The organism is Gallibacterium trehalosifermentans, from assembly GCF_042433055.1.
Lineage (GTDB): Bacteria > Pseudomonadota > Gammaproteobacteria > Enterobacterales > Pasteurellaceae > Gallibacterium > Gallibacterium trehalosifermentans.
On sequence record NZ_JBHLWB010000006.1, the window covers coordinates 1 to 57,671 of the forward strand.

A 57,671-nucleotide genomic window follows, 5' to 3' on the forward strand; every position below is an offset into this window, starting at 1 on the left:
ACCGAGAGTAGTCCATTGCTTGCAATTGGCACTAGTAGGAATCCCCGTCCTTTAGGGCGGGGAGGATGTCAAAGCTATCTATTCTTGAAACTAGGTTTGAGCGTGATTTATAGATTGAAAATACAATTTTTCCTGTTCTACTTGTTAGCTCGCAATTCAATTTCTTGATTGACTTGACCATAAATCATCATAGTAAAGACCACAGTTCCCCCTAAAATGTTACCAAAACAAGTTGGGAGGAGAAAGGTAACAAAGTAGTCATAAAGTGAAGCGTCTCCTTGGAACACTAAATAAGCAATTTCAGCAGAACCTACAATTACATGCGCAAAATCACCTAATGCAATCAAATAGATAAAAAAGAAGATCATAATAAATTTACCACTGTTCACTGATGGCATCATCCATACAACGGAGGCAATCAGAATCCCAGCAGGAATCCCTTTTAAAATATTTTCTGATATGCTCATGTGTTTTACGTGCATGGCGATTTCATGCATTGCACTGACAAACTCAGGGTTGAATACCTGATGATTTTGTAAAAATAATGCCGCCAAAGCGGTACCAATGAGATTAGAGAATAATACGATAGACCATAAGCGTGAAACAGCAGTTACTTTTCGCCATGTTAATGGATTAAATAAAGGAACAACGGTAGTAATGGTATTCTCAGTAAAAAGTTGCATTCTCCCTAAAATAACTAATAAAAAGCCGACTGTGTAGCCCATATTAGTTACTAATGGCGCCCAAGGTTCATTAGGAACATAAGCAGTAAAAATGGCTTTAAAGACAAATGAAAATGTTACAACTAGCCCCGCAGTAATGCCCGAAAAGATAAGTGCTTTTGTTGGGCGGGTAAGTTCTTCGATTCCATCTTGGCGAATAATTTCATACAGTAAACGAGGACTTAAACGTTCATACTCTTCAATCGCCATTTTATCTCGGTAGGAAAGTGTTGAAGTATCTAATTCTGATTTCATTGAGTTTCCTCCTTTTTTGAATAAGTTAAAGATTTAATATCTGGATTTCACATAAGCGGCGTATTCTAGCATAAATAATATAGGCGCTAACAAATTTCTTGGAAAGAAACTAGGCTTCACAACAGGAATACTCTATAATTGCCGATTTCTGATGTGATTTAAGATTAAAATTGATATGTTTGAAATAAACCCAATTAAAAATAGAATTAGCGATATTGGCGAAAGAACCCTAGCGCTTAGGGGGTATCTTTGACTTTGATAGCAAGGTAGAGCGTTTAGAAGAAGTCAATGCGGAATTAGAACAACCTGATATCTGGAATGATCCAGAGAAAGCACAAGCGTTAGGTAAAGAACGTTCTTCATTGGAAGCTGTTGTCAATACTATTAAAGATCTACAACAAGGTTTGGAAGATGTCGACGGCTTGCTAGAACTTGCGGTAGAAGCCGATGATCAAGAAACGTTTGATGAGGTGCTCGTTGAGTTAGATCAGTTAGAAGCAAAACTCGCAAAATTGGAATTTCGCAGAATGTTTAGTGGCGAACACGATAGCGCGGATTGTTATGTGGATTTACAAGCGGGATCAGGTGGAACGGAAGCGCAAGATTGGACAGAGATGTTATTGCGAATGTATTTGCGTTGGGCTGAAAGCAAAGGCTTTAAAACGGAATTAATGGAAGTTTCTGATGGTGATGTCGCAGGCATTAAATCCGCTACCATTCGTGTCAGTGGAGAATATGCTTTTGGTTGGTTGCGAACAGAAACAGGGATTCACCGCTTAGTGCGCAAAAGTCCTTTCGACTCAAATAATCGTCGTCATACGTCATTTAGTGCGGCGTTTGTTTATCCTGAAATAACCGATGATATTGATATTGAAATCAATCCAGCTGATTTGCGGATTGACGTGTATCGTGCATCAGGGGCAGGTGGGCAGCACGTTAATAGAACGGAAAGTGCGGTGCGAATTACCCATATGCCAAGTGGTATTGTAGTGCAATGTCAAAATGACCGTTCGCAACACAAAAATAAAGATCAAGCAATGAAACAATTAAAAGCTAAATTGTATGAGCTTGAATTACAAAAGAAAAATGCTGAAAAGCAAGCGCTGGAAGAGAGTAAATCAGACATTGGTTGGGGTAGCCAAATTCGCTCATATGTGCTTGATGATTCTCGCATTAAAGATCTGCGTACCGGTGTAGAAAACCGTAACACACAAGCTGTATTAGACGGTGATTTAGATCGCTTTATTGAAGCAAGTTTGAAAGCTGGATTGTAAAAAATAATTGAGAAATAAAAGGTATAACTATGTCAGAACATAATCAAGAACTTGATCTAAATGGTGAAATGTTAGTTCGCCGTGAAAAATTAGCAAGTTTACGCCAAAAAGGAAATGCGTTTCCAAATACGTTTCGTCGCGATAGTCTTGCGGGTGATTTGCATACTTCTTATGCAAATGAAGAGAGTGAAGCGTTAAAAGATAAGGAAATTCCTGTTGCGGTAGCGGGACGTATTATGACGCGCCGTAAAATGGGAAAAGCAAGCTTTATTACCATTCAAGATATGAGCGGTAAAATCCAACTCTATGTTGCCCGTGATTTATTGCCTGAAGGTGTGTATGAAGAAATGATGGCGATGTTAGATCTCGGGGATATTGTTGGGGCGAAAGGGACATTATTTAAAACCAAAACTAATGAATTAACGGTGCGTTGTACAGACATTGAGTTGCTGACTAAAGCATTACGCCCATTGCCTGATAAATTCCATGGTTTATCGGATCAAGAAATGCGTTATCGCCAACGTTATCTCGATTTGATTAGCAACGAAGAGTCTCGCCGTACTTTTGTGATTCGTTCTAAAGTGATTGCGGGTATCCGTGAATACTTTATTGGCAAAGGTTTTATGGAAGTGGAAACTCCAATGTTGCAAGTGATCCCAGGTGGCGCATCGGCACGCCCATTTGTAACGCACCATAATGCCCTTGATATTGATATGTATCTGCGTATTGCACCAGAACTTTACTTAAAACGTTTAGTCGTTGGTGGATTTGAACGTGTATTTGAGTTAAACCGTAATTTCCGTAATGAAGGGGTTTCTGTTCGCCATAACCCAGAATTTACAATGTTGGAATACTACCAAGCCTATGCGGATTATCATGATCTAATGGATAACACTGAAGAACTATTGCGTAAATTGGCGTTAGATATTTTAGGTACAACTATTGTTCCTTATGGTGAATATGAATTTGATTTCGGCAAACCGTTTGAGCGTATTACGATGCACGAAGCCATTCTAAAATATGGTGCGGATAAAGGGATTGTAAAAGAGGATTTATATGATCTTGAAAAAGCAAAACAACTTGCAACAAAACTTGGCATTGAAGTACAAAAATCTTGGGGCTTGGGGAGTTTAGTCAATGCTATTTTTGAAGAGGTTGCAGAGCATCACTTGATCCAACCAACTTTCCTAATGGCGCACCCAGCCGAAATTTCGCCATTAGCGCGTCGTAATGATCAAAATCCAGAGGTAACTGATCGTTTTGAACTCTTTATTGGTGGACGTGAAATTGGTAACGGCTTCTCAGAATTGAATGATGCTGAAGATCAAAATGAGCGTTTTGATGCACAAGTGGCAGCAAAAGAGGCGGGTGATGATGAGGCAATGTTCAAAGATGAAGATTTTGTGGTGGCATTAGAACATGGCTTACCGCCAACAGCAGGAGAGGGATTAGGGATTGACCGCTTAGCGATGTTGTTTGCTAATGCTGCTTCTATTCGTGATGTGATTCTCTTTCCAGCGATGAAACATAAGGCATAATTAAAAGAAAACGAAAAGCTGCATTTGTAAAAAGTGCAGCTTTTTTTATACCATTCGTTTAGGTAAGCCATAGTATATAATTTTATTTCCTCTATTCACTTCACACTTTTTCGTATTATTCCTCGCTCTTTTGTCATATTTACTTATTTTTACCTTGCGGAACAAGGAGGAAATATGCGACGACTATTATTGGGATTATTGAGCATGATTTGTATCTTACCTGCTCAAGCGAAAGAATCAGTGATGTTATTAAATGAATATCGTGATCAAGATCTGCAAGGTTGGGTAATGAGTGAGAAATTAGATGGCGTACGAGGTTATTGGAATGGTAAACAATTAATTACGCGACAAGAGAACCGTTTATTTCCTCCAGATTACTTTATTAAAGATTTTCCTCCATTTGCGATTGATGGCGAATTATTTAGTGAACGAGGGAAATTTGCAGAGATTTCTAGTATTACTAGAAGTTTAGAAGATAAAGGGTGGTATAAATTAAAACTATATGTCTTTGATGTCCCAGAAGCACAGGGGGATTTATGGCAGCGTTTATCTGTATTACAAGATTATTTAGTTAAACACCCATCTCCTTATATTGAAATTATTCCGCAATTACCGATTGAAAATAAACAAGCTGTTTTTCAGTTTTTGGATCAGGTAGAAAAATTAGGCGGTGAGGGTGTGGTAGTACGAAATCCAAAGGCTGAATACTTAACAGGACGTAGTAATCAAATTTTAAAACTTAAACGTCATCAAGATGAAGAATGTACAGTTATCGCACATCATAAAGGTAAGGGGCAATTCCATAATGTAATGGGATCGCTTACTTGTGAAAATTATCGAGGACAATTTAAAATCGGTTCGGGGTTTTCTCTTGATGAACGAGCTAACCCACCACCGATTGGGAGCGTGATTACTTATAAATATCGTGGTGAAACGGCAAAAGGGAAGCCGAAATTTGCAACCTATTGGCGACAACGAGTTACGACTCAACCAGTTGATAATGGATTACAAACAGTTGATCCGTATTAGGGTAAATTTCTTGAATGACTGTTTTCAACTCACTCAGCGTCATATTTTCTTGTTGTGCGTGAGTGTCTGTTAATTCCTGAAAAGAAATTGCCGTTATGGCAAGAATTTTGATTTTAGCAAACCATTGATGTTGTTCAAAAGTAAATACATCAACAGTGCTACCAATAGTGAAATCTTTTTCACTTGCATCACGAATGGTAATGGTTTTGCTACCATTTAAAATATTTGCTTGAAAACGTTGATAAAAAGTAATCTCATTAAGCATATTATTTTTTCCGTTTTGGTAGTTTTTCCACCCAAGACCAATTTTTATCTTCTTGGTAGTCAAAAATAGGTAAACTTAAACCAAAGCGAATGGCAAGCAAGCGAGCGAGGAAACCCGCTAAGAGAGTAATTAATGTAATTGCATCAGGTGGAAGGCTGGTTTCTTGTAACCCAATATAAACAGCGGTTGCTAAGAAAGCGATACTTGCATATAACTCTTTTTGAAACACTAATGGGATACGGTTACAGAGTAAATCTCGTAAGACACCACCAAATGCGCCAGTAATAATGGCTGCAACAGAGGCAATAATAAAACCATGCCCCATATTTAACGCAACTTGTGCGCCGATAATAGAGAAAACAATTAAGCCCAACGCATCTAAGATTAAGAAAACTGCTTTTAAATACCGCATTAATGGTGCAATGATAACGGTTAATACGGCAGCACCAGCGACAATCGCAATATATTCAGGGTGTTTCACCCACCCTAAAGGATAGTGCCCTAACAATACATCTCGTACAGAACCACCGCCAATAGCGGTTACAGAGGCAATAATAATGACGCCAAAAATATCCATTTTTTCTCGACCAGCTGCTAATGCACCAGTAATTGCTTCAGCAGTGATACCAATTAAATAAAGAATGGTTAGTAACATAAGTAGTGTATCTAGTTAGAGGTAAAGATTAGATTGTACTTGAAACGGGGATTATTAGTGAAATATTTTCTCTTAAATCGTTGCTAAATCACTTTTGTCTAAAAATAAAGCGTTTAAATATTCAGCAGTTAAAATGTTATTTGATAACGTTAATAAAAAAATTAATCACCATTAATAATTTCAGATAACAAATAAACTGCTTAAACGAAAAAATCTTTTCATGTTTTTATTCTGATAAATGATGAAAAAATAGTTTTTTATAAAGATTTTATATTTTCAATTTATTGTTTTTTAGATTGATCTACTAAATTTTTTATGATTTTATTTAAAAACACTAATTATTATTTAGAGAATTTACTATGAATACAATAACAACGACGAATAATAAGCAATATTCTACGGTGAAGAGCCGTTTTTCTGCATTAGGACCTGGTATTTTAATGGCTTCTGCAGCAGTGGGCGGCTCACATCTTATCGCGTCGACTCAGTCTGGTGCAATTTATGGTTGGCAACTAGCAATTATTATTATTTTAGCTAATTTATTCAAATATCCATTTTTCCGTTTTGGGGTGCAATATACCTTAGAAACGAATAAAACTTTATTGGAAGGATATAAAGAGAAAGGTGTATTTTATCTTTGGATTTTCTTTTTATTAAATATTTTTGCCACCATGATTAATACTGCAGCAGTTGCCTTGCTTTCTGCTGTGATTTTATCATTTGTGATTCCATTGCCTGTGCCAATGTTAAGTTTGACAGTACTCATTGTGAGCCTCGCTATTTTATTGTTAGGACAATATCGTTTATTAGATGGATTATCTAAAATTGTCATGATCTGTTTAACGGTGGCAACGGTATTAGCTGTTATTATTGCTGCTTTTCGTGGTGGTGTTGCACCAACTGATTATGTGAGTGAAAGCCCTTGGCAATTAGGTGCTTTAGCCTTTATTGTTGCCTTGATGGGGTGGATGCCTGCACCAATCGAAATATCTGCAATTAATTCAATGTGGGTGGTGGCAAAAAAACGTATGGCGAAAATATCTTATCGCGATGGGATTTTTGATTTTAATGTTGGATATATTGGTACAGCTATTTTAGCCTTAGTCTTTCTTGCATTAGGTGCATTAGTACAATATGGTTCAGGTGTCCCCGTTGAAATGGTAGGTGGTAAATATGTTGCGCAACTGATTGGTATGTATTCTTCTACTATCGGGGAATGGGCAAGGGGATTAATTGCTTTAATTGCTTTTCTTTGTATGTTTGGTACAACATTAACAGTCATTGATGGGTATTCACGTACTAATGTAGAAAGTTTACGATTATTGCTTAATCGAAAGGGGACTCGAGCAACCTATTTAAATATTGCCTTTGTTTTAGCAACATTATCGGGTGCAATGATTATTTTCTTCTTTAATAATGCGTTAGGACCAATGTTGAAATTTGCAATGATTGCATCATTTGTTGCTACGCCAGTTTTTGCGACATTAAATTTTCTTTTGACTTTAAAAGGTGGTAAACATCAAGTTAAAGGTGGATTATATTGGCTTGCTTTAATTGGTTTATTGTATTTAACCATGTTCACATTATTTTTTATTATTTATCAATTAGGGTTATTTAATTAACCTAATACTTGATATTTAGTTACTAAGGCAGTAATTTACTGCCTTTTTTATTGGATAATTTTAGGGATAGGTTATGCAGAAAATTCGGATTTTATTTATCTGTTTAGGGAATATATGCCGTTCACCAATGGCAGAATTTATTTTTAAAGATAAAGTAAAAAAAGCAAATTTAACAGAGCAAATTTTTGTGGATAGTGCTGGAACAGCAGGGTGGCATAGTGGTGCAGGAATGCATTGTGGTACTGCTGATATGCTAGATTTACATAAAATTGAGAATCATGGGTTTCGTAGCCGACAAGTTACCAAACAAGATTTGCAACAATTTGATTATCTCATTGGTATGGATAATAGCAATATCAATGAGTTAGAAAAGCTATTTGGATATCAACCAGAGAAAATTTTTAAAATTACAGATCTCTGTTCATGGTTACCAAAAGATCATATTCCTGACCCTTGGTATACAGGGAATTTTACTGAAACATATGAATTATTAGAGAGTTGTTGTGAAGCATTATTAGTGAAAATAAAGCAACAATTAAAGTAAAGTGTGATGTTGTTCACAGTAGCCCAGAAGGAAAAACGCTATATTAATTATGAACAATTATCCAGAGGAGAAAATTATGTTTCCAGAATACCGTGATTTAATTAGCGTATTAAAAACTCAAGATAAACATTTTGCTAAATTGTTTGATGAACATAATGAGCTTGATCATAAAATTCAAAATATGATAAATAAAATTGACTATGGTACTCACGAAGAAATTGAAACGTTAAAGAAAGTAAAATTACGTTTGAAAGATGAGATGTATGTTATTTTGAAACAATATGCTGAAAGTAGATAATCTGTAATAAATATAGTTGTTTTATGCAAAAGAAAAGGCACTATTGTTAGTGCCTTTTTATTTGTCATCATTCTGGTATTTACACCGCGCCGATCCAGTTTGGTAATGCTAGAGAGATTGCTGGAATATAGGTAACCGCAAGTAAGAAAGTTAACATCAATAATAACCAAGGCGTTGCCGCTTTAATAACTTGTGGTAAAGATAATCCAGTGATTGCAGAGGATACAAATAAGTTAAGACCAACTGGTGGGGTAATCATACCAATTTCCATATTCACCACCATAATAATACCAAGATGAATTGGATCAATACCTAATTGAGTAGCAATAGGGAATAAGATTGGCACTAAAATTAAGATAATTGCAGATGGTTCCATAAAAGCACCAGCAATAAGTAATACTATGTTTACCATAATTAAGAACTGCCAACCTTGTAAATCCATTTCGGTAACGAGCTGAGTAAGTTGTTGTGGTATTTGTTCTGTAGTTAAAACGTGTGCAAACAACATTGCGTTAGCAATAATAAACATCAACATAATGCTGAGTTTACCTGCTTCTAGTAAGACTTTTGGACACTCTTTTAATTTGATGTCTTTATAGATGAAGACTGAAACAAAGAATGAGTAAACTGCAGCAACTGCAGCAGCCTCAGTTGGTGTGAATGCGCCACTATAAATACCACCAAGGATAATCACCATTAAGATTAGTCCCCAGAAAGCCTTTCTTGCTGCTCTGAACCATTCACTTACACTTGCACGCGGTAATGCAGGAAGATTTTTTAAACGAGCAACAATATAAATTGCGACCATTAATACCACACCAAGAAGTAATCCAGGTACTACGCCAGCCATGAATAAACGACCAACAGAAGATTCAGTTGCCGCAGCGTAAACCACCATGACTACAGAGGGTGGAATTAAAATACCGAGTGTGCCTGCGTTACACACAATTCCCGTGCCAAATGTAATTGGATAACCAGAACGAACCATTCCTGCAATAGCGATTGAGCCAACAGCGGCAACTGTTGCTGGGCTTGAACCTGAAAGTGCAGCGAATAGCATACAAGATAAAACCGATGCAATCGCTAATCCTCCACGGATATGTCCAACAGTTGCATTTGCAAAGTCAATCAAACGGCGAGCTACACCACCTGTTGTCATAAATGCACCAGCGAGAAGGAAGAATGGAATCGCTAACAAAGTATAGTGTTCAGAAGTTTCAAATAACTTGATTGCAACGGAGCTAATAGAATCTTGGCTAAATAGAATAATGACTAAAGAACCAGATAATCCTAATGCGACAGAAATAGGTACACCAATAAGCATTAAGAAAAATAAACAAGCAAATAAGAAAATAATAGTCATAATTACTCCTCAGCTCCATCTGGCTCTTGTAACTTGATTGCATCTTTAGCTTCATCTGCTAAACCGAGATCATTTTGCTTGCCTTGTAATAAACGAATAAAGATTTCAATAAAGCGAGCAAAAATCATGAAGTAACCAATAGGAATGATCATACCAAGATGCCAAAGTTGGATACCAAAATGCTGCAAATCTTCTGCACCGATATTTGCAATAAGTAATGCTTGCACCCATTCAACACTTGCAAACATAATTGTGCCAGCATAAATTAAGCAAGCCAAACAAGCAAAAATACTGATGTATCGTTGAGTTGGCGTGGAGAATTTTTTAACGATAGCATCAATTCCAATATGACCCGCAGTACGAACCCCATAAGAGGCGCCAAAAAAGATTAACATTGCAAAAAAGAGTTTAGTTAATGCAACACTCCACGTCATTTCCTGTGCAACTGTCATACAAAAGGTTGCAACTGGAATTAAAACTGATTCAAGACTAGGATAAGTATCCGCCAAGTCATAGAAAGGGGTGTAAAGGTTATTAAACATGACATAAACGAATGTAACCAACGTCATTAACGCGAGAGAAAATGCAATCATAAACTCCTCAAGTTTTCCCCAGAGGTAATTAAATTGTTGCATAGATGCTCCTTACAAACTTGAGCAATCAGTGCGGTAATATATACCGCACTTGAGAGTCGAACGATTATTTATTATTAGATTCTTCAGCTGCTTTAATTAAATCAGCACCAATTTTATCTTCAAATTTTTTCCAAACAGGGCGCATTGCTTCACGCCATTCTTTTCTTTGTTCTGGTGTTAAGGTAATAATTTCCGTTGTTTTAGCATTAAGAATATGTTGTTTATCGGCAAGATTAAATTCGTGTGATTTTTTATTTACATCATCGCTAACAATGTCCATAATTTCCATTAAACCAGCGCGTATATCTTCTGGTAAATCCTCCCAAAATTTACTGTTCACGATAACCATATAAGAAAGTAAACCGTGGTTAGATTCGGTGATATATTTTTGTACTTCATTGATTTTTTGAGAGTAAATGTTTGAGTATGGGTTTTCTGCACCATTAACTACGCCAGTTTGTAGACCTTGGTACATTTCTCCAAATGCCATTTTACGGGGTACCGCATTTAGTTGTTTGAATTGTGCATCAAGAACTTCTGAGTTTTGTACACGGAATTTTAAACCACGAGCATCTTTAGGAAGTACAAGTTTTTTATTTGCAGAAAGTTGTTTAAGGTCATTATTCCAGTAGCCTAAACCAACAATACCTTTATCTTTCATACTATTGAGTAGACTTTTTCCTGCATCACTTTTTTCAAAACGTTGTACAGCTTCAATATCATCAAATAAGAATGGCAAATCAAATAATTGGATTTTTGGGGTATATTTATCAAATTTAGCAAGTGATGGAGCTAACATTTGTACATTATTTAATAAAAGCGCCTCCATTTCCTTACCATCGCCATAAAGAGAAGAATTTGGGTAAACCTCTACTTTGACTTTACCTGGGAATTTTTCTTCAGCTAATTTTTTGAATAATAATGCTCCTTGTCCCTTAGGTGTATCATCTGCTACAACATGAGAAAATTTGATAATAATTGGTTCTGCAGAGAATGCTTTTCCAGCGAAAAGAAAGCTGAATGCAGCAACAGTAGCGAGAACTTTAAACATTGTTTTTTTCATAAGTCTTATCCTCTTAATATATGAGTGTGTTTTTGACGGTATTAATAAGATTATTTAAATGCTAAATTTTAGTAAAGCAAATTTTTTTAAAAAGTTGATCTTATTCGCAAAAAATTAATAGAAATTTAATAAAAATAGGGAGAAATACAGATTTAATGTAACAAAATAACTATTTTTTTATGTGGAAATAAAGAAGAGATACGAGTAACACTATAAGGTCTTTAGAGGGTACAACGGTACCCTTTTATTAATTAATGGCAAGATTTTCTTTTTGATTGTGTACCACAGCGACAACAATTACCACATGCACCATTTTTACTTCGACTCTGTTTAAAGTGATAACCTAAATAGGCTATTGCTCCAATAAAGAAGACGATAACAATAAGATACTGAATCATAGTCCAATTCCTTGTGCAATATGATAGGTGGCATAGGCAAAGGTATAGGCTAGGATAGATAAATATAGCGTAATCAGTAGGGTTTGTCGCATTGATTTGGTTTCCCGTTTAATTACGGCTAATGTCGCCATGCACATTGGTGCATAAACATACCATACAAGAAAAGATAATGCTGTTGGAATGCTCCAATTATGGTGTATTAATGGGATAAGAAATTGCTGGGCAGCTTCTTCTGAGATCTCTCCAACCGCATAAACGGTACCAAGAGCGGCAACCACTACTTCACGAGCTGCAATGCCTGGAATCATGGCAATACACATTTCCCAAGTGAAGCCAATGGGTTGAAAAATTGGTTGAAGTAGATGTCCTAACATTCCAGCAAAACTGTAATCAATCGCTGGGTTAGTTGCTTGTTCAGGTGCAGATGGAAAGCTAACTAATACCCATAAAATAATGCTAAGTGCAAAAATAATGGTTCCCGCTCGTTTTAAAAATGCACTTATTCGTTCCCATAATGTGATGAAAATATGCTTAAAGTTAGGCATTCGATAAGTAGGTAATTCCATTAATAAAGGAAATTGTTTTACTTTGCCTTTTTGTTTTGCAAATAATTTTAGAATAAAAGCAATAAATCCTGCCGAAATGATTCCCATTGTATATAAGGCAAATAACGTTAATCCTTGAAGATTAAAAATTCCCCAGATTTCTTGATTTGGAATAACTGCAGCGATGATGAGGGCATAAACGGGCAGCCTAGCAGAACAAGTTAATAATGGCGTAATAGCAATAGTGGCTAGCCGTTCACGAGGATCAGAGATTGTTCTTGCCGACATAATAGCGGGTACAGCACAAGCAAAACCAGACAGTAAAGGAATAAAAGAACGTCCAGATAAGCCACTTCTTGCTAAGAAACTATCTAATAAGTATGCGCCACGAGGCAGATAACCTGAGTCTTCTAATATGAGTAATAGCGCAAATAAAATAGTAATTTGCGGTAGAAATACTAATACACTACTCACCCCAGCCACGACTCCCTCAACAAGGAGATCTCTTACAATACCTTCTGGTAAAGTATTAACTAACCATTCAGATAACCAGCCAAATCCTTCTTCAATTAATCCCATAAAGGGTTCAGCCCAAGCATATACAGCCTGAAACATTAAAAGAATAATGATTGCTAAGGTAAACAATCCCCATATTGGGTGTAAAAAGATCTTATCTAATGTTTTGTGCCAGTGAGGTAATGCATTAATGTTTTCTACTGTTTCTGCAAGAAGTCGATCAACTTCTGCAAAGAGTTGATTGCTATTGAGATTATTGGTAATTTCCTCTAATTCTAACGTGGTTTTCTGTATAGGGGTGGCATCGGTAATAAGTTTTTCTATTGCTTGTTTAATGTTTTCTTGCCCTTTTTTATTGATAGCAATCGTACTAATCACAGGAATACCAAGGTGCTCACTCATTTTTTGCGTATCAATTTTTAAACCACGCGCAACAGCAACATCATAAAGATTGATCGATATTATCATTGGCAACCCTAAAGCTTTTAGCTCAAGTGCCATACGTAATGTCATACGTAAATTTGTTGCATCGGCTACCGCAATAATGGCATCAGGGATCTTACCTAAATGCCCCAATAATACATTACGAGAAACTTCTTCATCTGGGCTTGTGGTGTGTAAGCTATAAGTGCCAGGTAAATCAAGAATGGTAATATTTGGATACCCTAATAGCGTTCCCTCACGCCTGTCAACGGTTACACCTGGATAGTTAGCAATCCGTGCATTAGAACCCGTTAAGGCATTAAATAAAACAGTTTTCCCACAATTTGGTGGACCAATTAAAGCAAAATTAAGATGACTTGTCATAACCTATTACTTTACATAACAAAGAATTTTTTCCGCTTCCGCTCTGCGTAATGAAAATTGTGAATGATTATCAAGGCGCACAACATAGGGCCCTTTTCCGAGTAACCCTTTAGCAATAATCGTAATCGGACGATTTAACGAAAAACCTAAATCAGCTAATCGCCGACTTACTGAGGGATCTAATGCACCAAAGGCAGGGTTATCAATAATATCTTTGATATAAGCCTGTTGATGTTTGGCTAATTGATGAAGAGGATAAATAGACATAAAACGGCTTCCTATACTCTCATTACATTCCGTTACTTTATTCTAAATCTAAATAAGAAATATTCTTAACATTGTTTACTGGAAAGTGATTTTAACGAACAATCAGCGTATGTGGTTTGATGTATATCAAGTTAATTTTGAATGATGCAGAATGCTAATAAATATATTGTTTATTAACAAAAGTAATGAGTAAAAGGGTGGTAACCTAACTACTGGTGAGTTAGGTTATATTGAGTGGTTATTGTAAGTTTTCTTCTTGCTGGAACGCTAAAGAAATTGCGAGGCTTTGCACTAAATTCATGGTTGAGCATTGTGAGCGGAAACCATTGATATGCGCTTCTTTAATGACAAAAGCAATATCGCTAAAACTCACTAATGGGCTAAGTTGACTATCAGTAATGGCGATTTGTTTAACACCAGCCTGTGCCACAGAATCCAAAATATTCAGCGTTTCTTTTGCATAAGGTGCAAAACTAATTGCGACGACTACATCACCAGGCTTGATCAGATTCAGCTGTTCTTCAAACATTCCACCGAGACCATCAATGATATAAGAACGGCGATTGAGATGGTGGAGCGCATAATTCAAATAACAAGCAATACTATAAGAACGTTTTAAACCAATGATAAAAATATTATTGGCATTGTCTAATAATTTCACGGCATCATTGAGCTGTTTAATATCTATGTTGGTGGCTAGTTGAGTTAATGCAGTCGCGTTAGCGTGTGAAAATACGGCGAGAATATTTTCTGGGCTATTTTGTTCAGTATGATCGGTATCCATTTTATGGAATAATTCAGCACGTTCTTTGTAATCAGCGGTTGACTCCATCAAGCTTTCTTTGAATACTTGTTTCATTTCATTAAAACCACTGAAGTTAAAGACATTGGCGAAACGAATTAAGGTTGATGGAGGAACTTCAGCACGTTCGGCAATAATGGCAACCGTATCAAATACTACGCTGTTGGGGTTATCTAAGATATATTTTGCGACTTGTTTTAACCGTTTACTTAGGCTGTCATAACGTTCTCTAATTTGAGTTTCTAACTGTTCAACTTTGATCGATTTATTCATAATTCTATGTATGATGAGTGAAATGTAATCAATATTCTAGTGGTATTCCAATATTTTGAAAAGAAAATTTCATTTTTTTCTATTACGGTATAAATGATAAAAAATAAGGTTATTTAGATTTATCACCTAAAATCCCTTGAAATCTACTACTTTTCCCCAATAACTAGGGGCGTGTTTTTATAAAAAGGATAATTATTATGTCGAATCCATTACTTAATCCACAAGGATTACCTGAATTTTCAAAGATTAAATTAGAACATATTCAACCTGCTATTACTCAATTAATCCAACAATGTCGAGATACTGTTGAACAGGTTCTAAAACAAACTACCTTTACATGGGAAAATTTTTATCTTCCACTAGCAGAAGTTAATGATCAGTTAAGTAAAGCTTGGTCGCCTGTTTCGCACCTAAATGCTGTCAAAAACAGCCCAGAATTAAGAGAAGTTTATCAAGCTTGTTTACCGTTATTGTCAGAATACAGTACGTGGGTTGGGCAACATCAAGGGTTATATCAAGCCTATTTACAATTAAAAAATAGTGCGGAATTTGCGACATTAGCAAAAGATCAAAAGAAAGCGATTGAAAATAGCCTGCGTGATTTTGAATTATCTGGTATCTCTTTACCAGCAGAGCAGCAACAACGTTATGCGGAAATTGTCGCTCGTTTATCTGAATTGAATTCCCAATTTAGCAATAATGTTTTAGATGCCACCATGGGGTGGGAAAAGGTCATTACTGATGTAAATGAGTTAGTAGGATTACCAGAAAGTGCCTTGCAAGCAGCAAAAGCCTCAGCAGAAAGTAAAGGGCTTGAGGGGTATCGCTTTACGTTGGAATTTCCAAGTTACTTACCTGTGATGACATATTGTGAAAATCGTGCATTGCGTGAAGAAATGTACCGTGCATTTACGACACGAGCGTCAGATCAAGGTCCGAATGCGGGTAAATGGGATAACTCGGCAATTATGCAAGAGATTCTCACTTTACGTCATGAATTAGCGAAATTATTAGGGTTTTCCACCTATGCTGATTTATCACTTGCGACAAAAATGGCTGAAAGTCCTCGCCAAGTATTAGATTTCTTACAAAATTTAGCCCATCGTGCAAAAGCTCAAGGGGAAAAAGAAGTTGCTGAGTTACAACAGTTCTGTCAACAACATTTTGGTATTGATGAACTTGCTGCATGGGATATTGCTTTTTATAGTGAAAAGCAAAAACAAGCGCTATTTGCGATTAATGATGAAGAATTACGTCCCTATTTTCCAGAAAATCGAGTATTGGCGGGATTGTTTGAAGTGGTTGCACGCATTTTCAAGATTAAAGCTGTCGAACGTTTTGATGTGGATACTTATCATTCAGAAGTACGTTTTTTTGATTTAATTGATGAAAATAATGAAGTCAGAGGAAGTTTTTATTTAGATTTATATGCGCGTGAACATAAACGTGGTGGTGCATGGATGGACGATTGTATTGGGCGCAAGCGTAAACGAGACGGCTCGTTACAAAAGCCTGTAGCTTATTTAGTTTGTAATTTTAATCGTCCGATTGGCGATAAACCTGCATTATTTACCCATGATGAAGTAACAACCCTTTTCCATGAATTTGGGCACGGGATTCATCATATGCTGACGAAGATTGAAACAGGTGATGTATCAGGCATTAATGGCGTACCATGGGACGCTGTCGAATTACCAAGTCAATTTATGGAAAATTGGTGTTGGGAAGAAGAAGCCTTACAATTTATTTCAGGACATTATCAAACGGGCGAAGCCTTACCAAAAGCGAAATTAACACAATTAATTAAAGCGAAGAACTTCCAAGCAGCGATGTTTATTTTGCGTCAATTAGAGTTTTGTTTGTTTGATTTCCGTTTGCATTATGAATTTGATCCGAACAAAGGTGAGCAAGTCGCGACCATTTCTGCGGAAGTGAAACAAGATGTTGCCGTGATCAAAACACCAGCATGGGTCAGAACACCACATAGTTTTAGCCATATTTTTGCAGGGGGGTATGCTGCAGGGTATTATAGTTATTTGTGGGCAGAAGTCTTGTCAGCAGATGCTTTCTCGCGTTTTGAAGAAGAGGGAATTTTTAATGCTGAAACAGGGAAATCTTTCTTAGATAATATTCTGACGCAAGGCGGCTCAGAAGAACCAATGGCGCTATTTAAACGTTTTAGAGGAAGAGAACCGAAGTTAGATGCTCTGTTGCGTCATAAGGGAATTACTGCTCAAGCATAATTTATATTTATATAAAGAATAAAAATGGCAGTCTCATGTGAGCTGCCATTTTTGTTTGCATGAATATTATTGCCAAATATTTGGTTTTACTTTCGCTGCTAATTTAGGATATTTTGCAACTTTAAACTCAGGCTCTTTGGTCGTTTTTAGTTGTGCTTGATAGTCTTTTAATAATAACCAAACAAATGGAGAGAGTAACAAAATAGCGATTAAGTTAATCATTGCCATGATACCCATAAAAGTGTCTGCCATATCCCAAACAAGCGCCATTTTTTGTACTGCACCGAAATAGACCATCGCTAATACTGCCATACGGAAAATGGTAATTACTGCAGGGTTATTTTTAATAAATTGAATATTACCTTCCGCGTAAGCATAGTTACCAATAATAGTAGAGAAAGCAAACATAAAGAGAATAATCGCTAGGAAATCTTTACCCCATGCGCCAACTTGGTGTTCAATCGCGAGTTGAGTAAGTTGCGCACCAGTAACCCCTGAGTTTATAGATTCCCCAGAAAGCAAGACAATTACTGCGGTTGCCGTACAAATAATAATCGTATCGACAAAAACACCCAACATTTGAATTAAACCTTGACTAACAGGGTGTTTTACATCTGCAGTTGCGGCGGCGTTTGGTGCAGATCCCATACCAGCTTCGTTAGAATAAAGACCACGTTTAATCCCGTACATCATTGCTTGGGAGAATACAGCACCGAAGAACCCTCCAGCTGCAGCATCAAAATTGAAAGCAGAGGAAAGAATTAAATTAATGGTTGCCGGTACCATACTGATATTGGCGAATAAAATGTAAATTGCCATACCAATATATAATAATGCCATGAATGGAACTAACATTTCTGCAATACGAGAAATTCTGCGAATTCCACCAAAAATCATTGGTGCGGTGAGAATAACTAATACTACACCAACAGCTTGTGGAGAGAAGCCCCACGCACCATTACTTGCTTCTGCTATAGTATTAGATTGCACAGCATTGAAGACAAAACCATAAGTTACGATTAGGGAAATCGCAAATAACCAACCGAACCAACGTTGTTTTAGACCAGCCGTAATATAATAAGCGGGACCACCACGGAAATGGCCTGCTAAATCTTTAACTTTAAACAGTTGTGCGAGAGAAGATTCTGCAAATGCACTACTCATTCCGAGTAATGCAGTAACCCACATCCAAAATACTGCACCAGGACCGCCCATTGTAATTGCGATAGAGACCCCAGCAATGTTACCTACACCTACACGGCTGGCTAACCCAGTAACAAAGGCTTGAAATGGCGAAATGGCGTGTTTGCGGTTGACATTTCTACCACCTAGCATTTCACGAATACTTTGTGGCAAAAGGCGGATTTGAACAAAGAAAAGGGAAAGCGTGAAATAAAGCCCTGTACCTAATAGAGTGATGATAACAATATTCCATAGAGGTTCATTGATTTGATTAATTAAGTTATGAAATGCTTCCATTCAGAATCTCCATTTTTATAGAATTGAAAAATGTATGAAACCATAACATAACCTAATCCTAAAAAGAATAATATTTTTGCAATATTTACTCATTAAATTTAGTTTTGTTATTTGTATCACAAAAGGATATTTGCTAATCAGACCATAATGGTAAGTGAATTTTAACTAATAATCCGCCTAATTCACTATGATGCGCAAGAATAGTCCCTTGATGTTGCTTTATGGTATTAGCTACAATAGCTAGCCCTAATCCAAACCCGCCAGATTCTCTGGTTCGGGCGGTATCAACTCGATAAAAAGGCGCAAAAATTTTATGGTATTCACTTGGATCTATACCATTGCCATCGTCTTCAATACAGATGATTAATTCATCTTGATTGATAGAAATAGAAATTTTAATTATTTCATTGCCATATTTTTTCGCATTTTGAATAATATTTTCTAATGCACCAGAAAGAGAGGAAGAATTTCCATTAATGAAATAGCTATAAGGATTTTTTATATTATTTTCAATAATTAACTGTTTTTGCGTGTCTTCCTCTTTATTCAATAATTCTATTTCAAATTTTGTATCTTCTATAACATCTTCCCAAATATCAGGAATAGGAAATATTTCACGTTCTAATTGATTATTAATTTGTTGACGAGAAATATTTAAAATATCTGAAATCATTTGCTCTAAGCGTTCGGCTTCAAGTTCAATTCTGGCTAATTCAGGTGTTTCTCCATGGCGACGGCGAATAATTGCTGCAGAGAGCTTTAACCGTGCCAATGGGGTTCTTAATTCATGAGATATATCAGAAAGCATTCTGTTTTGAGCATTTAATAAGTCTTCTAAGGCAGTAACCATCTGGTTAAAGCTTTTTCCTACAGCTTGAATCTCGACAGGACCTTTCTTTTCTAATGCTTTATTAATAATAAAATTCCCCATAGCAACATTATTTACCGCTTTACGTAACCTTGCTATTGGCGCAGTAATTTTATAGGAAAGAATTAATAATAAAGGTGCGGTAATAATGCTAATGATTAATAGCATTATGAGAGGCTTGTCAAAGAATACTTTAATAACAGGGTGTGTTGGCGGAACTTTTTTTATAAAATAACTATAATAAGTCGTTGATTTTTCACCCTCATAAGAAAGTTTAATTAAAAAAGGACCAATAATTTCAGATGTATCAAACTGCTTTTTTTGAGGGAATAAAGGGTTATCTGAATGAATAATAAATTCTTTTAAATTAGTGTAATCTTGATAATTTACACTCATGATTTTCCCTGCTTGATTGACCAAAGCAAATCTTAAATGTTTCTCTTTCGCTAAAGCTTCTATTTGCGATTGAAGGTGAAATGAATTGCTATCGTCCATTTTTTCTATCATAGAAAATATAATATTATTATAGATATTGACCTCTTGTTCTTGAAGCGTTGAATAATTTCTTGAGTCAAAAGAGGGTAATATAATTGCAATAATAAAGGAAATACAAAATATTAAAATAAAAAAGAGGTATATCTGACCTGTTAATGTAGAAAATGGTTTAAATAGTTTTCTTTTCATAAATAAATTGAATTAGTGATAAAAAAGCCCTCATTTTCAATATAAAACGAGGGCTTATTTGAATCATAAAAAGATTCTATTATTTGTCTGTAATTAAAAGATAACCTCTGCCTCGTAATGTTTTAAACCATGGTAGATTATCTGATCTTGGTGGTAATTTTTTACGTAAGTTTGACATATGCATATCAATAGCTCGGTCAAACGGCGTCAAGCGTTTATCTAAAATTTCAATAGATAGTAATTCTCTGGAGAGAATAAGTCCAGGATTACGAATCAGCATATGTAATAAAGCGAACTCTGTACCCGTCAATTCAAGGTCTTTTCCTTTATACATGACTTGTTGACGTCCTGGATATAGAATAATATCACTAAATTGTAGTGTTTTTGAATCATCAGCTGTATTGAGTTCAATATGATTACTACTTACTGGGCTATTAGTAATAGATGTTTTTATTCTACGTAAGATCGCTTTTATTCTAGCAATTAATTCTCGATCATTAAATGGTTTAGGTAGGTAATCGTCAGCTCCTAATTCTAAACCTAAAACTCTATCTACATCATCACCTCTAGCTGTTAACATTAAGACAGGTGTAGTATATTTTTGGCGAATTTGTTTTAATGTTTCAATTCCACTTAACTTAGGCATCATTATATCTAGTAAAATGAGATCAAAGCTTGGATCTAGTTTTCGTAATGCTTCTTCTCCATTATGAACGACTTCAACATCAAAACTTTCCATTGTTAAGACTTCAGTTAGTAAAGTGGTAAATTCAACATCATCGTCAACAAGAAGTATTTTTGGCATTTTTGCTGTCCCCATTTTTATAAGTAGCGCATATTGTATAGGAATCTAAGAACTAAGAATAGGCTACACAAAAGTAAATTTTGGAAAATCGCAGTGGTAAGATCAATTTTTATGTAGAAAAAAAGTCAAATTTGAAAAAATATAATTTTTTTAGTAAAAAGAATCCCATATTTATATGGGATTCATAATCTCTCTAAGTGATGCTTAATTAAAGCTGTTCAGCATTTTTCTTTAAGTATGCCGCAACACCATCTGGGTTAGCGCTCATACCTTCTTTACCTTTTGACCATTGCGCAGGGCAAACTTCACCGTGTTCTTCGTGGAACGCAAGTGCATCAACCATACGAAGCATTTCATCGATGTTACGACCTAATGGAAGATCATTAACAACTTGATGGCGAACAACACCATTTTTGTCAATTAAGAAAGAAGCACGTAATGCCACGCCTGCTGCTGGGTGTTCAATACCATAAGCTTGAGCGATTTCGTGTTTAACGTCAGCAACCATAGCAAACTGAACTTCACCGATACCGCCTTGATCTACAGGGGTTTTACGCCATGCGTTGTGGGTAAATTGAGAATCGATAGAAACACCAATAACTTCAACGCCACGTTTTTTAAACTCTTGATAGCGGTGATCAAATGCAATGATTTCTGATGGGCAAACAAAAGTGAAGTCTAAAGGCCAGAAGAAAATAACTGCAGATTTACCTTCGATATGTTTTTTAAGATTAAAATTATCAACGATTTCACCGTTACCTAATACTGCTGATGCAGTAAAATCTGGTGCTTGACGTGTTACTAATACCATAACTATCTCCTTGTGAGTATCTAATTAACGATTAAGATAAAACAACGAAGTTTTCATATTAATCCGTTGTTTTGACGAAGTAAAAGATATCGCTTTCTATCGAAAATATACAGTTGTTTTTATCTATCAAATCAATTAATGTTGAACGATATATTTACCAAGCGAGGTTTAATAATGGTAACGCAAATACAACAAAAAAACACCAAACTTATTCATTCAGGTCGTCATCATCGAGTTACTCAAGGGAGTGTTAACCCTGTTATTCAACGCGCATCATCGTTGGTTTTTAATAGCGTATCAGAGAAGAAAGTGGCGACCAAACAACGAGCAAAACAAGCACTTTTTTACGGACGTCGTGGCACGTTAACACATTTTGCATTGCAAGATGTGATGTGTGAGTTAGAAGGTGGTGTAGGTTGTTATCTCTATCCTTGTGGTGCAGCAGCGATTAGTAATAGTTTATTAGCATTTGTCCAGCAAGGTGATCATATTCTGGTAACGGGTGCAGCATATGAACCAACACAAGAATTTTGCCAGATTATTTTAAAAAAAATGGGGATAGAAACGACCTTTTTTGATCCGATGTTATCGGCAGAAGAGGTGGCAGCATTAGTGCAAGAAAATACAAAAGTTGTCTTTCTTGAAGTACCGAGTTCATTAACGATGGAAGTTGGTGATATACCAGGAATTGTGCAAGCGGTACGAGCAAAAAATCCAGAGTTAGTGATTATGTTGGATAATACTTGGTCAGGCGGATTGCTATTTCCAGCATTACAATATGGGATTGATATATCTATTCAAGCTGGAACAAAATATTTAGTCGGGCATTCTGATGCAATGATTGGGACAGCGGTAGCTAATGAACGTACATGGGATCAACTGCGAGAACAATCTTATTTAATGGGGCAAATGGTTGATGCAGATACGGCGTATATGACGGCAAGAGGGATTCGCACATTAGCTTTGCGTTTAAAACAGCATGAAGAAAGTAGCTTAAAAATTGCCAAATGGTTAGCAGAACAGCCAGAAGTGAAAATTGTTTATCACCCTGCATTACCAAGTTGTCCTGGGCATCAATTTTTTCAGCGTGATTTTAAAGGGGCAAGTGGATTATTTTCCTTTGAATTACAACAACGTTTAAACGATGAACAAGTAGCAAACTTTTTGGATCATTTCCAACTGTTCTCGATGGCGTATTCATGGGGTGGTTATGAATCATTGATTTTAGTGAATCAGCCAGAAGAAATAGCACGAATTCGTCCAAATATTCAGCGCAAATTAACAGGAAGTTTAGTGCGTATTCATGTCGGTTTAGAAGATCCTAATGATTTAATTCATGATTTAGCAGCAGGATTAGCAAGGATTGTGTAAAACATTATGACTAGGTTAAATAAGAGAACGAAAATAAATTTTTCGTAATTTTAATGGTAACCCATGTACAAAAATGAAAGCACAACTTGTTTTGGCGAGAATACTGATTTAAATATGAATAGCCAACGCCAGTCATGGCATTGGCTATTTATGTTTTTGCTATCTTTATTCCTCTTTATTTACTGAAATAAACTTTCTTTAAAGCAAGTTCTAACCCTCTAAACTCAGCTAAACCGCGTAATCTGCCGATTGCAGAATATCCAGGATTTGTTTTTTTCTTTAAATCATCTAACATTTGATGTCCATGATCTGGACGCATAGGAATAAGACGCTTATTTCCTTGAGCTAAACGACGATTTTCCTCAGTTAACAAAGCTTTAACTACATTAAACATATCCACATCGCCTTCTAAATGTGCAGCTTCATGGAAACTTAATGGGTTTTCTTCACGGCAAGTTGAACGTAGATGAGCAAAATAGATCCGATCAGCAAATTTTTCTGTCATTGCAACTAAATCATTATCTGAACGAACACCATACGATCCTGTACACATTGTAAAGCCATTTGCTTGGAGAGGTTCTGTTTCAACAAACCATTGCATATCTTCAATAGTTGATACAATTCGAGGTAATCCCAGAATTGGACGAGGAGGATCATCTGGGTGAATAGCTAATTTGATACCGACTTCTTGAGCAACAGGAACAACTTGGTGCAAGAAATAGGCTAAGTGTGTACGGAATTTTTCTGCAGAAATATCTTTATAACGATCTAATTGTGCTTGAAATTCTTCGAGTGTATAACCTTCCTCTGCTCCAGGTAATCCAGCAATAATATTATTCGTTAATTGTTGAATCTCTTCTGTTGACATTTTGTCATAATACGCTTTTGCTTGCTTGCACTCTTTTTCACTATAAGTTTGTTCCGCATTTGGACGTTTTAAAATATGGAGTTCAAATGCAGCAAATGCAATTTGATCAAAACGTAATGCTTTTGAACCATCTGGTAATTGGTATGCTAAATCTGTTCTTGTCCAGTCTAAGACGGGCATAAAGTTATAACAAACCGTATCAATACCGCAATGAGCTAAATTGCGCAAAGTTTGTTTATAATTCTCGATCCATTGTTGATAGTTTCCTGTTTGCGTTTTGATCTCCTCATGTACTGGCACGCTTTCTACAACAGACCACGTTAATCCAGCTTGTTCAATTTGATTTTTACGCTTTTCAACCTCTTCAATACTCCAAACTTGTCCATTTGGAATATGATGTAATGCTGTTACAACTCCTGTTGCACCTGCTTGTCGAATATCAGATAACGATACAGGATCATTCGGCCCATACCAACGCCATGTTTGTTCCATTTTTTTGCTCCTTAAACTACTAAATGTTTCAATTTATTCTTTTTCAATTCCTACAACGACTGGACTAATATTGAATAAATAACCATCGAAATTTGGATCATCTACATCAGACAACTCAAATAATTTCTGTTTTACATTTTCCAAATGTTGCCACATTGCCTGACGAGCTAATACAGGATCTTTCTTTTGCATTGCTCCCACAATATTCTCGTGATCTTTAATCCAAAGATAACGATAATTTTGGTTTGGTATGTGTAAGTGTAATCCTTGCCACATTTTGCTATTCATTCTCAAATCCCATAAAGATTTTTGCATCTGAATAATCACCTCATTCTGAGTAATTTCAGCGATAGTGCGATGGAAATCTTCATCAGCGACATAATCTTCATCTCCGTGTTCTAAAGTTTGTCGCTCTCTTAGCAAAATATCTTTTAATTTAGTTATATCAGCCCTTGTTGCTTGAATCGCAGCAAATTCAGCAATACTACTTTCTAATAATTGTCTTGCTTGTAATAACTCAAAAGGTCCAACATCTATTTGATGAAGAGATTCATCATTTTCAGCCACTCTAGGTATCTCTATTAAATAAACGCCAGATCCTTTACGTACTTCAACAAACCCCTCAATCTCCAACATAATTAGGGCTTCTCGAATCACGGTTCGGCTTACATTAAAATACTCAGCCAAATCCCTTTCTGTTGGTAATTTATTACCAATTTTATATTTCCCTGCAAATATCTGTTTTTTTATTTCATTACCGATCTTTTTATAAGATCGAAGATCTTCATTCATCATTATGAATTCCTAATTAAATTAACTAAATATCTTCTAGAGAAACGGAGTTATCATTTGTTAATGCTTGTCCATTAACAAAAAATAATCTTGTTTCATTTTCTGGTAATTTGAAATTAATTTTCTCATATTTAGGATTAAAAGAACCTGACTTAGTTAATTTAAGATCAATACAGCGTTCTGAACAACTCATCTCAATATCCAATAATAAGTACTGTTCTTTCAAATAACCGAAACTCTCTCCATCATCGTCAAAGATTTGTATTGAACACTTACCTTTAGTAATAAATGGCATTACAAGAAGTTCCCGATAAGTATCATCTTGTGTATTGCTACCGCTATATGGGTTAAGAGGAATAATGCTGCCTGCTCTGATAAATAATGGTATTCTCTCTAATGGCGCTTCAACTGTTATCGTCTGACCACCGCTATACCATTGGTGATGATAAAATTCATACCAACCATTATGATTACTTGGTAAATAAACATCTCTTTTTCGCTGTTCTGGCTCTACTATAGAGGCAACCAAAATATCTTTACCTAATAAATAATCATCTGTTTCAGCAAATGTGTTTACATCATCTTCATGATCCAAAAATGTTGGACGTAGCATTGGTTCATAATCTTTATGAGCTTTCCATAGAAGGTTATAAAAATATGGCATTAAACGATAACGTAATTGAATAGTTGAACGAATAATATCCGTTATTTGAGGGTACATCCAAGGTTCATTTACAGTATGATCATCATTCCATGAATGAATAGTGAATCTAGGGTGCATCACCCCATTTTGTACCCAACGTACAAACAATTCAGGATCTGGTTTATCCCCAGAAAACCCACCTACATCATGTCCTACATTATACAAACCAGATAAACTCATTCCTAAACCCATCTTGATATTATATTTTAATGTATTCCAATTTGTTCTATTATCGCCACTCCAGGTTTGCACGTATCGATTCATTCCTGGTGAGCCAGAACGAGAAATTAAATAAGGTCTGAGATCTGGCTGATAATCTAGTTGGGCTTCATATGATGCTTTCATCATCAGTAGAGGCATAAGTGGGCGAAGTAGTTTTACTGGCTTTGGTTTACCAAAATAGTAACAGCGAGCTTGCTCGTCCCAAATTTCAAACTCATTATTATCGTTCCAAGTTGAATCAATACCATATTTTAGTAATTGTTCGGTAACATTATCTTTCCACCATTGAATGGTTTTCGGGTTTGTAAAATCTAAGTGTGATCCTTCATCATCCCAGAACATTGAGCGCTCTGGAGAATCTGAAATAGAATCTTTAATGAATAATCCTTGTTTTGCCACTTCCTGATATTTTGGATGATCTTGTAACAAACAAGGCTTAATATTGGCAGCTAATTTCATTCCAGATTGATGGAAATATGCTGTCATCGCTTTTGGATTTGGTACTTTATCTCTATTCCAATTAAATACATAGCGTTTATCATTAATCGATGTATAACCAGAGGATAATTGGAAAGAATCACAAGGAATATTATGTTCCGTACATAAATCAACAAATTTTTTCAGCTGTTCTTGTGCATCTGGTGCATCAGTATAGTGCATTGTTGAGCCACTATATCCTAGGCTCCATTTAGGACCAAAAATTGTTCCTCCGGTTAATTTATTGTATTTTTTAGTAACGTCTACAATTTTAGGTCCTACAATAAAGTAATAATCGAGATCTCCATCTTCCGCACGATATGAACGATAAGCAGCATGATAGTTATCTAATTCATTGCCTAAATCAAACCAACATGTTGCTAAATTGTCATAATATAAGCCATAACTTAATTCTTTCGTATGCGTAATATAAAAAGGAATATGTTTGTACAATGGATCTGTTTTTTCTGCGTTATATCCCATCGCATCTAAATTTCTCATTTCAAACCGTCGTCCATAGCGATTAAGATTACCAGCTTTTTCTCCTAACCCATAATACGCATCTTCAGCCGATCTTTGCATAAAATGTGAAACTTTTCCTTGGGAAACTCCCATTAAATAAGCACCTGTTTTTCTATCTTGAGCAATAGTTTTCCACCCTTCAGCTGTACGATATTGCCATTCTAAGTATAATGGTTGATGAACAATTACTTTTAATGTTTTAGTAGCAATGACTAATTGTTCTTTTTCTTGTTGGATTTCATAAATTGGTTGACTAAATCCCTCCATAGACCAACGATCTCGACCTTCCCATATAATATCACTTTGATTTGGTGTAATAGCCCATGTATCTGGTAAACGGAATAGATAGTTTTGTGAAAAAGCTACACGAAAAATATCTTCTTCTAAAATAAAAATATGTAAATACCAATTATGTTCACACTCAATATCAATACGGTTTTTTTCGTTACTTTTAAATGACCAGTTCTTCAATGTTTTCATTTTTATCCCCATTAATTTTTAATTAATATCCAAGTAATACTCGTGGTAAAAATAGGCTTAAATCAGGTACATAAGCGACAAGTAATAATGCAATGATTAATACAAAATAGAATGGTAAAAGTGGCTTAATAATTTGATTAATTTTTACTCCACTAACAGAACAACCAATAAATAATGCACTACCAACAGGAGGGGTACAAATTCCGATCGAAAGATTAAATGCCATTAAGATACCAAAATGCACAGGATCCATACCTAATTCAGTTACAATCGGTAAGAAAATTGGGGTGAAAATTAATAACGCAGGCGTCATATCCATAAAGACACCGACGACTAACAAGATAATATTAATAATTAATAGAATAATAATCGGATTATCTGAAACAGAAAGTAATGCATCACTAATCGTATAAGGAATATCTGCATTTGCCATTGCCCAAGACATTCCCATTGAAGTACCTATTAACAGTAGAACAATAGCAGTTGTTACGACAGAATCGAGAATAATTTTTGGTAACTCTTTAATTGTAAATTCGCGATAAATCAACATGGCAAGCACTAATGTATAAACTACTGCAAATGCGGAGGCTTCTGTTGCCGTGAAGATACCGCCAATGATGCCACCCATAATTACAATAATTAAACCTAAGCTTGGCAATGCATCTAACGTTTTTTTACAGGCTTCACGACGTGTTGGTTTTGGTGATACTGGGTAATTCCGTTTTTTCGCAATAAATGCGACAACTAGCATAATAGATAACCCCATTAAAACTCCTGGAATATAGCCAGCTAAGAATAGAGCTCCTATTGAAGTACCTCCAGAAATTAACGAATAAACGATAAACGTATTACTCGGTGGAATTAATAATCCTGTTGGGCAAGAGGCAATATTTACAGAGGCAGAAAAAGCAGGATCATAACCTTCTTTTTTTTGCAACGGAGACATAATCCCACCCATTGCAGCTCCTGATGCAACAGCAGAGCCAGAAATCGAACCAAACATCATATTTGCTAATACATTAACATGAGCTAATGATCCAGGTAATCGCCCACCAATAACTTTAGCAAATTCAATCAATCGCAAAGCAATTCCACCTCTATTCATTATATTTCCAGCTAAAATAAAAAATGGAATTGCTAATAATGAGAAACTATCTAATCCTGATGCCATCTTTTGAGAAATTACTGCAATAGCGGAATCTAAAGGTAGGGATAGCATGATTGTTAATAAAGATGCTATACCAATTGAAAACGAAATTGGCACACCAATAAAAAGTAGTACAAAGAAACTACCACTTAAAACAAGAACTGTTGACCATTCCATAATTATAATCCCCCAAATTAATGAGAAAGTTGCTTGATGTTGTCAATAACATCTCGAATCAAATAGATGAGCATAAATATCCCACTAATTGGGATTGCCAAATATACTAGTCCCATTTCAATACCAATTACAGGAGAGATTTGTCCGTGAGCGATAGTATCTTGAACTAATCGTATACCGCCATAACACATAATTGATAAAGAAAACAAAATACCTACCATATTAATAAATAAATTTAATTGACATTGTTTAGCTGGAGATGACTCCAGTTTCGTAGTTAGTAAATCAATGGCTAAATGTTTTTTTTGTCCTAATGCATAAGCAGCACCAATTAGACCTACCCAAATAAATAAAAACCTTGCCATTTCATCAGTATAAGTACTTGGCGTATTTAGAAGGTATCGAGATAACACCTGCCAAATAACACAGCACACCAAAACAGAACAGAGAATGACACACATTATTGAAAGAATCTTATTAATGACATTAATAAACTTTTCCATTTTTCTAAATTCTCCTTTTTTATTGGGTTTGGTATTCCAATTTTGATTAAAAAATAGAATTGATCAACAATTTTATTCTATTTATGTGATCTGGTTCACCAAATTTAAAAAATTGGATTGAACTATGAAAAATGATGGTTATATTTAAGCCAACAATATGCTTTATATTGTTTTAAAAGACAAACTGGTTTACCTCTTATGAAACTGGTTATCTTTGTTTTTACTAACCGACCTAACAGGCAGGAGTATATTTTTTATGAAAAAGACTATTTTATCTGTAGCTTTAACCGCCGTGTTATCTATGGGCGTAGCACTATCTGCACAAGCAAAGATTGTATTAAAACTTAGCCATAATAATGACAAAACTCATCCAGTTCATATTTCAATGCAGCATATGGCTGATGAGGTAAAACAACTTACTAATGGAGAGGTAATTATTCGGATTTATCCTAATAGTCAATTAGGTACACAGCGTGAGTCTATGGAATTATTGCAATCAGGTTCGTTAGATATGGCGAAGTCGAATGCAAGTGAAATGGAGTCATTTGAGCCTACCTATGGTGCATTTAATGTTCCATATCTGTTCAAAAACAAAGAGCATTACTATAAAGTGTTAACTGATCCTGAAGTTGGACAAAAAATTTTGCAAGCATCAAAAGACAAAGGATTTATTGGGTTAACCTATTATGATGGTGGAGCAAGAAGTTTCTATGCAAACAAACCTATTAAATCTCCAGCAGACTTAAAAGGTATGAAAATTCGGGTACAACCAAGTCCATCAGCTGTTGAAATGATGAAGTTGATGGGAGCATCACCAACACCGTTAGCTTATGGAGAACTCTATACAGCGTTGCAACAAAAAGTTGTTGATGGTGCAGAGAACAACGAAACAGCATTAACTCTTGCTCGTCATGGTGAAGTCGCTAAATACTTCAGTGAAGATCAACACACTATGATTCCAGACGTCTTACTTATTAGTACAAAATCTTGGAATAAGCTCTCTCCAGAACAACAGGCTGCACTTAAGAAAGCGGCGGATCACTCTATGTTATTCCATAAAGATTTATGGGATAAGATGATCGCAGAAGAAATTGAGAAAGCAAAATCACAACTTAATGTTGAATTTGTTCAAGTTGATAAACAACCATTTATTGATGCTGTTAAAAGTATGCATGATACAGTTAAGCAAAATCCTGTATTAAAAGATTATATTGAGCGTATCAATGAACTGAGCAAATAAAAAATCACCTCCAATAATATTGCGACATCTCATGATGTCGCTTCTTTCTAAAAGGAATTTAATGATGAATATTGCAAAAAATCACAATCTAAAAGATAAACTTATTGTTATTTCTGGTGCTGGTGGGGTGTTATGTGCATTTTTAGCAAAAGAACTTGCCAAAACACAAGCTAACATTGCGTTATTAGATATTAATTATGATGCAGCAAATCAAATTGCAGAAGAAATTAATCAGTCTGGTGGTAAGGCAAAGGCCTATAAAACAAATGTATTAGATCTTGATAGTATTCAAAACACACGAGATCAAATAGTATCTGATTTTGGAACTTGTGATATTTTAATTAATGGAGCAGGTGGCAATAATTCAAAAGCGACTACAGACAATGAATTCCATCAATTTGATTTACCAGAAAATACCAAAACATTTTTTGAATTAGATAAGTCTGGTATTGAATTTGTCTTTAATTTGAATTATTTAGGAACATTATTACCAACCCAAGTTTTTGCTAAAGATATGCTTGGCAAACTTGGTGCAAATATTGTGAATATTTCTAGTATGAATGCATTTACACCATTAACTAAAATTCCTGCTTATTCAGGAGCAAAAGCTGCTATTAGTAATTTTACTCAATGGCTTGCCGTCTATTTTTCAAAAGTAGGCTTGCGTTGCAATGCTATTGCTCCTGGATTCTTAGTAAGTAATCAGAATCGTGCATTATTATTCGATGAAAATGGGCAACCTACTGCAAGAGCTAATAAGATTCTAACTAATACACCTATGGGAAGATTTGGTGAGCCAGAAGAACTACTTGGTGCATTACTTTTTTTAATTGATAGTGAATATTCTAGTTTTGTTAACGGTGTCATCATTCCAGTTGATGGTGGTTTCTCTGCTTATAGTGGGGTGTAATTATGAAACCATTTATGGGCGAAGATTTTTTGTTATCTTCTGAAACATCAAAAATACTTTATCATCAATATGCTGCCCCACAACCAATTTTTGATTATCACTGTCATTTAAGCCCAAAAGATATTGCAGAAAATAGACAATTTAAAGATCTTACTGAAATTTGGCTAGAGGGAGATCATTATAAATGGCGTGCTATGCGTACTGCGGGTATTGATGAAATATTCATTACAGGTAATGCAGATAATTACCAAAAATATTTAGCTTGGGCAAAAACAGTACCATTATGTATTGGTAACCCAATTTATCATTGGACACATTTAGAATTACGTCGTCCATTTGGAATTACTAATATCTTATTTTCGCCTCATTCCGCAGAAAAAATTTGGCATCAATGTAATGAATTATTACAACAGCCAGAATTTTCTGCTCGTGGAATTATGCAGCAAATGAATGTGGCATTATCGGGTACAACAGATGATCCGATTGATTCTTTGGAATATCACAGAAAAATTGCCAATGATTCAACTTTCTCTATCGAAGTTGTACCGAGTTGGCGACCTGATAAAGTTTTTAAAATTGAATTAGATGGTTTCCCAGACTATATTGCTAAATTAGCAGCAGCTAGCGATGTAGATATTCGTTCTTTTGCTGATTTGCAATTTGCTTTGGTAAAACGATTAGATCATTTTGATCATCATGGTTGTAAATCTGCTGATCATGGAATAGAAATGGTACGTTTCGCACCAATTCCTGATACTCAAACCCTAGATCGTATTTTACAAACTCGCCTACAAGGCAAAATTCTCAATGAATTGCAAATAGCACAATTCAGTACAGCTGTTTTAGTATGGCTTGCTGAGCAATATTGCCAACGTCAGTGGGTGATGCAACTGCATATTGGTGCTTTACGAAATAATAATACACGAATGTTTAGGCTCTTAGGCGCTGACAGTGGTTTTGACTCTATTGGAGATCGTTCTTATGCAGAACCACTTTCTCGCTTATTAGATACAATGGACCAAACTAACAATTTACCTAAAACGATCTTATATTGTCTTAATCCAAGAGATAACGAAATGATTGCAAGTATGATTGGTAATTTTCAAACTGGTGGAATTGCTGGAAAAATCCAATTTGGATCGGGCTGGTGGTTTAATGATCAAAAAGATGGCATGGAACGTCAATTACAACAACTTTCTCAACTTGGTTTACTCAGTCAATTCATTGGAATGCTTACCGACTCAAGAAGTTTCTTATCATTCACTCGACATGAATACTTCCGCCGTATTTTATGTGAATTAATAGGTAAATGGGTTGAAAATGGTGAATTACCAAATGATTTAGATTTGTTAGGTAAAATGGTAGAAAATATTTGTTTTTACAATGCAAAAGCCTATTTTAAATAAGACTATTTTATGCAACAAAAAAACCGCCAAAGTTGGCGGTTTTTTATATCTATGAATATTTCTTAATTATTTAGAAATATGTGCAACTAAATCTAATACTTTGTTTGAGTAACCAGTTTCGTTGTCATACCAAGAAACAACTTTAACGAAAGTATCTGTTAGTTGGATACCTGCTTTTGCATCAAAGATAGAAGTTAATGCACAGCCATTAAAGTCTGTTGATACCACATCATCTTCTGTGTAACCTAAAACGCCTTTGAATTCGTTTTCAGAAGCACGTTTCATTTCTGCACAGATTTCTGCGTAAGTTGCTGGTTTTTCTAAGTTTACTGTTAAATCTACAACAGATACGTTAGCAGTAGGAACACGGAAAGCCATACCTGTTAATTTACCATTTAATGCAGGGATAACTTTACCTACAGCTTTAGCAGCACCAGTTGATGATGGGATAATATTTTGCGCCGCACCACGACCACCACGCCAATCTTTTACAGATGGACCATCTACTGTTTTTTGGGTTGCAGTTGTTGCGTGAACAGTTGTCATTAAACCGTCTTTGATACCCCATTTGTTGTGTAATACTTTAGCGATTGGCGCTAAACAGTTAGTTGTACAAGATGCGTTAGAAACGATATCTTGACCTGCATAGCTATCGAAGTTAACACCATTTACGAACATTGGCGTGTTGTCTTTTGATGGACCAGTCATAACTACTTTTTTCGCACCAGCAGTGATGTGTTTACGTGCAGTTTCGTCAGTTAAGAATAAACCTGTTGCTTCAACAACCACATCAACACCGATTTCATTCCATTTTAAGTTTGCTGGATCACGTTCTGCAGTAACGCGGATTGTTTTACCATTTACGATTAAATTTCCATCTTTCACTTCAACGGTACCATCGAAACGACCGTGAGTTGAATCGTATTTCAACATATACGCCATGTAATCAACATCAATTAAGTCGTTGATACCCACAACTTCGATGTCATCACGAGTTTGTGCTGCACGGAAAACGATACGACCAATACGGCCGAAGCCATTAATACCAATTTTAATTGCCATAGTATTTACCTATATTTAATGTTAAACAAATCTATTTAAATCACGGTTAATTTTTTAGATTTAAAAATTAATTGCGCTAAAACCGCGGCGGATTATAACATAAACTTCCATTCTACGAAAATCTGCCATAGCGCAGTTGAAAGATAACAGATAACTTTTTTGTGATCTACATCAAATTTTATTCATTAAAGTTATCTGGTAAATGTTGTTGCATACTTGACCAAATAAGCCCACTTTCTATCCCATATTGCCGAAGACATGGTCTAACCTGATCAAAGTTTTCTGTTTGGCAAATGGTATATAGTTGGTGATAAAATTTTAATGCTAATTCTCGACTGAGTGGATTAGAGAAATAGTAACGTCCGACTCTCTCATAAAGGCTCTTTAAGCTATTTAAAATTAAGCCATAAACAGGATTTTTAGAGGCAAATGCCAGCTGGCGGAATAAATCATAATCGAAAGCAGTATAATCTTCTGCGGTATCCTTTAAATTTGTCATAGGTTCAAACACCGCTAATGACTCTTCTTTAGCAATACGAAATGCTTTACGAATATAAATAGCTGAAATATTTGTTCTTGCTGATAAGATATTTGCGATTAAAGTAGGAACACGTGTGCCATCTAATTTGATTAACGCTTCTAGAATATTTAGTCCTGAAGTTTCCCAAATATTATTGACTCGAGTTGGTTTACCATGCTGGATACTTAGCCAACCATCTCGTGCTAAACGTTGTAAAACTTCACGTAATGTTGTCCTTGTTACACCAATTTTATCTGCTAATTCACGTTCTGCTGGAAGATCTGAGCCTGGTGGAAAATGATTATTCCAAATACTTCTAATAATATATTCTTCTGCTAATCCTGCTGGGCTATGTGCTTTGATGACATCATTATTTATTGTCATTTGTTTTATTCCTATACTTAATAAATTAAATACAAACTCTTTTTATTAGTGTTACTTAAAAGAATTGTCTGTATTTTTTATTAAAATCAATATAATACATCTAAATTTGTTAAACGGTTTATTATAATAAAATCGCAGAAATCTTTGATCCGCCACAAATAAACCTAATTTTCAAATAAAATAAGTTTGCAAGATTGTATTACAATCAAGCAAGTTGTAAATTAAAAACTCAACATTTTGAATAAATAATAATCCGAGTGTCTATGGAGATGGCAATATGACTTATTTGCAAGCAGGTATGCAAAATTTTCTGGGACAAAGCCCAAACTGGTATAAACTACTGATTATTGGCTTTCTTATTATTAATCCCCTATTTTTTTATATTGATCCCTTTCTAGCAGGTTGGCTTCTTGTTGCTGAATTCATTTTTACTTTAGCCATGGCTTTAAAGTGTTATCCTCTCCAACCTGGTGGTTTACTTGCCCTAGAGTCTGTTATTATTGGAATGACATCACCAGAACACATTAAACATGAAATTATGGCAAATTTTGAAGTCATTATGTTGTTGATGTTTATGGTGGCTGGTATCTATTTTATGAAGCAATTACTGCTTTTTTTATTTACTAAATTACTTCTTGCTATTCGTTCTAAAATTGCATTGTCTCTTGCATTTTGCCTAAGTGCTGCATTTCTTTCTGCTTTCTTAGATGCACTTACTGTGGTTGCTGTAGTAATTAGCGTTTGTATGGGATTCTATGGGGTTTACCATAAAATTGCATCAGGTAATAAGCTTGATGATTCTACGGATATTACCAATGATGATAAAATTACCAGTGCCAAAAAGACATTAGAGGAGTTCCGTGCGTTTTTACGTAGTCTAATGATGCACGCAGGCGTGGGGACGGCATTAGGTGGCGTAATGACAATGGTAGGGGAGCCACAAAATTTGATTATTGCAGAACAAGCAGGCTGGCATTTTAGTGAGTTTTTCTTCCGCATGGCGCCAGTAACGCTCCCTGTGTTAGTGTGTGGTCTATTCACCTGTTTTATAGTAGAAAAATTTAAGATTTTTGGCTATGGTGCACATTTACCTCGTCGCGTTTGGTTGGTATTAGCAATTCTGGATCGTAGTCAAAGTGAGAAAATGACTCGGAATGACAAACTCAAATTAGCTGCTCAAGCAATTATTGCTATCTGGTTAATTATTGGTTTAGCTTTTCATCTTGCTGCCGTTGGTTTAATTGGGTTAACTATTATTATTTTAGCGACGTCATTCTGTGGCGTTACTGATGAGCACACGATTGGTCGTGCGTTCCAAGAATCTTTGCCATTTACAGCTTTATTAGTTGTCTTTTTTACTGTTGTTGCGGTGATTATCGATCAGCATCTCTTTTCAGGTATTATTCAATTTGTTCTTAGCGCAAGTGAAAGTTCTCAACTCATTCTGTTCTATGCTTTTAATGGTTTGTTATCTTCTATTTCAGATAATGTTTTCGTTGGTACGGTTTACATTAATGAAGCAAAAGCGGCTTTAGAGGCGGGTAAAATTTCACTTTCTCAATTTGAAGCGATTGCCGTAGCCATCAATACAGGAACCAATTTACCCTCAGTTGCGACACCAAACGGACAAGCAGCGTTCTTATTTTTATTAACATCATCATTTGCCCCATTAATTCGTTTATCTTATGGTAGAATGGTATTTATGGCGTTACCTTATACCATTGTGTTAGCCATTGTAGGATTAATTGGCGTTGAGTTTTTATTACCTGAATTTACGGAAGTGTTCACACAATGGGGACTTATTTCTACACCACATTCACCAGTACATTGATAAGGATAACTAATGCTTACTGTTTTTAAATCTTGGTCTTTAACTCGTTCAGCTTGGTTCATTTTAGCGCTTTCTGGTTTAGCTTTAGAATGTGCTGCACTTTATTTCCAGCATGGGCTAGGTTTACAGCCCTGTGTGATGTGTATTTATGAACGTGTTGCCTTGCTTACTGTGATTTTTGGAAGTTTGATTGGCGCAATTTATCCTGCTTCTTTATTCTTACGAATTGTTGCAATTCTTGTTGGTGGGTGGGGTGCTATCAAAGGATTATTATTATCTATTGAACATGCTGATCTCCAACTCAATCCTGCGCCATGGAAACAATGTGAGTTTCGTCCAGATTTTCCACAAACCTTACCTCTTGATCAATGGTTTCCATCTGTCTTTCAAGCGAGCGGATCTTGTAGTGAAATTACTTGGAGTTTTTTAGGTTATACCATGCCACAATGGTTAATTGTCATATTTGCTATTTATGTTGGACTCTGGCTGCTTATTGCATTAAGTCAATTTAAACGTAGTCATTCTCAGCGTCAAAGGCGTTTATTTAAATACTAATCTTCTAAGAGAAAGGATAAGTTTTATACATAATTTATCCTTTTTTATTATATTTGTTCAGGGATAAAAAATGGTTAATATTCGTCGTTCATTACAGAAATATATTGATTGGGTTATCCGTTTAGGACGCTTACGTTTTTCGCTGCTAGGGATTGCGGTATTAGCTATCTTTGCCCTTTGTGTACAAATTTTATTAAGCATTTTTGTTACTGGGCAAGTTGATTGGACAGATATTGCCAGATCAATTAGTTTCGGTTTAATTTCAGCCCCGTTCGTTATCTATTTTTTTAATGTAATAGTAGAAAAACTTGAACTTTCTCGCCAACATTTACATGAATCTAACATTGAACTTTCTCAAACTTTAGCCCTTCTCGAAAAAGAAATTTCAGAAAAGAATAAAGTTCAAATTGCGTTACAACAAAAAGCTGATTTTCTTCGTTCTTTTATTGATTCTTCTCCAGACTTAGTGTTTTCACGTTCCGAAGATGGCAAATTCCTAGAATGCAATCGTGCAATGGAATTACTCACAGGAAAAACAGAACAACAATTAAAAGCACTTTCACTCGATCAAATTTTCCCTGAAGAATTAGCAAAATATATTCAAGGAACAGATAAAGCCGTTTTAGAAAATAATATTGGTATGACTTATGAACAATGGTTTAAGTATCCAAATGGGAAAGTAGCGTGTTTTGAAATTCGTAAAGTACCTTATTATGATCAAATTAAACAATTACATTGCTTACTTGGTTTTGGGCGAGATATTACAGAACATAAGCGTTATCAAGAAACGATAGAAAGAGCTAATCGAGATAAATCTAATTTAATGGCAACCATTAGCCATGAGTTACGTACTCCGCTGAATGGTATTATTGGATTAAGTCGTATCTTATTAGATAGTCAATTAAGTGAAAAACAGCGTAATTATCTGCATACGATTAATGTGAGTGCGATTTCATTAGGGCATATTTTTAGCGACATTATTGATTTAGAGAAACTCGATTCACGTCGTATTCAACTCTATAAAAAAGAGACTGACGTATTTCGTCTATTAAGTGATATTGAAAATTTTGCAACTTTTATGGCAAACCAAAAGGGACTATCTTTTAAACTTGCTTACGATAATGATCTTCCAAATTTCTTAATGCTGGATTATGCGCGTATTTCACAAATTCTATGGAATTTAATTAATAATGCTGTCAAATTTACTACCACAGGCGGATTAACGTTAAAATTTTCCCGTTTAGATCAACAGACCTATAGTTTTGCCTTAACGGATACAGGCGTGGGGATTCCTTTAGCAGAACAGAAAAAAATCTTTGCTATGTATTATCAAGTCCGCTCAGGTAACCAAAAGGCGCTTGGAAGTGGTATTGGCTTATCTATTTCCAAAAAAATCGCCAAATTAATGAATGGTAATTTAATGGTAAATAGTGAAGTAGGAAAAGGCTCAACATTTACCTTTACTTTCAAAGCAGAAGAGGTTGCTAAATTACCGCCTATTGTAACTATCCCAGAATTACAACATCTCTCAATCCTTTTAGTTGAAGATATTGAAATTAACGTGATTGTGGCGCGTTCTGTGTTAGAAAAGTTAGGTTATCGCGTTGATGTTGCAATGAATGGAAAAGACGCTATCAAAAGGGTTGAAGAGAAACAATATGATCTTGTCTTGTTAGATATTCACCTGCCTGATATGACGGGGTTTGAAATAGCGGAATATTTACGTCAACAATATGAAGAAGAAAAATATGATTATCTTCCGCCGTTAGTAGCATTAACAGCAAATGTCGTGGCAAATAAACAAGATTATTTTAAACGAGGTATGGACGATGTATTACAAAAACCATTGTCGTTAGATGCGCTCAACCAATGTTTACTAAATCTTTTTGATCTTCAACCTCAGCTAATTGAAAAGTTTGAGATAGAGCAAGCTATAGTGGAAGCAGATAAACCAGCAGATCAACCTTGGCAACAGTTAGATCTTGTTATGTTAAATGAACTCTCCAATATGCTTGGTAAAAAAGCGATTCAAAGTAATTTAAAATTATTTGTTTTAATGATGCCAAATTACTTACAAGATTTAAATGATACCTATCACCGTTATCTAGATGATCCACAACAGAAACAACTTCTCTGTGAAATAGCGCATAAAATTAAAGGTGCTGCGTCGTCCGTTGGGTTAAAAGCGCTACAAGAGATTAGTAAAGCGGTACAAAATGGAGAAGAAGAGGATTGGGATAGTGAATTAGCAGAGCGTATTGAACAACTGCAACATTGGCAGCAACATACAGATTGTTTACAACAATGGTTGGATCAAAAGTATTAATATGCAGAATCTTATTTTTTTACATGGTTTTCTCGGCTCTCGCCATGACTGGCAAGTTGTTATTCATCATTTACCTAATACCTGTTGTTTTTGCTTAGATTTACCAGGGCATGGTGAAAATCATCAGCTTGCAATCACCAATTTTACCGATGCTGCCGAATGGTTATCTCAACAAATCGAATCAGCTGTGGGGGAGCAACCGTATCATCTGATTGGCTATTCTCTTGGCGGGCGTTTAGCGGCATATTTTGCCACACAAACGGATTTTCCAATCCATAATCTACACAAAGTTTGCCTAGAGGGGGCAAATTTAGGCTTAACTTCACAACTTGAACGTGAACAACGATGGCAGAATGATTTACATTGGGCAATACGTTTTTCACAAGAACCGATAGAACACGTATTAGCAGACTGGTATCAACAGGTCGTGTTTGCTGATCTGACTCATGAACAACGGCAAGCATTAATCCAGTTACGCCGACATAATTCCCCTATTGGATTAAGCCAAATGTTACAAGCAACCTCATTAGCCAAACAACCTAATTTGTGGGCAATCATTCAAGCTCAGCCAGAACGTTTTTATTATTTTTGTGGGGAAAATGATCTAAAATTTCGTCAACTTGCAGAAAAGCATCAATTAAACCTAACATTAATCTGTAAAGTTGGGCATAATGCGCATATTCATCAGCCAGCAGAATTTGCTCAGCAGTTGGCAGCACTATTTTGTTAAGAAAAAAGGAAAAGTTATGTTATATCCAAGTGAAGATTTTTTATACGCACCAGTAAAATGGCAAGATTGCAGTGAGGGATATACTGATATTCTCTATCATAAATCTACCGATGGTATTGCTAAAATCACAATCAATCGCCCTCAAGTACGCAATGCTTTTCGTCCACAAACGGTAAAAGAGATGATCCAAGCTTTTGCTGATGCACGTTTTGATGAAAAAATTGGTGTTATTGTATTAACTGGACAAGGTGAAAAAGCATTCTGTTCTGGTGGTGATCAGAAAGTGCGTGGTGATTATGGTGGTTATAAAGACGATCAAGGCACACACCACTTAAACGTGCTTGATTTTCAACGTGATATTCGGACTTGTCCAAAACCTGTTGTGGCAATGGTTGCAGGTTATGCGATTGGTGGTGGTCATGTATTGCATATGATGTGCGATTTAACGATTGCTGCAGAGAATGCAATTTTTGGTCAAACTGGTCCAAGAGTAGGATCATTTGATGGGGGGTGGGGGGCTTCTTATATGGCTCGTATTGTAGGGCAAAAGAAAGCGCGCGAAATTTGGTTCCTTTGCCGTCAATATAACGCACAAGAAGCTTTAGATATGGGCTTAGTAAACACTGTTGTTCCTTATGAAGATTTAGAAAAAGAAACTGTACGTTGGTGTCGTGAGATGCTACAAAATAGCCCAATCGCTTTACGTTGCCTAAAAGCGGCATTAAATGCGGATTGTGATGGTCAGTCTGGCTTACAAGAGTTGGCTGGAAATGCAACAATGTTGTTCTATATGACAGAAGAGGGGCAAGAGGGGCGTAATGCCTTTAATGAAAAACGCCAACCAGACTTTAGTAAATTTAAACGCAATCCTTAATAATACAAAAAATGGTCAGTAATTACTGACCATTTTTTAGATAAATTATTGCAACAACGAAATATCCGCCACTTGCAAGAACAGCTGTTGTAAAGTGTGCAAGATAGCTAAGCGGTTTTGACGAAGTGCAGGATCGTCTGCGTTTACCATTACATTTTCAAAGAAATTATCCACAGGCTGACGCAGGCTGGCGAGCTTGTCTAGCACTTGGGTGTAATCGCCTTGTGCGATTAATGGTTTCACTTCATTTTCTAAGGCGATCACCGTTTCCGCTAACGCTTTTTCCGCTGGCTCAACACAACGGGCTAGATCAATCGTGCCAATGGTGCTGTCAGCTTTGGCTAAGATATTTGCTACACGCTTGTTAGCAGCAGCTAGGGCTTCTGCCACATCTAGGGTGCGGAAGTGTGAAACCGCACGCACACGGGCATCAAAATCGGCAGGCTTAGTTGGGCGGCGAGCCAATACCGCTTGGATCACATCTACGCCAAAGCCTTCATCTTGATACCACGCACGGAAACGCCCGAGCATAAAGTCTAGCACGTCATTCACCACATTTTGATTGCTGAGTTTGTCGCCATAAAGTGCGGTCGCTTTTTCAACTAATTGCTGTAAATCGAGCGGTAATTTTTTCTCGACAATAATCCGCAACACGCCCAATGCTGCACGGCGGAGAGCGAACGGGTCTTTATCGCCTTTCGGATGTTGCCCAATGCCGAAAATCCCAGCCAGCGTATCTAGCTTATCCGCCAACGCCACACAGCACGCCACCAAGCTATTTGGTAAGGCATCGCCAGCAAAACGTGGCATATATTGCTCATTTAGTGCGACCGCCACCTCTTCATCTTCGCCATCGTGGCGAGCGTAGTGCATTCCCATTACACCTTGCGTGTCGGTAAATTCAAACACCATATTGGTCATTAAATCACATTTTGACAGCAAGCCAGCACGTTTTGCTTTGGTTTCATCTGCCCCAATCAGCCCTGCGATAATACCGCTTAATTGCTCAATGCGAGCGGTTTTATCACGCAATGTACCGAGCTGTTGTTGGAAAAGGACGGTTTCTAAACGTGGCAGGTTGTCTTCCAAACGCTGTTTTAAATCGGTTTTGAAGAAAAATTCCGCATCGGTTAAACGTGGACGCACCACTTTTTCGTTACCCTCGATGATCGCACTTGGATCGTCAGGGTTGATGTTAGAGACAAAGATAAAGTGCGGTAATAATTTGCCATTTTTATCATAAATCGGGAAATATTTTTGGTCGCCTTTCATTGTGTAAACTAAGGCTTCCGCTGGCACGGCAAGGAAACGCTCTTCAAATTTGGCGGTCAGCACATTTGGGTATTCCACAAGGGCGGTAACTTCATCTAATAAGTCATCTTCAATGTCTGCCACCCCACCGCAAGCGGTCGCTTTTTCTTGCGATTTTGCAAAAATTTCCGCACGGCGTTCGTTGAAATCGGCAATGACCATTCCTTTTTCTTTCAGCAATGCTGGGTATTGATCGGCGTGTGTGATTTGGAACTCACGTTCACCTAAAAAGCGATGCCCACGAATGGTGTTACCGCTTGCCACGCCAAGAATTTCACCAGCGATCAGCTCATCGCCCAATAACAACGTAACTGTATGCACAGGGCGGACAAACTGCTCGCTTTTATCGCCCCAACGCATTGTTTTTGGAATGGGCAATTTGGCTAACGCATTGCTGATAATCCCCACCAGCAAGTTTTTGGTCGGTTGCCCTTCCACCACTGCACGATGAACCAACCACTCGCCTTTGTCTGTGGTTAAGCGTTGGGCTTGATCCACGGTGATGCCACAGCCTCTCGCCCAGCCTTCTGCTGCTTTGGTCGGTTTGCCATCTGCATCAAACGCCGCAGAAACTGCAGGCCCTCGTTTTTCAATCTCTTTACTCGGCTGGGCGGTGGCTAACGCCAACACTTTCACCGCCAAACGACGAGGGGCAGCAAACCACTGCACCTGCTCAAAGGCAAGCCCAGCTTGGTTAAGCTCTTGCTCTACATTTTCTTTAAACGCCACCGCTAATTTTTTCAGAGCCTTCGGTGGTAGCTCTTCAGTGCCGATCTCGGCGAGGAAGTTTTGTGTTGTCATTTTTTTCTCTTTAATTTTCAATAATTAGTTTAATTGAGTTATTTTCATTATTAAAATGCCATTTTGCATTTTTAGGTGTAATAATATTATCTATTGAAAGTAAATTATATTTTCTAAGTATTTCAGTAACACCACCCAAATAGCGTCTACTCTTATCTATGGTTAAGCTATATTCCTTATCATTAACTAGTACGCTTATTCTTTTTAATGACTCAGGAAGCAATCTAATAATTGATGATGGCATAGAAATAATTCTCGCCCTAACATCATTTGAAGTAATAACTTTTTCTATATAATCTTCGTTAATGCCCATATTAGATTTTACGTTAGACACTCCTTTTTTGTGAGTGAATATATCCATCTGCTCTCGGCTAAAAATAGGTCTAAAAACAAATCCCACTCCATTATCAATACAACTTTGTATCAATGATGAGCCATCAATAATAACAACGGGTTTTGATTGGTCATTTACTGCTTCTTTTTTCGCATCTTCAGTAAAATTAGAAGTTGAAATCATTATCCCTTTATGACCAAAAGGAATAGTCCCTTTCAACTCACGAATCATTTTTACGTTAATTTTATTCTTTAGGGAATATCGTTTTGCTTGGATAAAATAATGAGCAGTATCAATTTCACTAAAATCACCTATTCCCTTGCGTACAGCCACGAGATCAATACCTCCATCCCTAGATTTTTTCGTAACCTGAACTTCATCTAATCCAATTTTAATCAGATATTCTTTTAAAAATTCTTCAAACTCATATCCAGTAGTAAAATAATCATAAAATTGTTGCTGTAATGCGAGCAATTCTTTTTCATCTAATAATGCTGAAATCTTCAACTGAACTCCTATAAATTAGGTACTTTTAGTTATTTAGAAAACCTCTGTTTCGCCTTTTCCACCGCCAAATGCAACCGTTGTTCTAATGCTTCTTTACTCGGCAGTACGGTGCTATATTCTGCAATATGAATATCGGATTGTTTTAAATCCAATAATTCCACTTGTTCTTGCTTTTTCGAGCTACATAAAATAATGCCAAGTGGTGGGTTTTCGCCCTCTTCTTGTTCATATTTCGTCAGCCACGCAAGATAGAGTTCCATTTGGCTTTTATGTGAATGTTTAAAACTTTCTGTTTTCAGTTCAATCGCAATCAGGCGTTTTAGCTTGCGGTTATAAAAAAGCAAGTCGATATAAAAATCGTCATTGTCAATTTGAATGCGTTTTTGCCGTGCGATAAAGGTAAAGCCAGCCCCTAATTCTAGCAGAAATTGCTCAATATCACGCAAAATAGCGTCTTCGAGATCTTTTTCTAAGTAGCGATCATTAAGTTCTAAAAAATCTAAAATATAAGGATCTTTCAACACCATTGACTGATTATATTCGCCTTTTTCTCGTAGCAATGCCAGCTCTTGCACAATGGTTTCATCAGGCTTTTTAGAAATCGCCGTACGTTCAAAAAGCAGTGAGCCAATGCGATCTTCTAATGTTCTTGTACTCCAACGCTCTTGGGCAGCCATTGTTGCGTAAAAGTCTCGTTTTATCGGATCATCAATATAAATAATGCTTTTAAAGTGTGTCCAACTTAATTTTCCACGCAGTGCGTGGACAATTTCAATGTCGTGAAAAGTTTCAGCAAATCTCACACAATAGTTAAGGTGTGAACGCCCCCAACCTTTCCCAAACTGCTCGGTTAAACTTTTAGACAGATTTTTAATCACTTCTTTGCCATATTCTGCCCGTTCATTTTGCAGAATATGCTGATTAATCCGTGAGCCAATATGCCAATAGAGCAGTGTCAGCTCAGCATTCACCGTTGCAGACACTCGCTGTTTGCTCTGTTGAATTAATTGGCTAATTTCGCCGATTAATTGTTGGTTCGCTGGCATATTTGGGTTTGTCATTTTATGCACTCACTTTTTCTTGATTATCCGTTGCCACAATGTCTGTGCGTTCGGTTTAGGTGTTGTCGGTATACTGCATTACTTAAACAGATACGCCAACTCATCAACATCTAAGTAGATCTCATCTTTCCACACTAACGCAGGAATGCCGATAGTGCCGTTTTCTTTTGCGTGATCGAACGCAGAATGACGATCACGCAGGCGGAGGAATTGTTTAAAATTTGCAAGATTTTCCAAAATTTCGACCGCTTGATACTCAATGTTCAGTGCCGCCAACGCTGCCACAAAGGGGGCGGTGTCGGGGCAATCTTTGGCGTAATAGAGTATTGGCTGACGCATTTTATTTTTTACAACCTGGGAAACCTAACGCTTCACGGCTGGCGTAGTAGGCTTCTGCCACGCCTTTGGTTAGGGTGCGAATACGCAGAATATAGCGTTGGCGTTCGGTAACTGAAATCGCTTTGCGAGCATCGAGCAAGTTAAAGCTGTGTGCGGCTTTTAAAATGCGTTCGTAGGCTGGCAGTGGTAGCGGTTTTTCTAGGGCTAACAGCGATTGTGCTTCTTTTTCGTACTGTTCGAAACAGTAGAATAAAAACTCGGTGTTGGCGTATTCAAAGTTGTAGGTCGATTGTTCCACTTCGTTTTGATGGAATACATCGCCGTAGGTGGTTTTGCCTAATGGGCCGTCTGACCAAACGAGATCGTACACACTGTCCACGCCTTGAATATACATTGCCAAACGCTCTAAGCCGTAGGTGATTTCGCCTGTTACGGGTTTACACTCTAAGCCGCCCACTTGTTGGAAGTAGGTAAATTGAGTCACTTCCATTCCGTTAAGCCACACTTCCCAGCCTAAGCCCCACGCCCCGAGCGTTGGGTTTTCCCAGTTATCTTCCACGAAGCGAATGTCGTTTTGCGTTGGGTCGAAACCGAGCATTTTTAAGCTATCAAGATAAAGTTCTTGAATGTTGTCTGGAGAGGGTTTAATCACCACTTGGAATTGGTAGTAGTGCTGTAAACGGTTTGGGTTTTCGCCATAGCGACCGTCCGTTGGGCGGCGTGATGGCTGTACATAAGCAAACGCCATCGGCTCAGGCCCTAAGGCACGCAGGGCGGTCATTGGGTGCGATGTGCCTGCGCCGACTTCCATATCAAACGGTTGAACAATGGTGCAACCTTGCTCTGCCCAGTAATCTTGTAGGGCTAAAATCATACCTTGAAAGGTTTTCACATTAAATTTTGTTGTCATCATAAAATCTTCTATTAGTTTACGGAAATGCGCATATTCTACTTGATTTTTATTGGCTTGAGTAGGATTAAGCTTAGGATATATTCGTATTTCTTCTATCTTGCATAAATCTACTGTTTTGCAAAATTTATCTGAAAAATAGATTAAAAATTTAGCGTTTTATGTTTAAAAAAGATCCAATATAAATAAGAAAAATCAAACTTTGGAGTAAAATTAGTGTTATAATAAAAATAATGAAGTTTTATTTTAAAAATAAATTTTACTCAAACAAGGAGCCAACTATGCGTCTTATTCCGTTACAAAATGATCAACAGGTTGCTAAATGGGCTGCTCGCCATATTGTTGATAGTATTAATCGTTTTGCCCCAACAGCTGATCGTCCATTTGTATTAGGCTTACCAACTGGTGGTACGCCACTTGCTACTTATCAAGAGTTAATCAGGCTATACCAACAAGGAGAAGTCAGTTTTAAATATGTTGTAACGTTTAATATGGACGAATATGTTGGCTTGCCAAAAGAACACCCTGAAAGTTACCACTCTTTTATGTTTAATAATTTCTTTAATCACGTTGATATTCCTCATGAAAATATTAATATCCTTAACGGTAATACAGATGATCACGATGCAGAATGCCAGCGTTATGAAGAAAAAATCAGATCATACGGTAAAATTCATCTCTTTATGGGGGGAGTTGGCGAAGATGGGCATATTGCATTTAATGAACCAGGTTCATCACTTTCTTCTCGTACTCGTATCAAAACTTTAAATGAAGATACATTGATTGCTAATTCTCGTTTCTTTAATAACGATATTAATCAAGTACCAAAATATGCGCTAACCATTGGTGTGGGTACACTATTAGATGCTGAAGAGGTGATGTTATTAATCACTGGGTATCGTAAAGCATTAGCATTACAAGCGGGAGTTGAGGGAGCAGTAAATCACCTCTGGACCATCAGTGCATTACAAATGCATAGTCGGGCAATTTTTGTTTGTGATGAGGCGGCAACCCAAGAACTAAAAGTAAAAACTGTTAAATACTTCAAAGAGTTAGAAACACACGCAATTCATAGTGTAAGAGAGTTAAAATGAAACAATATGCGTTAACAAATAGTGTGATCTATACAGGTACACAAATTCTGTATGATCATGCAGTTATTGTTGAAAATGATAAAATCCAAAATATCGTAAAAAATCAAGATCTTCCTGCGGAGCTTGCTAAAGTCGATTTGAAAGGCGCTAATCTTTCTGCTGGGTTTATTGATCTACAACTTAATGGTTGTGGTGGAGTGATGTTTAATGACAACTGTTCAGTCAAAACATTAGAAATTATGCAAGCTACCAATCTTAAATCTGGAACAACAAGTTTTTTGCCAACCTTTATTACTGCACCAGATGAAGAAATTAAACAAGCTATTGCTATTATGCGTGAGTATCTTGCTACTCATCAAAATCAAGCCTTAGGTTTACATTTGGAAGGTCCTTATCTCAGTAAAGAGAAAAAAGGAGTACATCGTGAAGAGTTTATCCGTGAAATTTCAAACGAAATGTTAGCTTTTTTATGTGATAACGCTGATGTGATCTCGAAAATTACACTTGCTGCAGAAAATCCAACGGCTAATTTTATTCCACAATTTACCGCCAAAGGGATTGTTGTTTCAATCGGGCATTCTAATGCCAGCAGTGAGCAAGCAAATGAGCGATTCCAACAAGGTGCAACTTTTGCAACTCACTTACATAACGCAATGTCGCCTGTATCATCGGGGCGTAATATGGGCGTTGTGGGCGCTGTTCTGGATAATCCTCATGTTTATACGGGTATTATTGTTGATGGATTACATGTTACGTTTGGCAATGTTCGTATTGCTAAGCAGTGTAAACAAGACAAGTTATGTTTAGTAACTGATGCAACTGCCGCAGCTGGGTCGGATATAGAATCATTCCAATTCGTTGGTAAGACTGTGTATGTGCGCGATCATAAATGCTATGATGCCAATGGTACGATCGGTGGTTCTGCAGTAACAATGATTGAATCTATCAAAAATTGTGTCAATGAAGTAGGAATTCCTTTAGATGAAGCCTTACGTATGGCAACATTGTATCCAGCTCGTGCAATTCATATTGATGATCAACTTGGTAGTATCGAAGTTGGTAAAATTGCCAATCTCACGGCTTTCAACCATAAATTTGAAGTATTAGGTACTGCGGTTAACGGTCATTGGCAATATAATTAAATGCTCTATTTATAATGTATACATATTGTGATGAATATTTTTCATCACAATTTTTTGTTACACGTTGTTTTTTGTAATACTTTATTTTTGTAAAAAATAAACAAATTGACTATTCTCTATGCGAACAATTTAAAAAATCTTTTTTTCTAAAAAAAGTTGTTGACGAGGATAGGATATATCAGCATAATTAGCGCCGCAAAAGCGAATGGCTACGTAGCTCAGTTGGTTAGAGCACAACACTCATAATGTTGGGGTCACAGGTTCGAATCCCGTCGTAGCCACCAGTTAGCGGGAATGGCGAAATTGGTAGACGCACCAGATTTAGGTTCTGGCGCCGTGAGGTGTGTGGGTTCAAGTCCCTCTTCCCGCACCATTTTATAGTTGGGGTATCGCCAAGCGGTAAGGCACCGGGTTTTGATCTCGGCATTCCTAGGTTCGAATCCTAGTACCCCAGCCATATCTTATTAATCTAACTAAAAATATTCCTATTGGGGTATCGCCAAGCGGTAAGGCACCGGGTTTTGATCTCGGCATTCCTAGGTTCGAATCCTAGTACCCCAGCCATTATTCTTCTCTTTACTTTTCTTGATTAATCAAAAAATATTATTACATCAATTCAGGGTCTGGATATTGATAGACAAAGCCTAAATCTTGGCAGATTTTATCAGCTAAAATAATACGTTCCATTGGTTCACTATCTTCTGCAAATTGTGGTAATGGTAGCCCTAACTTTTCTGCTACTTTTGGATAATATTCAGCTTTCAATAGATGGATTGGCGTTACTAAATTATAGCAGCGGTGATAAGATGGCGTTTCCAGTAAGAGTTGAATTGCCCGAATACAATCCGTCAGATGTACAAGATTAATCGTTTGGTTACCACCAGCAATATTCTCTTTTCCTGAAAGATGATAAACAGGGTGGCGATCTTCTCCCACTAATCCTGCTAAGCGGAGAATATCTACATCAATATCTTGTAATTGCCATAAACGTTGTTCAATTTCTAACAATGCTTTACCGACATCGGAGGTGGGGGTAGGCATATAATTTTCATCAAATGAGCCTGATATCATTGGATAAACGGAGGTGGAACTGATAAAAATAATATGTTGTATATTATGTAGCAGCGCTTCGGTTAAGAGATTTTCAATGCTTAAAATATAATTATTTAAATCAAAAAAATATTCACTAGGTGGAATGTTGATAATTAAACTATCTACGCTTAATAATGCTTCTAAATCATCTGGATCAGCATTAATAGTTGGAGTTAGCTCAAGATAACAACTCTCCACACGTTGTAATCGCATACGTTCTGCACCCTCATGCGTTCGCTTACTGCCTTTTACTTCCCAACCCAAGCTTTGCAAATATCGAGCAAGGGGGAAACCTAACCAACCTAATCCAACAATAGCAACACTTTTCATACTTGTTTTATCCATTCTTTATCTGCAAAATACGCGATCTCATTTTGTACTAATTCTAAAACAATAAAATTAAACTACAATCTATTATTTTTAGGAGAATTTATGTCAGCAACCCATTACCCGAAAGTACAAATTTTTTTACATTGGTTTTCTTTATTACTGATTGGATTAACGTATATTAATATTCATTTACGTGATTTAGATTTGACTTTCGATTGGTATGATTTAATGATGGATACTCATTATACATTGGGTATTTTAGTATTTTTCACTGTATTTATACGATTAATTGTACGCCACCTTTATATAAAAAGAACGCCAGAAATTCTTCCAACTCCACCTGTATGGCAAAATAAATTAGCTCATTATGCACATTTAGCATTATATTTACTCTTTATATTGATCCCGATCTTTGGTGTATTAACTGTTTTAAATAAAGGATTTAATGTTACATTCTTTGGTTACACTATATTTACGGGATTCTCTGCTAATCCTGAAACAGCACATTCTATTAAAGAAATTCATGAAACGTTAACGAATATAGGGTTAATATTCATTGGATTACACGCTTTAGCTGCCTTATATCATCACTATATCGTAAAAGATAATACGCTCTTACGAATGATGCCGAACAGAACAAGATCTGGTGAATAATTAAATTGAGCGAACAATAAACAACTATCGGTTTTTATCGTTCGCTTTCTCGACATATTACCAATGAATAGGCTATAATCGGGCGTTCAATTTTTTAATACACTCGTATTATTGTACACAATCAATAATTATTTTTTGCGTGTTCGGTAGATAATTGCCGAGTACATTCATTTTTTTGAGGTAGCATAAATGCAAATTTCAGTAGAAACAACTCAAGGATTAGAACGCCGTATTAGCATTACCGTACCGGCAGATGTAATCGAACAAGCTGTTCGTGAAGAATTAAAAAGAGTAGCAAAAACTGCTCGTATTGATGGTTTCCGTAAAGGGAAAGTTCCTCCTAGCGTTATTGAACAACGTTTTGGTGCATCAGCTCGCCAAGATGTATTAGGTGATTTAATGCAACGTCATTTCTTTGATGCCATCATCAAAGAAAAAATTGATTTAGCAAGTCGTCCAACTTTTACACCAGAACAATACAAAGTAGGCGAAGATCTCACTTTCTCTGCCACATTTGAAGTTTATCCAGAAGTAGAGATCAAAGGTTTAGAAAACATCAAAGTAGAAAAACCAGTAGTAAAAATCACAGCTGCTGATGTAGATAAAATGATTGATACGTTACGTAAACAACAAGCAACTTGGGAAGAAAAAGCAGAAGCTGCTCAAGCAGATAGCCGTGTAACCATTGATTTCGTTGGAACAATTGATGGTGAAGAGTTTGAAGGTGGCAAAGCAACTGACTTCGTATTATTTATGGGACAAGGCCGTATGATTCCTGGTTTCGAAGATGGTATCGTTGGTCACAAAGTTGGCGAACAATTTGATGTTGAAGTCACTTTCCCTGAAGAATACCACGCTGAAAACTTAAAAGGTAAACCAGCTAAATTTGCAATTACTTTGAAGAAAGTTGAAGTAATGGTATTACCAGAACTTACAGATGAATTTGTTGCTAAATTTGGTCCAAATACCAAAACTGTTGCAGATCTTCGTGCAGAAATTGAGAAAAATATGCAACGTGAACTTGATAACGCAGTTACTGCAAATATTAAAACTCAAGTACTTGATGGTTTATTGGAACAAAATGAAATTGATGTACCAAGTTCAGCAATCGATCAAGAAATTGATGCATTGCGTCAACAAGCAGCTCAACGTTTTGGTGGTAATGCAAAACAAGCATTAGAATTACCTCGTGAAATTTTTGAAGAACAAGCAAAACGTCGTGTGAAAGTTGGTTTATTACTCAGCAAAGTTATTTCAAGCAACGAATTAAAAGTTGATGAAGATCGTGTTAAAGCAATGATCGCAAGCATTGCTTCTGCTTATGAACAACCACAAGAAGTTGTTGATTACTATAGTAAAAACCAAGAATTATCCAACAACATTCGCAATGTTGTGTTAGAAGAACAAGCAGTTGACGTAATTCTTGCAAAAGCTCAAGTATCTGAAGTTGAAAAATCATTTGATGACATTATGAATGCACCTCGTGCATAATTCATAAACTTATCATTATTCAACCTATCAAGTGCGGTTATTTTTCGACCGCACTTTTTCTATTTTTGCTACCTCTTCTGAGGTTTGCTGACAACAGGAGAAAATATGGCATTGGTCCCTATGGTGATCGAACAGACTTCACGTGGTGAACGCTCTTTCGATATTTATTCTCGACTACTTAAAGAACGAGTCATTTTCCTGACTGGAGAAGTAGAAGATAATATGGCGAATCTGATCGTCGCTCAATTATTATTCTTAGAATCAGAAAACCCAGATCAAGATATTAATCTTTATATCAATTCACCTGGTGGTTCCGTAACTGCAGGAATGGCAATTTACGATACCATGCAATTTATCAAACCAGATGTACGCACACTTTGTATTGGTCAAGCCTGCTCAATGGGTGCTTTTTTATTAGCTGGTGGAGCAGCAGGAAAACGTTTTGCACTACCTCATTCTCGTGTAATGATCCATCAACCTTTAGGTGGTTTCAGAGGACAAGCATCAGATATTCAAATTCATGCACAAGAGATCTTAAAAATTAAAGAAACCCTAAATCAACGCCTAGCTTTCCATACTGGTCAACCATTGGAAGTTATCGAAAAAGATACTGATCGTGATAACTTTATGTCAGCGGAAGCTGCCAAAGCCTATGGCTTGATTGATACTGTATTAACTCATCGAGATCAATAAGTGAGTCATGTATGTCAGATAAACCAGAAAATAATGAAAAATTCTATTGTTCTCTTTGCGGTAAAGAAAAACATGAAGTAGAAAAATTAATTGCTGGCATTTCCGGCTATATCTGTAATGAATGTGTGGAAACTTGCCACGATTTATTATCGACTGAAGCAAATTCAGCAATAGAACAATCAGAACAAACTGAATTAGATGTCATCCCTACGCCACACGAAATTCGTGCACATTTAGATAATTATGTTATTGGACAAGATCAAGCGAAAAAGACGCTAGCTGTTGCAGTTTATAATCACTATAAACGTTTACGCAGTAATGAAAGTGATCTTGATGTTGAATTAGGTAAAAGTAATATTTTATTAATTGGTCCAACTGGAAGCGGAAAAACCTTCTTAGCTCAAACCCTTGCTCGCCAACTTAATGTGCCTTTTGCTATTGCAGATGCAACAACATTAACTGAAGCTGGTTATGTAGGGGAAGATGTAGAAAATATTATTCAACGTCTTTTACAAAACTGTGAATATGATACCGATAAAGCAGAAAGAGGCATTATCTATATTGATGAAATTGATAAGATTTCTCGTAAATCTGAAAACCCATCAATTACTCGAGATGTTTCAGGCGAAGGTGTGCAACAAGCTCTCTTAAAATTAATTGAGGGAACTGTGGCTTCTATACCGCCACAAGGTGGTCGTAAACACCCACAACAAGAATTTTTGAAGGTAGATACCTCAAAAATCTTATTTATTTGTGGTGGTGCATTTGCTGGACTAGATAAAATTATCGCTAAACGTACTCACAAAGATCGTGGTATTGGTTTCAGTGCAGAAGTTAATAGTAAACAAAATGAGCAAAATATTACTGAACTCTTTACGCAAGTTGAAACGGAAGATTTAATTAAATTTGGTTTAATTCCTGAATTTATTGGACGCCTACCAGTAATTGCTACTTTAGCAGAACTAGATGAAGAAGCATTAATTAATATTCTTACCGTACCAAAAAATGCTCTCATTAAACAATATCAAGCACTATTTAAGCTCGAAAATGTAGAGTTAGAGTTTTCACCAGAAGCATTAAAAGCGATTGCACAAAAAGCATTAGCTCGTAAAACTGGTGCTCGTGGTTTACGTTCAATTGTCGAAAATATTCTATTAGATACAATGTATGACCTACCTTCTTTAACAGGTTTGAAGAAAGTGGTTATTGATCAAGATGTAATAGAAAATAAATCGCTACCAAAATTAGAATATTAATCTAAACATTAAGGGGTGATACTTGTTGCCCCTATTATTTTTCCTTTCAATGAACCATAAAAACGGTTATATTAATAAGAATTTTTCTCAAAAACTTAGTAATAATTTTTAATGTAGCATAGATGAAAAATCGTTTCTGCTGCATAAAAAGACGACACTTCCAAAGATTCTAGATATGTTACGTTATTTATATATTTTTCTTGGCTTTTTATCACTGGGATTAGGCATTTTAGGCATTTTTCTCCCTGTTTTACCAACAACGCCATTTCTTTTATGTACTCTCTTTTTCTTCGGTAAAAGTTCCCACAAATTAGAAAGCTGGTTTAAACAAACACCAATTTACCATAAATACTTAAAAACCTTTCATGAGCAACGTGCCTTAACAAAAAAAACAAAACTATATATTTTATTTATCTCTACTCTGATGATGGCATTTCCTTTATATACTATTCCTAATATTTTTGGCAAAATTGCCATTCTGCTCTTATTACTTATTCAGTATTGGTTCTTTTTCTTCTGGATTAAGACCTTACCTGAATAATATTCAACCACCTCTCAATCAAACCGTCCGAAGAACATACTATTTTAGATCTAGCTCAAGAATCTACGTTTAAAAACTGCTAAAATTCTCCCCGCAAAGTGTTATAGCTGTTCAATTTGAATACTTTGTTGTTGTGTGTTATTGATAAATTACAAGGAACTTATATGATTTGGCTACAATTTTTAGTTGTACTATTCTTTATATTTTTAGGTACCCGTTTAGGCGGGATTGGAATTGGCTTCACTGGTGGTTTAGGTGTCGTAGTATTAGCAATGTTAGGCTTAACACCAGGCGAAATTCCTTTTGACGTAATTTCTATCATCATGTCAGTAATTATGGCAATTGCTGCAATGCAAGTCGCAGGTGGTATGGATTTCCTCGTAAAATGGGCAGAACATATTTTACGTAAACATCCTAAACATATTACTTATCTTGCACCAGCAGTGGGCTATTTTATGACTGTTTGTGCTGGTACAGGTCATACTGCATTCTCTATTCTTCCTGTGATTGCAGAAGTAGCAAAAGAACAAGGCGTTCGTCCATCTCGTCCATTATCTATTACAACTGTCGCTTCACAAATTGCAATTACTGCATCTCCAATTTCAGCTGCCGTAGTTTACCTTGCTGGTGAAATTGAAAAAACTTATGGTATTGGATATCTTGAATTATTAGCAATCTGGATCCCAACTACTTTTGTTGCTTGTATGATTACTGCTTTCATCTGTAATTTCTTAGGCAAAGAATTAAAAGATGATACAGAATATCAACGCCGTTTAGCAGCAGGATTAATTAAATTACGTGGTAAAACTCAAATTGAAATTAGACCATATGCAAAACGCTCTGTTGTAATCTTCTTAGCAACTGTAATTGTCGTTATGTTCTATGCAACTTTAATCAGTAAAACTGTAGGCTTAATTGATAATCCAGTATTACCACGCAATGAAGCTATCGTGAGCTTTATGTTAGGGGCTGCTACATTAATTACTATCTTCTGTAAGATTGATGTAAATAAAATTACTTCTGCAGCAACATTCAAATCAGGTATGTCTGCATCAATCTGTGTAATGGGGGTTGCGTGGTTAGGAAACACTTTCGTTGGTGGTCACATCAATGAAATCAAAGCCGTTTCTGCTGATCTATTAAATAACTACCCTTGGATGCTTGCTGTTGTATTATTCTTTGCAAGTACTCTACTTTATTCACAAGCTGCAACTGCTAAAGCATTATACCCAACTGCAATTTTACTTGGGGTATCTCCACTTTCTGCAATCGCAGCATTTGCTGCTGTATCAGCATTATTTGTATTACCAACTTACCCAACTTTAATTGCTGCAGTAGAAATGGATGACACTGGTTCAACTCGTATTGGTAAATTTGTATTTAACCATCCATTCATTATCCCAGGTGTTATTGCAATTTCTCTCTCTGTATTATTCGGTTTTATGTGGGGCAGTTTATTTATCTAATAAACTAATTATTTTTTCTATAAGGGAGGGAAGCAAATTTTGTTTCCCTCAAATTATTATTCTATTTAACATTGAGTAACTCTATACAATATAGTAAAGCAAGAGTTCTCTATGAAATTGTTCCATTTTATTTTTAATCAACCTTAAACATTTAAAACTTATCAACATATTTTTATTCTCTCAGATTAATAATTCATTTATATATTGTATAATGTAATTGTTAATTTTTACGTACACACCGATGATGAGTAACACTCATAATAGGAATCGAAATTATAACGGTCGGTAAAATTAGTCTCTTTTTTGATGGCGATCCCACAATATGAGTATTGTCCTCGAGTAAACTTTCGGATTAACCAATCACTAAATCTACACCAGTATGCATAAAGCGATTTACCGTTACGTTTACCCTTGTATAACGCTAAATACACTTACTGCTCCTCCGCTAATAAACGAAGTGCAACACTGCACTACTTTATCAACTTGTTTTCAAAAAACGTTGCACTTCAAGGTTGAATTTAAAGAATGTATTAAAACTATATACCTAATTTAAATAAATTCAGTAGTTCATCTAAATTTTGAGCTTATTTATATTGCATAAGTCGTACTTATAAATAGGTATTTAGGCTTTAAGTTATACAAATAGCAAAAACCAATAAAAACAAAAAATACAAAACTTACACTTTATTAAAGTTATTGTAAATAAAAATACCTCCTTTTGCGGATTTGTTATTTGTAATTAATTGATTTTTTTTTAAGTTAAAAGTTGATGACGATAAAAGAGCATACTTACGTAAAATTTTCACTATTAATAATTTATATTTTTATAACCGTTAATCATTGATTTTAAATGGGCTGGCTTTAATCTTATTTGTAAGTTTTTTGAGCGAAAAAGGGGGGGGGGAATTTACATTAATAAGTATATGCCTTATTATTGCTCGTTCTTAAATTTTACAAAGGTTGCTATCAATTTTAATAAAATAACAAGGAAAATTTATGAGAATATTAAAATCATTTTCAGTCGCCTTATTTACTCTAATAATGTTTGGCTGTACGACAGCTCCAAATTCCTTATCATGGAAAAATACTCAAAAGGAAAGCTATCAGCAGGATATTCCAGAAAACCGTTCTTCACTGATTGTTTATCGTACTCAAAATGCAATTGAAGGGGCAACAACTAATATTTATGTAAATGGTGAGTATTTAGCCTCTTTACAGCCTAATGCGTATTCACAGACATTGGTTTGCCCTGATAGCCAACGTTTATATTCTGAATTTACTCATCAAGATCCTGGC

At 36.1% G+C, this 57,671-nt stretch carries 52 protein-coding genes and 4 tRNA genes (1 of these 56 running past the window's edge); 29 read left to right on the top strand and 27 right to left on the bottom strand.

All coding sequences use genetic code 11. The features are described from left to right. Positions 1–137: 137 nt before the first annotated feature. Positions 138–977 carry a formate/nitrite transporter family protein gene (locus tag ACFFHK_RS06155; RefSeq protein WP_382370616.1) on the bottom strand — a complete coding sequence of 280 codons (840 nt, stop codon included), beginning with the start codon at positions 975–977 and terminating at the stop codon, positions 138–140. A 175-nt stretch (positions 978–1,152) separates the two neighbouring features. On the opposite strand from ACFFHK_RS06155, the gene prfB reads away from it, so the two are divergent. From prfB to ACFFHK_RS06170, 3 genes are all read left to right on the top strand, one after another. Beyond that, positions 1,153–2,251, top strand: a protein-coding gene (gene prfB, locus ACFFHK_RS06160; protein ID WP_382370618.1) for a peptide chain release factor 2 whose coding sequence is annotated in 2 segments (ribosomal slippage) — positions 1,153–1,227 and positions 1,229–2,251 — 1,098 coding nt in all. Because the reading frame shifts where the segments join, the coding sequence is not laid out codon by codon here. 29 nt (positions 2,252–2,280) lie between these two features. After that, on the top strand, positions 2,281–3,789 hold the full coding sequence (lysS, locus tag ACFFHK_RS06165) for a lysine--tRNA ligase (protein ID WP_382370620.1): 1,509 nt from the start codon (positions 2,281–2,283) through the stop codon (positions 3,787–3,789). A 174-nt stretch (positions 3,790–3,963) separates the two neighbouring features. After that, positions 3,964–4,818, top strand: coding sequence for a DNA ligase (locus ACFFHK_RS06170; RefSeq protein WP_382370622.1), 855 nt, complete (start codon positions 3,964–3,966; stop codon positions 4,816–4,818). Here ACFFHK_RS06170 and yqfB read toward each other — a convergent pair. Both yqfB and ACFFHK_RS06180 read right to left on the bottom strand, forming a co-directional pair. Further along, on the bottom strand, positions 4,769–5,083 hold the full coding sequence (gene yqfB, locus ACFFHK_RS06175) for a N(4)-acetylcytidine aminohydrolase (RefSeq protein ID WP_382370623.1): 315 nt from the start codon (positions 5,081–5,083) through the stop codon (positions 4,769–4,771). The two genes, ACFFHK_RS06170 and yqfB, sit on opposite strands and share 50 nt — an antisense overlap. 1 nt (position 5,084) lies before the next feature. Next, positions 5,085–5,738 carry a trimeric intracellular cation channel family protein gene (locus ACFFHK_RS06180; RefSeq protein ID WP_382370625.1) on the bottom strand — a complete coding sequence of 218 codons (654 nt, stop codon included), beginning with the start codon at positions 5,736–5,738 and terminating at the stop codon, positions 5,085–5,087. Positions 5,739–6,097: 359 nt separating this feature from the next. On the opposite strand from ACFFHK_RS06180, the gene ACFFHK_RS06185 reads away from it, so the two are divergent. The 3 genes from ACFFHK_RS06185 (at position 6,098) to ACFFHK_RS06195 (ending at position 8,202) form a co-directional block, all read left to right on the top strand. Beyond that, positions 6,098–7,360, top strand: a complete 1,263-nt coding sequence (locus tag ACFFHK_RS06185; protein WP_382370627.1) for an NRAMP family divalent metal transporter — start codon at positions 6,098–6,100, stop codon at positions 7,358–7,360. 73 nt (positions 7,361–7,433) lie between these two features. Beyond that, positions 7,434–7,904, top strand: coding sequence for a low molecular weight protein-tyrosine-phosphatase (locus tag ACFFHK_RS06190; RefSeq protein ID WP_382370629.1), 471 nt, complete (start codon positions 7,434–7,436; stop codon positions 7,902–7,904). 76 nt (positions 7,905–7,980) lie between these two features. Next, entirely contained in the window at positions 7,981–8,202 is a 222-nt protein-coding gene (locus tag ACFFHK_RS06195; RefSeq protein WP_382370631.1) for an HP1242/YdcH family protein, read from the top strand. A 79-nt stretch (positions 8,203–8,281) separates the two neighbouring features. Here ACFFHK_RS06195 and dctM read toward each other — a convergent pair whose 3' ends face one another. The 7 genes from dctM to ACFFHK_RS06230 form a co-directional block, all read right to left on the bottom strand. Then, complete coding sequence (gene dctM, locus ACFFHK_RS06200) at positions 8,282–9,565, bottom strand: C4-dicarboxylate TRAP transporter large permease protein DctM (RefSeq protein ID WP_382370633.1); 1,284 nt, start codon at positions 9,563–9,565, stop codon at positions 8,282–8,284. Between the two features lie 2 nt (positions 9,566–9,567). Further along, positions 9,568–10,200, bottom strand: coding sequence for a TRAP transporter small permease (locus ACFFHK_RS06205; protein ID WP_382370635.1), 633 nt, complete (start codon positions 10,198–10,200; stop codon positions 9,568–9,570). Between the two features lie 64 nt (positions 10,201–10,264). Then, complete coding sequence (locus ACFFHK_RS06210; RefSeq protein WP_382370637.1) at positions 10,265–11,263, bottom strand: TRAP transporter substrate-binding protein; 999 nt, start codon at positions 11,261–11,263, stop codon at positions 10,265–10,267. Between the two features lie 251 nt (positions 11,264–11,514). Then, complete coding sequence (locus ACFFHK_RS06215) at positions 11,515–11,661, bottom strand: FeoB-associated Cys-rich membrane protein (RefSeq protein WP_382370639.1); 147 nt, start codon at positions 11,659–11,661, stop codon at positions 11,515–11,517. Then, positions 11,658–13,529, bottom strand: coding sequence for a ferrous iron transporter B (feoB, locus tag ACFFHK_RS06220; RefSeq protein ID WP_382370641.1), 1,872 nt, complete (start codon positions 13,527–13,529; stop codon positions 11,658–11,660). The genes ACFFHK_RS06215 and feoB overlap by 4 nt, the downstream gene beginning before the upstream one ends. Positions 13,530–13,535: 6 nt before the next feature. After that, on the bottom strand, positions 13,536–13,796 hold the full coding sequence (locus ACFFHK_RS06225; RefSeq protein ID WP_382370642.1) for a FeoA family protein: 261 nt from the start codon (positions 13,794–13,796) through the stop codon (positions 13,536–13,538). 238 nt (positions 13,797–14,034) lie between these two features. Continuing rightward, positions 14,035–14,871: a MurR/RpiR family transcriptional regulator gene (locus ACFFHK_RS06230; protein ID WP_382370643.1), complete on the bottom strand. Its 837-nt coding sequence runs from the start codon at positions 14,869–14,871 to the stop codon at positions 14,035–14,037. Between the two features lie 197 nt (positions 14,872–15,068). Between ACFFHK_RS06230 and prlC the strand changes: the two genes are divergently transcribed. Then, on the top strand, positions 15,069–17,114 hold the full coding sequence (gene prlC, locus ACFFHK_RS06235; RefSeq protein ID WP_382370645.1) for an oligopeptidase A: 2,046 nt from the start codon (positions 15,069–15,071) through the stop codon (positions 17,112–17,114). A 66-nt stretch (positions 17,115–17,180) separates the two neighbouring features. Here the strand turns inward: prlC and ACFFHK_RS06240 are convergent, their stop codons facing one another. From ACFFHK_RS06240 to ACFFHK_RS06255, 4 genes are all read right to left on the bottom strand, one after another. Continuing rightward, complete coding sequence (locus tag ACFFHK_RS06240; protein ID WP_382370647.1) at positions 17,181–18,593, bottom strand: alanine/glycine:cation symporter family protein; 1,413 nt, start codon at positions 18,591–18,593, stop codon at positions 17,181–17,183. 133 nt (positions 18,594–18,726) lie between these two features. Beyond that, a complete protein-coding gene (gene cpxA / locus ACFFHK_RS06245; RefSeq protein ID WP_382370649.1) occupies positions 18,727–20,145 on the bottom strand; it encodes an envelope stress sensor histidine kinase CpxA in 1,419 nt (472 codons plus the stop codon). Positions 20,146–20,224: 79 nt separating this feature from the next. Then, positions 20,225–20,950 (bottom strand): response regulator, encoded by a 726-nt coding sequence (locus tag ACFFHK_RS06250; protein WP_382370651.1) that lies wholly within the window; start codon positions 20,948–20,950, stop codon positions 20,225–20,227. Between the two features lie 208 nt (positions 20,951–21,158). Beyond that, the gene (locus ACFFHK_RS06255; protein ID WP_382370653.1) at positions 21,159–21,761 is read right to left on the bottom strand and encodes a peroxiredoxin C; all 603 of its coding nucleotides are present in this window, start codon (positions 21,759–21,761) and stop codon (positions 21,159–21,161) included. A gap of 174 nt (positions 21,762–21,935) precedes the next feature. Between ACFFHK_RS06255 and metC the strand changes: the two genes are divergently transcribed. Then, positions 21,936–23,132, top strand: a complete 1,197-nt coding sequence (gene metC / locus ACFFHK_RS06260; RefSeq protein WP_382370655.1) for a cystathionine beta-lyase — start codon at positions 21,936–21,938, stop codon at positions 23,130–23,132. Positions 23,133–23,307: 175 nt separating this feature from the next. Here the strand turns inward: metC and uxuA are convergent, their stop codons facing one another. Genes uxuA through ACFFHK_RS06285 form a run of 5 tightly spaced genes read right to left on the bottom strand, consistent with a single transcriptional unit; the run spans position 23,308 to position 29,515 of the window. Further along, the gene (uxuA, locus tag ACFFHK_RS06265) at positions 23,308–24,492 is read right to left on the bottom strand and encodes a mannonate dehydratase (RefSeq protein ID WP_382370657.1); all 1,185 of its coding nucleotides are present in this window, start codon (positions 24,490–24,492) and stop codon (positions 23,308–23,310) included. A gap of 33 nt (positions 24,493–24,525) precedes the next feature. Next, complete coding sequence (locus ACFFHK_RS06270; protein ID WP_382370659.1) at positions 24,526–25,287, bottom strand: FCD domain-containing protein; 762 nt, start codon at positions 25,285–25,287, stop codon at positions 24,526–24,528. A 22-nt stretch (positions 25,288–25,309) separates the two neighbouring features. After that, positions 25,310–27,688, bottom strand: a complete 2,379-nt coding sequence (locus ACFFHK_RS06275; protein ID WP_382370661.1) for a glycoside hydrolase family 31 protein — start codon at positions 27,686–27,688, stop codon at positions 25,310–25,312. 22 nt (positions 27,689–27,710) lie between these two features. Next, on the bottom strand, positions 27,711–29,012 hold the full coding sequence (locus tag ACFFHK_RS06280) for a TRAP transporter large permease (protein ID WP_382370663.1): 1,302 nt from the start codon (positions 29,010–29,012) through the stop codon (positions 27,711–27,713). 17 nt (positions 29,013–29,029) lie between these two features. Next, positions 29,030–29,515 (bottom strand): TRAP transporter small permease, encoded by a 486-nt coding sequence (locus ACFFHK_RS06285; protein WP_382370665.1) that lies wholly within the window; start codon positions 29,513–29,515, stop codon positions 29,030–29,032. A 256-nt stretch (positions 29,516–29,771) separates the two neighbouring features. Between ACFFHK_RS06285 and ACFFHK_RS06290 the strand changes: the two genes are divergently transcribed. The 3 genes from ACFFHK_RS06290 to uxaC all read left to right on the top strand — a co-directional run bounded on the left by ACFFHK_RS06290 (position 29,772) and on the right by uxaC (position 33,071). Next, positions 29,772–30,755, top strand: coding sequence for a TRAP transporter substrate-binding protein (locus ACFFHK_RS06290; protein ID WP_382370667.1), 984 nt, complete (start codon positions 29,772–29,774; stop codon positions 30,753–30,755). A 64-nt stretch (positions 30,756–30,819) separates the two neighbouring features. Beyond that, positions 30,820–31,665: an SDR family oxidoreductase gene (locus ACFFHK_RS06295; protein WP_382370763.1), complete on the top strand. Its 846-nt coding sequence runs from the start codon at positions 30,820–30,822 to the stop codon at positions 31,663–31,665. A gap of 2 nt (positions 31,666–31,667) precedes the next feature. Continuing rightward, on the top strand, positions 31,668–33,071 hold the full coding sequence (gene uxaC / locus ACFFHK_RS06300) for a glucuronate isomerase (protein WP_382370669.1): 1,404 nt from the start codon (positions 31,668–31,670) through the stop codon (positions 33,069–33,071). Between the two features lie 66 nt (positions 33,072–33,137). Here uxaC and gap read toward each other — a convergent pair whose 3' ends face one another. Both gap and fadR read right to left on the bottom strand, forming a co-directional pair. Beyond that, positions 33,138–34,133, bottom strand: coding sequence for a type I glyceraldehyde-3-phosphate dehydrogenase (gene gap, locus ACFFHK_RS06305; RefSeq protein WP_382370671.1), 996 nt, complete (start codon positions 34,131–34,133; stop codon positions 33,138–33,140). Between the two features lie 178 nt (positions 34,134–34,311). After that, a complete protein-coding gene (gene fadR, locus ACFFHK_RS06310; protein WP_382370673.1) occupies positions 34,312–35,037 on the bottom strand; it encodes a fatty acid metabolism transcriptional regulator FadR in 726 nt (241 codons plus the stop codon). A 277-nt stretch (positions 35,038–35,314) separates the two neighbouring features. On the opposite strand from fadR, the gene nhaB reads away from it, so the two are divergent. The 5 genes from nhaB (at position 35,315) to menB (ending at position 41,353) form a co-directional block, all read left to right on the top strand. Continuing rightward, positions 35,315–36,868: a Na(+)/H(+) antiporter NhaB gene (gene nhaB, locus ACFFHK_RS06315; RefSeq protein ID WP_382370675.1), complete on the top strand. Its 1,554-nt coding sequence runs from the start codon at positions 35,315–35,317 to the stop codon at positions 36,866–36,868. 12 nt (positions 36,869–36,880) lie between these two features. Continuing rightward, a complete protein-coding gene (gene dsbB / locus ACFFHK_RS06320) occupies positions 36,881–37,423 on the top strand; it encodes a disulfide bond formation protein DsbB (protein WP_382370676.1) in 543 nt (180 codons plus the stop codon). A 70-nt stretch (positions 37,424–37,493) separates the two neighbouring features. Then, a complete protein-coding gene (locus ACFFHK_RS06325; RefSeq protein ID WP_382370678.1) occupies positions 37,494–39,749 on the top strand; it encodes an ATP-binding protein in 2,256 nt (751 codons plus the stop codon). Between the two features lies 1 nt (position 39,750). Beyond that, the gene (gene menH, locus ACFFHK_RS06330; protein ID WP_382370680.1) at positions 39,751–40,479 is read left to right on the top strand and encodes a 2-succinyl-6-hydroxy-2,4-cyclohexadiene-1-carboxylate synthase; all 729 of its coding nucleotides are present in this window, start codon (positions 39,751–39,753) and stop codon (positions 40,477–40,479) included. A gap of 16 nt (positions 40,480–40,495) precedes the next feature. Next, entirely contained in the window at positions 40,496–41,353 is an 858-nt protein-coding gene (menB, locus tag ACFFHK_RS06335) for a 1,4-dihydroxy-2-naphthoyl-CoA synthase (RefSeq protein ID WP_382370682.1), read from the top strand. A 45-nt stretch (positions 41,354–41,398) separates the two neighbouring features. Here menB and glyS read toward each other — a convergent pair whose 3' ends face one another. The 5 genes from glyS to glyQ all read right to left on the bottom strand — a co-directional run bounded on the left by glyS (position 41,399) and on the right by glyQ (position 46,616). Continuing rightward, complete coding sequence (glyS, locus tag ACFFHK_RS06340) at positions 41,399–43,465, bottom strand: glycine--tRNA ligase subunit beta (RefSeq protein ID WP_382370684.1); 2,067 nt, start codon at positions 43,463–43,465, stop codon at positions 41,399–41,401. A 10-nt stretch (positions 43,466–43,475) separates the two neighbouring features. Further along, positions 43,476–44,306, bottom strand: a complete 831-nt coding sequence (locus tag ACFFHK_RS06345; RefSeq protein ID WP_382370686.1) for a restriction endonuclease — start codon at positions 44,304–44,306, stop codon at positions 43,476–43,478. Between the two features lie 29 nt (positions 44,307–44,335). Continuing rightward, positions 44,336–45,367: a PDDEXK nuclease domain-containing protein gene (locus ACFFHK_RS06350; protein WP_382370688.1), complete on the bottom strand. Its 1,032-nt coding sequence runs from the start codon at positions 45,365–45,367 to the stop codon at positions 44,336–44,338. A gap of 78 nt (positions 45,368–45,445) precedes the next feature. Continuing rightward, positions 45,446–45,706 carry a hypothetical protein gene (locus tag ACFFHK_RS06355; RefSeq protein WP_382370690.1) on the bottom strand — a complete coding sequence of 87 codons (261 nt, stop codon included), beginning with the start codon at positions 45,704–45,706 and terminating at the stop codon, positions 45,446–45,448. A 1-nt stretch (position 45,707) separates the two neighbouring features. Then, on the bottom strand, positions 45,708–46,616 hold the full coding sequence (glyQ, locus tag ACFFHK_RS06360) for a glycine--tRNA ligase subunit alpha (RefSeq protein ID WP_382370765.1): 909 nt from the start codon (positions 46,614–46,616) through the stop codon (positions 45,708–45,710). A 281-nt stretch (positions 46,617–46,897) separates the two neighbouring features. On the opposite strand from glyQ, the gene nagB reads away from it, so the two are divergent. The 6 genes from nagB to ACFFHK_RS06390 all read left to right on the top strand — a co-directional run bounded on the left by nagB (position 46,898) and on the right by ACFFHK_RS06390 (position 49,416). Then, positions 46,898–47,710, top strand: a complete 813-nt coding sequence (gene nagB / locus ACFFHK_RS06365) for a glucosamine-6-phosphate deaminase (protein WP_382370692.1) — start codon at positions 46,898–46,900, stop codon at positions 47,708–47,710. Beyond that, complete coding sequence (nagA, locus tag ACFFHK_RS06370) at positions 47,707–48,852, top strand: N-acetylglucosamine-6-phosphate deacetylase (protein ID WP_382370694.1); 1,146 nt, start codon at positions 47,707–47,709, stop codon at positions 48,850–48,852. The genes nagB and nagA overlap by 4 nt, the downstream gene beginning before the upstream one ends. A 207-nt stretch (positions 48,853–49,059) precedes the next feature. Beyond that, positions 49,060–49,136, top strand: a tRNA-Met gene (locus tag ACFFHK_RS06375). Between the two features lie 4 nt (positions 49,137–49,140). After that, positions 49,141–49,225: transfer RNA gene (locus tag ACFFHK_RS06380), tRNA-Leu, on the top strand. A 9-nt stretch (positions 49,226–49,234) separates the two neighbouring features. Then, positions 49,235–49,309 (top strand) — tRNA-Gln (locus tag ACFFHK_RS06385). A 32-nt stretch (positions 49,310–49,341) separates the two neighbouring features. Further along, positions 49,342–49,416: transfer RNA gene (locus ACFFHK_RS06390), tRNA-Gln, on the top strand. Between the two features lie 42 nt (positions 49,417–49,458). Here ACFFHK_RS06390 and ACFFHK_RS06395 read toward each other — a convergent pair. After that, the gene (locus ACFFHK_RS06395; RefSeq protein WP_382370767.1) at positions 49,459–50,274 is read right to left on the bottom strand and encodes an NAD-dependent epimerase/dehydratase family protein; all 816 of its coding nucleotides are present in this window, start codon (positions 50,272–50,274) and stop codon (positions 49,459–49,461) included. Between the two features lie 102 nt (positions 50,275–50,376). Between ACFFHK_RS06395 and ACFFHK_RS06400 the strand changes: the two genes are divergently transcribed. The 7 genes from ACFFHK_RS06400 to ACFFHK_RS06430 form a co-directional block, all read left to right on the top strand. Beyond that, positions 50,377–50,928, top strand: coding sequence for a cytochrome b (locus tag ACFFHK_RS06400; RefSeq protein ID WP_382370696.1), 552 nt, complete (start codon positions 50,377–50,379; stop codon positions 50,926–50,928). 189 nt (positions 50,929–51,117) lie between these two features. Then, positions 51,118–52,419: a trigger factor gene (gene tig / locus ACFFHK_RS06405; RefSeq protein ID WP_382370698.1), complete on the top strand. Its 1,302-nt coding sequence runs from the start codon at positions 51,118–51,120 to the stop codon at positions 52,417–52,419. A 105-nt stretch (positions 52,420–52,524) separates the two neighbouring features. Then, entirely contained in the window at positions 52,525–53,112 is a 588-nt protein-coding gene (gene clpP, locus ACFFHK_RS06410; RefSeq protein ID WP_065237866.1) for an ATP-dependent Clp endopeptidase proteolytic subunit ClpP, read from the top strand. Positions 53,113–53,123: 11 nt separating this feature from the next. Beyond that, positions 53,124–54,368: an ATP-dependent protease ATP-binding subunit ClpX gene (gene clpX / locus ACFFHK_RS06415; protein WP_382370700.1), complete on the top strand. Its 1,245-nt coding sequence runs from the start codon at positions 53,124–53,126 to the stop codon at positions 54,366–54,368. A 175-nt stretch (positions 54,369–54,543) separates the two neighbouring features. Next, entirely contained in the window at positions 54,544–54,909 is a 366-nt protein-coding gene (locus ACFFHK_RS06420) for a YbaN family protein (RefSeq protein WP_382370702.1), read from the top strand. 164 nt (positions 54,910–55,073) lie between these two features. After that, entirely contained in the window at positions 55,074–56,375 is a 1,302-nt protein-coding gene (locus tag ACFFHK_RS06425) for an anaerobic C4-dicarboxylate transporter (protein WP_382370704.1), read from the top strand. A gap of 996 nt (positions 56,376–57,371) precedes the next feature. Continuing rightward, positions 57,372–57,671, top strand: partial view of an OmpA family protein gene (locus ACFFHK_RS06430; RefSeq protein ID WP_382370706.1) — the start only. It continues 555 nt past the right edge of the window; the window shows 300 of its 855 coding nt (coding positions 1–300); it begins with the start codon at positions 57,372–57,374; its stop codon lies off the right edge, out of view.

Coding starts and splice junctions, on each gene's coding strand:
- ACFFHK_RS06170 (WP_382370622.1), top strand. CDS start 3,964: ATGCGACGACTATTATTGGGATTATTGAGCATGATTTGTATCTTACCT.
- ACFFHK_RS06325 (WP_382370678.1), top strand. CDS start 37,494: ATGGTTAATATTCGTCGTTCATTACAGAAATATATTGATTGGGTTATC.
- ACFFHK_RS06355 (WP_382370690.1), bottom strand. CDS start 45,706: ATGCGTCAGCCAATACTCTATTACGCCAAAGATTGCCCCGACACCGCC.
- ACFFHK_RS06210 (WP_382370637.1), bottom strand. CDS start 11,263: ATGAAAAAAACAATGTTTAAAGTTCTCGCTACTGTTGCTGCATTCAGC.
- metC (WP_382370655.1), top strand. CDS start 21,936: ATGGTAACGCAAATACAACAAAAAAACACCAAACTTATTCATTCAGGT.
- ACFFHK_RS06215 (WP_382370639.1), bottom strand. CDS start 11,661: ATGATTCAGTATCTTATTGTTATCGTCTTCTTTATTGGAGCAATAGCC.
- ACFFHK_RS06155 (WP_382370616.1), bottom strand. CDS start 977: ATGAAATCAGAATTAGATACTTCAACACTTTCCTACCGAGATAAAATG.
- nagB (WP_382370692.1), top strand. CDS start 46,898: ATGCGTCTTATTCCGTTACAAAATGATCAACAGGTTGCTAAATGGGCT.
- ACFFHK_RS06230 (WP_382370643.1), bottom strand. CDS start 14,871: ATGAATAAATCGATCAAAGTTGAACAGTTAGAAACTCAAATTAGAGAA.
- ACFFHK_RS06195 (WP_382370631.1), top strand. CDS start 7,981: ATGTTTCCAGAATACCGTGATTTAATTAGCGTATTAAAAACTCAAGAT.
- gap (WP_382370671.1), bottom strand. CDS start 34,133: ATGGCAATTAAAATTGGTATTAATGGCTTCGGCCGTATTGGTCGTATC.
- nhaB (WP_382370675.1), top strand. CDS start 35,315: ATGACTTATTTGCAAGCAGGTATGCAAAATTTTCTGGGACAAAGCCCA.
- ACFFHK_RS06425 (WP_382370704.1), top strand. CDS start 55,074: ATGATTTGGCTACAATTTTTAGTTGTACTATTCTTTATATTTTTAGGT.
- ACFFHK_RS06190 (WP_382370629.1), top strand. CDS start 7,434: ATGCAGAAAATTCGGATTTTATTTATCTGTTTAGGGAATATATGCCGT.
- cpxA (WP_382370649.1), bottom strand. CDS start 20,145: ATGAAAAGAAAACTATTTAAACCATTTTCTACATTAACAGGTCAGATA.
- dctM (WP_382370633.1), bottom strand. CDS start 9,565: ATGACTATTATTTTCTTATTTGCTTGTTTATTTTTCTTAATGCTTATT.
- glyQ (WP_382370765.1), bottom strand. CDS start 46,616: ATGACAACAAAATTTAATGTGAAAACCTTTCAAGGTATGATTTTAGCC.
- feoB (WP_382370641.1), bottom strand. CDS start 13,529: ATGACAAGTCATCTTAATTTTGCTTTAATTGGTCCACCAAATTGTGGG.
- uxuA (WP_382370657.1), bottom strand. CDS start 24,492: ATGGAACAAACATGGCGTTGGTATGGGCCGAATGATCCTGTATCGTTA.
- dsbB (WP_382370676.1), top strand. CDS start 36,881: ATGCTTACTGTTTTTAAATCTTGGTCTTTAACTCGTTCAGCTTGGTTC.
- ACFFHK_RS06295 (WP_382370763.1), top strand. CDS start 30,820: ATGAATATTGCAAAAAATCACAATCTAAAAGATAAACTTATTGTTATT.
- ACFFHK_RS06180 (WP_382370625.1), bottom strand. CDS start 5,738: ATGTTACTAACCATTCTTTATTTAATTGGTATCACTGCTGAAGCAATT.
- ACFFHK_RS06240 (WP_382370647.1), bottom strand. CDS start 18,593: ATGGAAGCATTTCATAACTTAATTAATCAAATCAATGAACCTCTATGG.
- nagA (WP_382370694.1), top strand. CDS start 47,707: ATGAAACAATATGCGTTAACAAATAGTGTGATCTATACAGGTACACAA.
- yqfB (WP_382370623.1), bottom strand. CDS start 5,083: ATGCTTAATGAGATTACTTTTTATCAACGTTTTCAAGCAAATATTTTA.
- ACFFHK_RS06275 (WP_382370661.1), bottom strand. CDS start 27,688: ATGAAAACATTGAAGAACTGGTCATTTAAAAGTAACGAAAAAAACCGT.
- glyS (WP_382370684.1), bottom strand. CDS start 43,465: ATGACAACACAAAACTTCCTCGCCGAGATCGGCACTGAAGAGCTACCA.
- ACFFHK_RS06250 (WP_382370651.1), bottom strand. CDS start 20,950: ATGCCAAAAATACTTCTTGTTGACGATGATGTTGAATTTACCACTTTA.
- clpX (WP_382370700.1), top strand. CDS start 53,124: ATGTCAGATAAACCAGAAAATAATGAAAAATTCTATTGTTCTCTTTGC.
- ACFFHK_RS06280 (WP_382370663.1), bottom strand. CDS start 29,012: ATGGAATGGTCAACAGTTCTTGTTTTAAGTGGTAGTTTCTTTGTACTA.
- ACFFHK_RS06400 (WP_382370696.1), top strand. CDS start 50,377: ATGTCAGCAACCCATTACCCGAAAGTACAAATTTTTTTACATTGGTTT.
- ACFFHK_RS06270 (WP_382370659.1), bottom strand. CDS start 25,287: ATGATGAATGAAGATCTTCGATCTTATAAAAAGATCGGTAATGAAATA.
- menB (WP_382370682.1), top strand. CDS start 40,496: ATGTTATATCCAAGTGAAGATTTTTTATACGCACCAGTAAAATGGCAA.
- ACFFHK_RS06420 (WP_382370702.1), top strand. CDS start 54,544: ATGTTACGTTATTTATATATTTTTCTTGGCTTTTTATCACTGGGATTA.
- ACFFHK_RS06350 (WP_382370688.1), bottom strand. CDS start 45,367: ATGACAAACCCAAATATGCCAGCGAACCAACAATTAATCGGCGAAATT.
- lysS (WP_382370620.1), top strand. CDS start 2,281: ATGTCAGAACATAATCAAGAACTTGATCTAAATGGTGAAATGTTAGTT.
- ACFFHK_RS06205 (WP_382370635.1), bottom strand. CDS start 10,200: ATGCAACAATTTAATTACCTCTGGGGAAAACTTGAGGAGTTTATGATT.
- ACFFHK_RS06255 (WP_382370653.1), bottom strand. CDS start 21,761: ATGGTATTAGTAACACGTCAAGCACCAGATTTTACTGCATCAGCAGTA.
- uxaC (WP_382370669.1), top strand. CDS start 31,668: ATGAAACCATTTATGGGCGAAGATTTTTTGTTATCTTCTGAAACATCA.
- clpP (WP_065237866.1), top strand. CDS start 52,525: ATGGCATTGGTCCCTATGGTGATCGAACAGACTTCACGTGGTGAACGC.
- menH (WP_382370680.1), top strand. CDS start 39,751: ATGCAGAATCTTATTTTTTTACATGGTTTTCTCGGCTCTCGCCATGAC.
- prlC (WP_382370645.1), top strand. CDS start 15,069: ATGTCGAATCCATTACTTAATCCACAAGGATTACCTGAATTTTCAAAG.
- ACFFHK_RS06225 (WP_382370642.1), bottom strand. CDS start 13,796: ATGTCTATTTATCCTCTTCATCAATTAGCCAAACATCAACAGGCTTAT.
- ACFFHK_RS06395 (WP_382370767.1), bottom strand. CDS start 50,274: ATGAAAAGTGTTGCTATTGTTGGATTAGGTTGGTTAGGTTTCCCCCTT.
- fadR (WP_382370673.1), bottom strand. CDS start 35,037: ATGACAATAAATAATGATGTCATCAAAGCACATAGCCCAGCAGGATTA.
- tig (WP_382370698.1), top strand. CDS start 51,118: ATGCAAATTTCAGTAGAAACAACTCAAGGATTAGAACGCCGTATTAGC.
- ACFFHK_RS06290 (WP_382370667.1), top strand. CDS start 29,772: ATGAAAAAGACTATTTTATCTGTAGCTTTAACCGCCGTGTTATCTATG.
- ACFFHK_RS06285 (WP_382370665.1), bottom strand. CDS start 29,515: ATGGAAAAGTTTATTAATGTCATTAATAAGATTCTTTCAATAATGTGT.
- ACFFHK_RS06185 (WP_382370627.1), top strand. CDS start 6,098: ATGAATACAATAACAACGACGAATAATAAGCAATATTCTACGGTGAAG.